The organism is Chryseobacterium vietnamense (assembly GCF_031454475.1).
In the GTDB taxonomy this organism is placed as follows: Bacteria; Bacteroidota; Bacteroidia; order Flavobacteriales; family Weeksellaceae; genus Chryseobacterium; species Chryseobacterium vietnamense.
In genome coordinates, this window is sequence record NZ_JAVDQX010000009.1 from 1 (window position 1) to 57,671 (window position 57,671).

The following is a 57,671-nucleotide window of genomic DNA, read 5'->3' on the forward strand; positions in this document are numbered from 1 at the left end:
TTAAATATTAGAAATATCTTAGCGTACTCTGCGTTAAAATGTATTAAATTAAATAAACGCTATGGTCGCAAGGTTATATTTGATCTTATCTATTTTGTTCGCAAAGGCACTTCGTTCAGCTAGTGTGTCAGTTTGTTAATTGCTGAGTGAAACGCCCTTGCGATCGTTTTTAAATATTAGAAATATCTTAGCGTACTCTGCGTTAAAATATCCCGAAACCCGAAACCCGAAACCTCGAATCACGAAACAGATTCGCCAGCGCAGCGGATTGACGATTGACATTTCATCAAATACCTCTCTAATACGAAGTTTCATGCACTTTCACAGCTCTTCCGCTCGGATCATTCATTTTTTTGAACGCTTCATCCCATTCTAAGGCAATAGGAGTAGAACAAGCTACGGATGGCACTGATGGAACGGTAGCAGCTGCTGTTTCACTTGGGAAATGTTCTTCAAAAATAGTTCGGTATCGGTATTCTTCTTTGTTCTGTGGAGTGTTTAGCGGGAATCTGAATCTTGCATTAGCCATCATTTCATCCGTTACTTCTTTTTCAGCAACCTCTTTTAAAGTATCGATCCAAAAATAACCTACACCGTCCGAGAATTGTTCTTTCTGTCTCCATACAATTGAATCCGGTAGTAAATCTTCAAAAGCCTTTCTCAATACCCATTTTTCAATTTTTCCTTCAGCAGTACTGATCATTTTATCCTGAGGGTTAATGGTCATTGCAATATCCATGAATTCTTTATCAAGGAAAGGCACTCTTCCTTCAATTCCCCAGCTCATCAATGCTTTGTTAGCTCTTAAGCAATCATAAAGGTGTAGTTTACCCAGTTTTCTTACTGTTTCATCGTGGAATTCTTTTGCGTTAGGAGCTTTATGGAAATATAAATAACCTCCGAACAATTCATCAGAACCTTCTCCTGAAAGCACCATTTTAATTCCCATGGATTTGATGACTCTTGCCAAAAGATACATTGGGGTAGATGCTCTGATGGTGGTTACATCATAAGTTTCAAGGTGATAAATGACGTCACGTACCGCGTCCAGTCCTTCCTGAACGGTAAAGTTAACTTCATGGTGAACAGATCCGATGTGTTCTGCAGCTTTTTGAGCCGCTGCAAGATCCGGAGAACCAACCAGTCCTACTGCGAAACTGTGAAGTCTCGGATACCATGCTTCCTGAGTATCACCACTTTCAATTCTCTGGCGGGCAAATTTTGCAGTGATGGCGGAAATCACAGATGAATCTAAACCTCCTGAAAGAAGTACTCCATAAGGAACGTCACTCATCAGTTGTCTGTGAACGGCATCTTCAAGACCTTTTCTCAGTTTTGAAATGTCGGTTTCATTGTCTTTTACATGATCAAAACTCTCCCATTCTCTTGTATACCATTGTTGAAGTTCGGTTCCGTCCGGGCTGTACATTAAGTGTCCCGGTAAGAAAGTTTCTATTTTTTTACAGATGCCTTCAAGAGCTTTTAATTCAGAAGCTACATAATAGTTCCCGTTTTTATCCCAGCCCTGATAAAGCGGACAGATTCCCATATGATCTCGGGCAATAAGATAAATATCATTTTCAGTATCATATAAAGCGAATGCGAAAATTCCGTTGAGTTTCTCCACGAAATCCTTTCCGTATTTTCTGTACAAGGCGAGGATCACCTCACAGTCGGACTGAGTCTGAAACTCATAATCGGGAAATTCTTCTTTTAATTCTCTATGGTTGTAGATTTCGCCGTTTACAGCTAATACTACTTTTCCGTCTTTCGTAAATAAAGGTTGTTTGCCGGAGGTAGGATCTACGATTGCCAGTCTTTCGTGAGAAAAAATTACTTTTTCATCCTGAAAAACTCCACTCCAATCCGGTCCTCTATGACGGATTTTTTTTGACATTTCCAATACCTGAGGTCTTAATACTTCAGTTTTTTGCTTGGCATCAAATAAACATACAATTCCACACATGATTTTTTATTATTTATGGAACAAAAGTAAAAGTGATGTTTATAAATAACAATTAAAAATGTTTAAATGTGAAAATTTTTAATCAATTAGTATTTTAAAGTTAAAAATTTTAACTAATTGTTGAAATTTGCATGTGTTTGATTAATTTTTTTCGTAGCGCTAAAATTCATTCAATCTCTATACGAAATAAAAATGACATATTTATTAATCTATGGTAATTAATTATATGAATTTTACCCCTTACTTTGTGGCTCGAAATAATTTTTTTTCATCATTTGTGTTTTTACCTTCTTGCACTTCTCATGCAAGAAGGTTTTGTTTTTATTGAACCCCCAGTAATATTCCCGAAACATTCCATGAACTGAAGCTTGTTCCTTCGGTAGGTCCTTGTGGAATTTTTACCTGAATCGTATGCTTTCCCGCTTTCAGATTTCCCAGAGGAATGAAATTAGGATTGGTAACCGTTCCCGGGCACCAGTTTGATCTGCTGAGGTCTGATGATGAAAGACCATCCTGAAAATTTCCTGAAGCCGGATTATATAAACGGTACGAACCACAGTCTGTTCTCCACGGTACAAATGAAAATACCGGATTTCCATCCACAAAAATAGAATTGGCTTTAGGAACGAATTCATCTCCGTTTTCCCAACCGCCATGTCCAGTTGTGGTATATCTTAGTTGTGCATTTTTCAGATCTTTATCCAAAGTGAAATTGACAAGAAGACCTTGATCCTGGCTGAACATCGTAGCGTAGTCCTGTCCGGCCATCTCCATAATATTCAAAGTATTAAACAAAGGAATGACTGTGTTGTTTTTATTCACAGTCTGATCACTTTTATGAATGGTAATATCAAGACTTACTGTATGTCCTCCTTTATCGTAGTTGCCGATAAACACACCTACCCAAAGTTCTTTTCCTGATAAAGCCGGTTTTAATTCTGTAATGTCTTGTCGGTAAGGGCTGATGGTCTGCCAGTTTTTTCCTTTCAGCTGAATATGATTGAACTTTTGGATTCCAAATGCCGTAAAGAACCGCATCATCTCCGTGGCAGGGCTGTAGTTGCCAGTAGCCGTTACTCCGTAATATTGTTTTCCGTTTCCATTGTCGTAGGCAGGGAGTGTTTTTATCCCCTTTTCCAACCCGTCAAAAAAAGATTTTTCTTTATCCTGCGGAATGAAGAATACGGTTCCGGTTCTGTCATACGCATCTCCATTGGATTGCTGTTTCAGTTCAACAAAAATATTTTCCCCTTCTGTAATCGCAGGGAATTTTATCTTTTTAAGAATGATGGTTCCGTTGGCATATCTTTTAATCTGGTCGTCAGATTTTGAGGCATCAGAGAAGTTGATCGTTTCATTGTCGAAAACATTCAATGTGGTAAATCTGCTTTTCCAAAGTAAGTCTTTATATCCTAACTGATCTGTTGTCCGGATATTTTCTTTTAAAATATTTTCAATTCCGGTATTCCTGATTTTTTTGATTGAACTGGCCGTAGTTAAAGAATTTTTATTTCTCTCTACTTCCAGAACCAATCCTAAATTCTGTCCTAACACAGAAGGGCCGCCTTTAAGCTTCAGATCATTGGTATACCAGACTTCAATGGTATTTGAATTGACTTTTGTAACCGCTTTTTTACAGTTGTAGCCTAAGATTTTTTTCGTTTCATTGGTGAGCTCAAAATCCTGTTTCCCTACAGAGTCAGGGTCTGATGCCGAAATAATTGATCCCGGTTTTAAAAATGCATAAGAAACAATAGTGTTGGAAGGTTTTTCTACTTTAGTGATCTCATAAGGATAATTGCTCTTTTGTTCTTTGATGGTGCTGTTGACAATGAAATTTTCCTGTTCATTGACCCAAACAATGGTAGAAGGCTGATCCGTTGATACTTTTCCGTTATATGAACTGGTATACTGAATTTCATACGTCTGTGCAGAAAACAGACAGTACATGAAAACAGCCATAAAATTGAAAACAATTCTTGTATCCATAAATAAATGAGTTTGCTTCAAAGTTATTCTAAACTTTCTACAGTATCAATACGGGTTTAATCTGTACAGTTAGTAGGCAATTTTGTTGAAATGTTACAAAAATTGTTACATTTTTTATAAAGGTTTTTAAATAAAAAAACTACTCCAAAAATAGAGTAGTTTAATATATTGTTATTGAACTTAAATTAAGAAATTCTCTCAATCAAAGCCATGTAGAATCCGTCATAGCCTTCGCTAGGCATTACTTTTTCATCTTTAATCATCTTGAATCCAGGATTGTTTTTAACAAATTCTTCTACCTGAAGATTGTTTTCAGAAGGAAGGATAGAACAGGTAGCGTATACCATTTTTCCTCCTTTTTTAAGCATTTTAGAATAATCCTGGAGAATTTGTTGCTGCTCCTTTTTAATTCTGTCAATAAAGTCCTGATCAATTTTCCACTTACTGTCCGGGTTTCTTTTTAAAACTCCAAGGCCTGAACATGGTGCATCAATCAGCAGTCTGTCAGCTTTTTCATGAAGACGCTTGATCACCTTGTTGTCAGAGATCATACGGGTTTCAATATTATGAGCACCGGCTCTTTTGGCACGACGCTTCAGTTCGGCAAGCTTCCACTCGAAGATGTCTAACGCTACAATCTGCCCTTTGTTTTTCATTAATGCAGCTAAGTGCAATGTTTTTCCTCCTGCACCTGCACACGCATCTACCACTCTTTGTCCTTCTTTTACATCAAGGAAATACCCGATTTTCTGAGAAGAAGCATCCTGAACTTCAAATAATCCTTCTTTGAAAGCTGTCGTAAGGAAAACATTTTTCTTTTCTTCCAGCTGAACAGCATCAGGATAATTTTTAATAGGAAAAGAAACAACACCTTCATCAGAAAGGTCTGAGATAAGTTCTTTGGTTGTTGTTCTTAAAGAATTGGCTCTCAATACAGTAGGAGCCTGCTCATTCAAAGCAATCATTTCTCTTTCCCAGTTGGCCCCTATTTCTTTTTCAAGAGTTTCAGCCAGCCATTCAGGAATAGAGTGTTCTATTGCTTTTGTAGGAACAGTGTTCTTTTTAAGTTTAGTAAGAATATCGGCGATTTTGATTCCGTCAAATTCTTCGAATTTTTTATAATTGGTTTTACTCCAAAGTAAATACGCAATAATCAGTTTGTAGATATTATTGGGTTTCACCCCTTCACCCATATAGTATTCAAGGCGTTTTTTCCAACGGATAATATTGTAAAAAATTTCAGAAACAACGGCTCTGTCCTGGCTTCCCCATTTTCTGTTTGCTTTCAAAAGTCTTTCGATAACTTTATCTGCATATTTGTTTTTTTCAAAAAATGTCTCCTGTAAGGCATCGTGAATTCCGATTGCCAAGTTTCTGTGAATAAGTTCCATAAATTTGCTTCGCTGTTTGAATCTGCAAAAATACGACTTTTAATTGAGAGTTGAAGATTGAGTTCTTGAGTTTGAGAATTAGAGGATTTTAGGGTAGGAGAGTAATGTATCCAATAGTATTGATGAAAGGTCAATCTATTTATTAATTTTTTAGTAGCAGAACTCAATTTTTATGCTGAATTTGTAAAGATTTTCCGAATATTTATATTTTTTTATCTAGTGGCAATAGCCTTTCACTTTAAGATGAATAAACCGTTGTTTTTGCTTAATGAAAAATTTTTGCGGACAAATTATACACTGTTCATTATTATACTTTATTTTCTTTGCAGCAAGTTTGTTTCATTTATGTTAATTCACTGTATTGTGTAAAATTAATATGGTCTTATTATCTACTATACTGAACTTTATCTCTTGACTTCAACCTCTAAAAAGCTCTACCTTTGCAAAAAATAAAAATATGAGTGACACAGTAATTTGTCCAAAATGCAGCTCCGAGTTTACGTATCCGAGCGATAATATGATGGTATGTTCCCAGTGTTTCTATGAATGGAATCCTGCAGAAGCAGCTGCAGAAGCTTCCAATGAAGGGAAAATTTTGGACTCCAACGGAAATGAACTTCAGGATGGTGATTCTGTAGTGGTAGTAAAAGATCTTCCTGTAAAAGGAGCACCAAAACCGGTAAAAGCCGGAACTAAAGTGAAAAATATCCGTCTGAGACCGGGAAGTGATCACAATATCGATTGTAAAATTGATGGTTTCGGAGCAATGGCTCTTAAGTCAGAATTTGTAAAGAAAGCGTAAGAAAGCTCACTTTTTACGTCTAAAAATAAGAAAAGGAAAAAATTGGACAGTGTAATCTTTCAACAGACTTAATTGCAAAATTGCTAATGTCCGTCTGGAAGGCAGAAAGAGAATTAACCAAAAATTTCCTTATACTTTAGAGATACAAATGTAAGAAAAAGTTTCATATACAGATTCTTATGTTTGTGTTTTTTTTATTGATAAGTGTAAGTAAATGTATAAGTTATGTGCAGAATAGTGAAAAGCTGAAAAGCTGAAACAATGGCATTGTTAATCGGGGAATAATCTGTTTTGCTTTTACAGTTTTACCCTTCTGCCATTTATTTTTTCTGCTTAAATAAACGACACGAATATTGTTCCTGAAATCTTCTCATCCGTATAAACAACAAGTTCTTTTCCTTTTGCCTTTAATTTATTCCAGTAATAATTTCCTGCAAATCTGCTTTCCAGAACTTCGGCCTCGAGACCTGTTTCTGTAATTTTGATTTCCTTGGGATAATAGGAGAATTTGTTAAGGTGGAATTCTTCAGCCTCTGTTTTACTGAAAATATTAACTTCTCCAAATAATTTAGCAACATAAGAATTGTAGGGATTTCTATAGGTTTCTTCCGGACTGTCATTTTGAATCAGTCTTCCTTCCTGCAGAATAACAATCTGATCCAGCCATGGCATAATATCCTGAAGCTCATGAGTGGAAATAATCAGAGAAACGCCATGTTGTTTTACATATCTGAAAAGCCTTTCCCTAAGTTCAATTTTTCTTGGGAAATCCAGATTACTGAATGGTTCATCCAGAATAAGAAGCTTGGGAAGTACAGATAATGCTCTGGCAATAGCCACTCTTTGCTGTTGTCCACCGCTTAGGTATTTTGGAAGTACATTGGCAAATTCCTGAAGCCCTACTACCTCAAGAAGCTCCGTTACGATTTCTTTTTTCTGTTTTAGATTGATATTAGAAATAAATTTCCCTACGTTCTCAGCCACTGTAGCGTAAGGCATAAGATCAAAATTCTGTGCTACGGATTTCATTTCCGGCTCTCCGGGAACGAGATTTCCTTTCGGTCCCAAAAGCTTTGTTCCGTTAAAAATAATCTCTCCGCTTTCCCAATCCAAAAGACCATAAATAAGGTTAAGAAGAGTAGATTTTCCACATCCACTTTCACCGGCAAGAGCTATAATTCTGTTTTCTTCAAACCTTAGATTAAGGTTCTGAAACAGGGGATTTTCTTTGTTGTGAGAGAAAAATAAATTGTTTATTTCTAATAGCATATTACAAATGTAAGGTTTTTATGAAAACATAATTTTTTTTATTATATTAGCGGAACTAATAAAAATAAATCAAAAATGAGAAAAAAACTGTTTTCGTTAGCTATTCCTGCATTATTTATTGCTGCTGTAATGGTTTCTTGTAAAAAAGACAAACCACTTACCAGTGAGAGTAATGAAGTGACGACTACTAAAGAAGGTAGCCAGTTCACTTTGGATACGCTAAACAGTAAGGTTGAATGGAAGGGATATAAAGTATTTAAATCTGAGAATACAAGCCATTTTGGAACAATTAAGTTCGAAAGTGGAGATGTGACGGTGAAAGACGGAAAACTGGAAAGCGGAAAATTCGTTGCTGATATGAACTCTTTAACTTCTGTAGACTTGAAAGACAGCCCGGAAGATTTAGGGAAATTAAACGGCCACCTGAAGAGCGGTGATTTCTTCGAAGTTGAAAAATTCCCGACAGCTTCTTATGAGATTACAAAGGTTACTCCAGCTACAGAAGGTGATTACAATACTCTTTTAGATGGTAATTTAACCATAAAAGGAATTACAAAACCAGTTCAGTTTAAAGCTAATGTTTCTGTGAAAGATGGAGAGGTGAGTGTAGCTACTGAGCCGAAAGATATCAAGAGGGAAGAGTTTGGAGTGAAGTTCCAGGCTCCGGCTGAAAATGGTGTGATTAAAGACGAGGTAACTCTTCAGATCAACGTTAAAGCTTTAGAAAAGAAATAATTTTTTTATTTAAGTGAAATAAGTGATTGAAGTCTGCCTCCCGAAAAAGAGGCAGATTTTTTTTTGACGGACTTATTATTCAACTTAAAATTGTATTTTTGCAAAACATTTTGAAAGGGTAAAATAATGATAGAAAAGATAGAAGAACTACTGGTCGAAGTAAACGGCTTCAATGCTACCTCTAAGGAAGATATCGAAAACTTCCGAATCAAGTACAACGGTAAAAAAGGGGTTCTGAATGATTTTTTTGAAAAATTTAAAGAAGTTCCTAACGACCAAAAGAAAGAATTCGGACAGAAGATCAATACTTTAAAGCAGGCAGTAGCCGTAAAACTGGAGGATTTGAAAAATGCTTCCACATCTTCTGTTGTGGTTGAAAAAGAAGATCTTACAAGACCCGCTTTTCCATTGGAACTGGGTTCCAGACATCCGATCAATCTGGTAAAAAACAGAATTATTGAAATCTTCAAATCTATTGGCTTTGCCGTAGCAGACGGTCCGGAGATTGAAGATGACTGGCATAACTTTACAGCACTTAACCTTCCGGAATACCACCCGGCAAGGGATATGCAGGATACATTCTTCATTGAGCAGAATCCGGATATTCTTTTAAGAACGCATACCTCTTCGGTACAGACGCGTTATATGGAAGAAAATCAGCCGCCTATCAGAATTTTATCTCCGGGAAGAGTATTCAGAAACGAAGCAATTTCTTCTCGTTCTCACTGTATCTTCCACCAGATTGAAGGATTATATATTGACGAGAATGTAAGCTTTGCTGATCTAAAGCAGACGATCCAGTTCTTTACCACTGAGCTTTTCGGAAAATCCAAGATCAGAATGAGACCTTCTTTCTTCCCGTTCACAGAGCCAAGCGCTGAGATTGATGTATACTGGGGATTAAATTCTGAAACAGATTACAGAATCACAAAGGGAACAGGATGGCTGGAAATTATGGGATGCGGAATGGTAGACCCTGCCGTTCTGAAAAATGTGAATATCGATTCTGAAAAATATTCTGGATATGCATTCGGAATGGGTATTGAAAGAATTACCATGCTTCTTTACCAGATGAGTGACATCAGAATGTTCTTCGAAAATGATATCAGAACACTGGAACAATTCAAAACACTATAAAAAATCAAACCTCCGGAGCTCCGGAGGTTTTTTTGTTTTTAATTACTGACCTAAGAAACAAAACGTAATTAAAAACTGATCTTATTGAAAAATTTACACGTGTCTGTTTCTTATGCCCATACTTCGGTTTGAATCCGCTAGGTACTTCAAGAAGTATTGACATGCTGCAGTTCTTTGCCTGCCTCTATTATAAAGACAATCTGTGTTAAGAATATATTACATAAGAAATGAAAAAAAGCCTGTAAAATTTACAGGCTGTATCTTTAAAAGTGAGGATTGTTATTTTGAGAACTTTAAAGGATATTTTACATTCTTATAATCGTCGATACTTGCTTTCAGTGATCCTACTGCAAGCTCTGCTTTTAAGAGCATTGGAACGTGGTTAGCATCATTGGAAACCCACATCGTTACGCCTTCTTTTTCTTTGAATACTCTTCCGCTTTTTACCGATGGAATAATCTTTAAACAGTTGATCGTCCCAAATTTTGTTTTTAAATTTTCTGTTCCGGTTACTTTCAGCTGGAAAGGAAACATTTCATCATCAATCCATACATTCATATTAATAACAGTACCCACTTTCAGTTCATCCGGGCTTTTACTTCTCAAATAATAAAAGCAGGAAAGCATATCCTGAACCCCTTTTACGGATTTTAGAACCTTGGAACCATTGGCAGGTGTCTTTTTATCTGTTAAAATTAATGTATTATTATCGTGATTAAAAACGGTTTCAAAATGCTGACGATAGCTTCCCTCACGTACATTTCTTACATAGAAACTTGGTAATCCTGTCTGTGTATTGATGAAACTTTCATACAAATCTTCCACTTTGAAGAATGCTTTCACAGCACCTGTGGTTTGTCCTGTTCCTTTTACATAAAGATGAGGAACCCCTTTGTAGGTGGTTTGCTTTGTAGTAAGATTGGCAGTTCCTGCATTAAGGAAACCATAGTGAATTCTCAGAGTAATAGATTCGCCGTCTGCGATATTGTCAATCTGCGCCGAGCCTAAAAAGAATATAAATACTGCAAAAAGGTTCAAAATTTTATTCATAACAAGACATTTACAAAAACATTGCCAAATTTAAAATCTTAAATGATAGATATTTGACAAATCTCAGGTTTTTATTTAGAATCAATTAAATATGCTTCGCATTAAAATTAGTAAATTTGCAGTTACATGTCTAATTAAATTATCTTAAAGATTATGATAACCACTGATATATTGATCATAGGTGCGGGACCTACAGGACTTTTTGCAGTTTTTGAAGCTGGTTTATTAAAAATGAAGTGCCATATTATTGATGCACTTCCACAGCCGGGAGGGCAATTGGCGGAACTTTATCCTAAAAAACCTATTTTCGATATCCCTGGTTATCCTTCAGTGAATGCTGGAGAATTGGTGGATAATTTGATGGAGCAGATCAAGCAGTTTCAGCCTGGATTTACCTTAGGCGAAACAGCTGTTTCTTATACTAAAGTAGATGATGAATGGTTTGAAGTGATCACGAATAAAGGAACTGTTCACAGATGTAAAGCGATTGCCATTGCAGGTGGTTTAGGAACTTTTGAGCCAAGAAAACCTACTTTTGAAAATATTGCTGACTATGAAGAAAAAGGTCTTGAATATTTCGTTAAAGAACCTGAGCATTTCAGAAATAAAAAAGTTGTGATTGCTGGTGGAGGAGACTCTGCACTGGACTGGAGTATCTTCCTTTCTAATGTGGCAAGCGAGGTGACTTTGATCCACAGAAGAAATGAGTTCAGAGGAGCTTTGGATTCTGTAGAGAAAGTTCAGGAGCTGAAAAACCAGGGGAAAATCAAATTAATCACTCCTGCTGAAGTTACCGGTATTAAAGGTGACGGAAAAGTAGAAGCAATCACTGTAGAAGTAGAAGGACAGGATGCTTATGATATTGAAACTGATTATTTCATTCCTTTATTCGGATTGACTCCAAAATTGGGTGAGATCGGAAACTGGGGACTGAATATCGAGAAAAATGCAATCGTTGTTAATAATGCGTTGGATTATCAAACCAACATTGAAGGTATTTATGCTATTGGGGATATCAATACTTATCCTGGAAAACTGAAGTTGATCCTTTGTGGTTTCCACGAGGCGACTTTAATGTGTCAGAGTGTATATAACAGACTAAATCCGGGTAAAAAATTCGTCTTAAAATATACAACGGTAAGTGGTGTAGACGGATTTGACGGAAGCCGTAAAGAAGCAGAGAAGGCAGTTGTGAAAAAAATTGACTAATTTTGCAGAATTATGTCAGACGTTAATATTAAAATCACCGACAGAGAAGGTGTAACCCACGATGTCGTAGCTCCTACGGATATGTCCATGAACTTAATGGAAATTATCCGTTCCTATGAATTGGCAGAAGAAGGTACTATTGGGGTATGCGGAGGAATGGCGATGTGCGCTTCATGCCAGGTATATGTAATCAATGATCCCGGTTTGGAACCGATGGGAGATGAAGAAGATGCCATGCTGGCTGAGGCTTTCCACGTGAAAGACAACAGCAGATTGGGATGTCAGTTACATATTGCCGATGCCATGGAAGGACTCGAAGTGGAAATTGCTCCTTATCCTTAGAAAATATTTTTTAATCTTAATAAGAAACCCGTCCGGATTTTTCGGACGGGTTTTGTTTTATATTTATTTCTGAGAACATATATACTCGTGTCTGATTAGAGTGTCTTCTTTAATGATTTCTAAGTAACTCTCACCTTCATTCTTTATAAAGTAATCTCCCGGTTCTATTTCATCTTTATAGGAAACCCACCATTGGCCGTTGTCATAACATTCACAAGGTTGAATGCTTTCAGGTATAGTTCCCTTTAATTTAAGAGATTTTATACCTTCTATACTTTCAACTCTAATTTTACATTTTTGCTTCTTAACTCTTTCCATCGCAGTCTTACAATCTTCCATAAAATAAGAAGAAAGAGCAGGAACAATAACGAATATAGTTACAAATACTGTGGCAACTCCGAGCATTTCTTTATTAACGTTGTAGTTATTCATGTGAAAGACTATAAAACTTAAACTTCTTCCTTAGAAATCCACTTTCCAACCGTAGGCGCCTCATAATTTCTCATTTTTTCCAGCAGATCATCAATGATATCACTGATCAGCAGCATATCTCTGTTCACCTGTTTTAAAAATCCTTTATCTACCATGGTCTGAACCAGTTTGATCAGATCGTCGTAAAATCCATCAATATTCAAAATCCCAATCGGTTTTTTGTGAAGCCCCAGCTGCGCCCATGTAATCATCTCGAAAAACTCTTCCAGCGTTCCATAACCGCCGGGAAGAACGATAACTCCATCACAAAGTTCATTCATTTTGGTTTTTCTTTCATGCATGGTTTCTACAATGATAAGCTCAGTCAGGTTCTTGTGAGCAATTTCTTTAGATTGTAAAAAGTGGGGAAGGACTCCGATGACCTTGCCTCCTTCGGCTAATGCTCCGTCTGCTATGGTTCCCATCAAACCCACATCAGCACCGCCATAAATAAGCTGTATACCTTGTTGAGCTAAAGTTTGTCCCAATAAAAATGCCTGTTCTTTGTAAATGTCTTGCGAACCAAAGCTTGAGCCGCAGAATACGGTGATACTTTTCATTGTATAAGTTTTTTTATGGTTTGGATGCTTTGACAAGCTCAGCATGACATCTCAAATACTAACTGCTTTTTTTAGAGATGAATTTTTAACAGCATCATGCTGAGTCTGCCGAAGCAGTTTTATTTCAATTAAATATATTTAGATTAAAACTAAAAATATCCAAAATCATAAGACTTTGGATATTCAATATACTCATTTTAATGTTCTATTTCTGAGGAATATTTGCTAAAATATCTTTCAGGAAGCTCCAGAATTTCTGAGTTGAAGGAATGTTTGCCTTCTCATCAGGAGAGTGAGCTCCTCTGATCGTTGGTCCAAAGCTTACCATTTCCATTTCAGGATAGTTGGCACCGATGATTCCACATTCAAGACCTGCGTGGCAAGCTACCACATGAGGTTTTTCAGTGAATTTTTCAATATAAAGCTTCTCCATCAGTTGTACAATCTCTGAACCTGGTTTTGGCTTCCATCCAGGGTAAGAGCCACTGAATTCAACATTCATTCCAGCTAATTCTGCTACAGATTTCAATTGCTCTGCCACTGAATATTTTGAAGAATCTACAGAAGATCTTGTAAGGTTTAAAATCTTAAGTTCTCCGCCTTTCAATTCTACTCTTGCTACGTTGTTAGACGCTTCTACAAGATCAGCTACATCAGGGCTCATTCTGTAAACTCCGTTGTGAAGGGCTTTTAAAGTAAGAATCACTTTTTTAGAATCTGCTTCAGAAATAGCCTTGTCAGAAGACGTAGAATTCTCAATATTGATCTGAATTCCCGGTTCTACAGTTGCAAACTCTTCTAAAATATCCTTTTTAAGAACAGTTACATTTTCTATAAACTCCTGAGCGTTTCTCACAGAAATCAGAGCAACACCTTCTCTTGGAATGGCATTTCTCAAGCCTCCGCTGTCGATAGAAACCAATTCAATATTCTGGTTTTCCAATCCGGTGTAAAGAAGTCTTCCCAGAATAATATTGGCGTTTCCGAAGCCTTTATGAATATCCATTCCGGAGTGGCCTCCCTGAAGACCTTTTACTTCAAGTCTTACAATTTGTCCTTTCGGAGCTGCTGCAGCGTAATTCTGAGTGATCGTTACATCAACACCTCCTGCACAGCCGATATCAATTTCATCATCCTCTTCAGTATCAAGGTTCAATAGAATTTGTCCTGTCAGTTGTCCGGGTTTTAATCCTAAAGCACCTGTCATTCCTGTCTCTTCATCAATCGTGAAAAGAGCTTCCAATGCAGGGTGAGGAATATCTGAACTTTCAAGAATAGACATGATGGTTGCTACTCCTAAACCGTTATCTGCTCCTAAAGTAGTTCCTTTAGCCTTTACCCAGTCACCATCAATTTCCATTTTGATCCCTTCTGTTTCAAAATCGAAATTCACATCATTGTTTTTCTGGCAAACCATATCAAGGTGCGATTGAAGCACAATCGATTTACGGTTTTCCATTCCTGCAGTGGCAGGTTTCTTAATAATAACGTTTCCTACTTCATCTACCGTAGTTTCAAGTCCTAAATCTTCACCAAATCCTTTGATGAAAGCAATCACTTTTTCCTCTTTTTTTGAAGGTCTCGGAACTGCATTTAATTTGGAGAAGTTTTTCCAGATTATCTGCGGTTCTATATTAGATAATTCCATTGAAATTTATTTTTCTCAAATTTACGAAATAAAAAATGCTTCCGTGAGATACAGAAGCATTTTTGTATGATTTCGCTTTTATTAACATCCGCATTCTCCATAGATCGGAGTAGTAAATGTAGTTCCGTCTGGTTTCTCTATAGTCAGAGTTCCTTCAAACAGTAAAGCTTCTTCGCCTTTTATTTTTTTACCTTTTACAGAAATTTTGTAATCGTCATTTTCTATTTCTTTGGTAAGCAATTCATCTACTTCCATATCACTTGATGAAATAAGATTCATAGCCAGCCTTTTGCCATCCAGCATCATATAAGCTGTTTTTCCGGCATCATCAGCATAGATGTATCTCTCATTTTCAAAATCAGCTTTGCTGGCTGCAAAATAGCAGGAACATTCTTTGATTTCTTTTGGAAACGGAATGGTTCCCACCAGAATATTTCCTGAAGAAGGACCAATGGAGGCAGTATCTTTAGCAATATGCAAAGAATCGGCAGGGGCAGAACCTGAAACAGTTTCTTTTTCCTTTTTACAGGCTACCAATAGAAATGCGGAAAATAAAATGATTAAATATTTCATGTGTTTGTGGTTTTATTATTTGTTATCCTCTTGCTCTTTCAAGAAGTGTCATCATTAATAAAGAAAGGATTACCAGGCTTTCTTCCTCGTCATCAATGTCAATCAGTCTGTCCAGCTGGAATCTTCTTCCGAAGAATGAAGGCATTTTTTTAAGCTTAAAATAAGCCTTTCCGTCAATCCCTGTTACTGTATAGGATGGATTAAGGAAATAGCCTGTAAACATTCCGATGATAGGAAGTTCTCCTACAAAACCGTCCCAGAATCTTACCCATGCACTGTCTTCCTGAATTTTAAACTTAGGCTGATCATGAGCATCCAGAATATCATAACTTGCTTTCCAGAGAGAACGCATTCCCTTTCTTGCCAGTCTGCCGAAGTTTTTGTTGTCGATAAGGTCATTCAAAGAATAAGAAGCATTGAAATCAATCCATTGATTGGCTCTGATTCTGAAAAGTTCTTTAGACTTGCTTTCATCATTAAAAACAATAACATCCTCTTTCAACTTGAACATTTTCTGACGAACATATGCCACATAATTTCCGTTTTTGTCAGTAATGTTGAAGTCGCTTGCTAAAGTAGTGATTTTGAATTTGAAATCCAGAGGATAATTAAGATTGTTAAGTACCATGTCAGTTTATTTTTTTCATATTTAATTTAAGCCGCAAATATAAGGGTTTTTTAGTGTTCTCAGATAGCCGGAAAAATATAAAAATATCATAATGGGACATTGTGTTGCATGTGCTTCTGATTAAAAATAAACGCTATGTCCGCAAGGTTGATATGTACTTATATCTATTTCGATCGCAAAGGTACTTCGTTCAGCCAGGATATCAGTTTTGTCTATTGCTGAGTGAAATGCTTTTACGAACCTTTTTTAGCCATTAGATATTTTAGCGGACTTCGCGTTAGAATCTATTTAACGCAGCGTTTGCAAGGTTTGTTTACTGGATTTGTATGTTTTGTTCACAAAGGCACTTCGTTCAGTCAGGATATCCGCTTCGTGTATTGCTGAGTGAAACGCCCTTGCGATCATTTTTTAAGAACTATAAAAATTCCTTAGCGAACACTGCGCTGAAATTTATTTATGTTGTATGAAAATTCACAAGCAAAGCGAAGGGACCACTCACTATTCACTATCAATTATCAACTTTAATCCTTATTTTTGTACCTATGGATTACCCTAGTAAAGTATTGGCAAAAGCGGTAGATGAGATTTCGGGATTGCCTGGGATTGGAAGAAAAACGGCTTTGAGATTAGCACTCCATTTATTAAAGCAGCCCAACTCCAGAGCTGTAAGTCTTGGAAACTCGCTGATCAATCTTGTCAATGAAATAAAATATTGTAAGGAATGTCATAATTTTTCGGATTTTGACATTTGTGAAATATGCAGCAATGAAAAGAGAAATGGTGAACTGATCTGTATCGTTGAAGATGTACGTGACGTAATTGCTATTGAAAATACAGGAAAGTATACGGGGAAATATCTGATTCTTGGAGGGAAAATTTCTCCAATGGAAGGCGTTGGGCCCGGCCAGCTGAATATTCCAAGTATAGAAAAGAAGCTGAACGAAGGAAAGGTGAAGGAATTTATTTTTGCTTTGAGTGCTACGATGGAAGGTGATACCACAGCTTATTATATTTATAAGAAGTTTAAAAGTTTCAATATAAATTTTTCCAGCATTGCAAGAGGAATTTCTGTAGGAGATGAACTGGAATATGCTGATGAAATTTCTTTGGGAAGATCTATTATCAACAGGTTGCCATACAACGAAAAAGATTAATATGAAGCTGTCTGTTATTATTGTAAATTACAATGTTACCCAATTGCTGAGAAGCTGTCTCCTGTCGCTCCAAAAGTATATACAGGACATAGATTATGAAGTGATTGTCATTGATAATGCTTCTACAGACAGTTCATGGGGAAATCTTATTCAGGAATTTTCTGATGTACATTTTATATCATCTGAAACAAATGGTGGCTTCTCAAAAGCGAATAACCAGGCTGTCCAGACGGCAAAAGGAGAATATATTTTGCTTTTGAATCCTGATACAGAGTTAGAAGGGTTTTATATGAAAGAATTGCTGGATTTTGCAGATGCTCAGCCTTTATTCGGATGTCTGGGAGTGAGAATGCATGATGCAGAAGGGAATTTTCTTCCTGAAAGCAAACGCTCCGTTCCGGATATGTTCAATTCATTTGAAAAGCTGTTTACCAATTTTAAAAAGAACAATTCGAAATCCTATTACAGAAACGATATAGAAGAAAATGCCATTGCAGAGGTAGATGTGATCACCGGAGCATTTTTATTGGCTAAAAAAGACGTTTATGAAAAAATAGGAGGGTTGGATGAAGCTTATTTTATGTATGGAGAAGACATTGATCTTTGTTATACATTTTTAAGAAGCGGATATAAGAATTTCTATTATGGGGAGGTTTCTATCCTTCATCATAAAGGAGAAAGTACAATTAAGGATGAAGTATATCTCAACAGGTTTTATGGAGCGATGCAGATCTTTATTGATAAGTATTATAAAGAATCGAAGCCTGTACAGTATTCTTTTTTGAAAGCAGGATTAAAGCTTCGGCATCAGATTGAAAAGATCAGATTAAAATAAAAAAGCAACTCAATTTGAGTTGCTTTTGTTATATGTAAGATGTTATTCTTCTTATTTTGCCGGAGCTACCGGAGTAGTTGTTGTAGAAGAAGCAGGAGCTGACTGTTTTGCAGGAGCTTCTTTCTTAGCTGGTTGCTGTTGTGCAGGAAGTGACTGAGATGGCTTACCTGTGATAACAACGCTTAAAAGGATAAGAACGATGATAGTTCCGCCTAGAGTCCATGTTGCTTTTTCCATGAAATCATTGGTTCTTTGTACCCCGAACTGTGCAGATGATGCACCTCCGAATGTACTGGAAAGGCCTCCTCCTTTTGGATTTTGTGCCATAACGATAATTACCAATAAAACACTGGCAACCATAACAAGAACCATTAGTAGTGTAAATATAGTATCCATTAATTCTTATATCTTTTTGAATGGGCAAATTTAATCTTTTTTTACTGAATGACAAAGAAAGATGTCGCCAAATGTTGATAAAAATAAAAACGGCAACAATTGTTGCCGTTTTTTGTATAAAAATTGGATGTTGTTATTTAAAATCAGCATCTGTAGCCTTATTGATCTCATAAGACTTTACATTCATGGTCATATCCATTCCCATCTGGCTTACAGAGATGGTGTATGGCATTTTTACCCCTTCTACATCTTTGTAATTAGAGTATGTTGTCGGAATTGTCATTTCCTGACCTTTAGCTTTTATTTTCTTGGTTTCTCCGGTTTTTAATCCTGTTGCAACGCTATAGTAATAAGTGGTATCTCCTCCTTTAATTGCATAAGAATCTTCACCTCCGATTTTTTCAATTCCTCCTAATTTATAATCAGCAGATTTTGCAAAACCTAACTCTTCGAAAAGTTCCGGGTTCTTTTGTTTTTCAGCAATTTCTTCCGGTGTGATGTCAACTTTTTGTCCCATTTGCATAGAATAACCAGTCTTCCCATCAAATACCTGCTTCTGAACAACCTGTCCCATTGCTGTTACCGTTGTCAGCTCTTTTCCACCTTGTGCCTTAACGATTTTAAAATCGATGTTTTGTCCTTGCATAGACATTGAAGCATTGGTAGTATATGAAGTAATTTTAGCCAGATTAGCTTTTCCTCCGATAGCATTGATGTATTTATCTGCGATAGAAGCAACCGTTACGCTTGCATCTACTTTTTGTACAGTTGGTTTTGCAACAGGGTTGGCGTCCTTATCAAAATATTTTACAGGGTAACCTAATTTTTCCAGTCCTTCAGAAATATCAGATGCTTTACCAGCGATGAAAATTCTGCTTTGGTTTGGTAAAATGGTGGTCTTTACAGCATTTGCAACATCTGCTGCAGTTACTTTATCGATAGATTTCAGGTAATTGGTGTAGAAATCAGCCGGTAAATCCTGCACTTTTTGGTTTAATGCAAATCTTGCAATATTAGCTGGCTGCTCTAAAGACATGATGAAAGCTCCTTTCAGTTTTGCTTTTGCATTTGCCAATTCCTCCGGTTTTACAGTAGAGATCGCGTTAAGTTCATTCATGAATTCTTTAACAGCTTTGTCTGTAACCTCGTTTCTTACGCTTGCACTTGCAGAGAATTGTGGAGAATACTTGCTGGCAATCATTTCTGAATAAGCCCCATAGGTAAATCCGTTTTTCTCACGAAGGTTCATGAAAAGTCTCGCTTCACCGCCACCACCAAGAATATAGTTGGCGATTGTTGCAGGGAAGTAGTTCGCATCTTTCATTTTCAAAGTGTTCAGGTTGTTTAAAGAAACAACAGACTGTACTGCTGAAGGAACATCTACTACGTTAATCTCTGTTTTAGTAACATTGGAAGCTGGTTCTAACTGTGCGATAGGAGTGTTTGCTTTTTTCCAGCCGCTGAAAGCCTTTTCAATCAAAGGTTTTACCTGGTCAAATTTTACGTCTCCCACGATTACTAAGTAAGCATTATCCGGAGCGTAGTATTTTTTGTAAATATTTTGTACGTCAGCTAACTGAATTTTGTTGATAGATTCAACAGTTTCAAATTCTCCTCTTGAAGTATTTTTTCCATACATTAAAGCGTTAGAAACTCTTTCAGCAATAGAAGATGCATTTTTTTCTTCAGACTTTAATCCCTCTACAGCTCTTTCTTTAGAGTTTTGAATTTCTTCAGCAGAGAATTTAGGATTAATGATTGCATCCGCCATCAAACCTAAAACTTCAGGGAAATATTTTGAAAGTGAATTGGCAGAAGCACCTCCTGAAGAGAAATTAAGATTCGCTCCCAGGTAATCTACTTTTTTGTTGAAATCATCTTTGCTGATGTTGGTTGTACCGTTTTCGAACTGTTCAGCCATAATCTGGCTTACTCCGGTTACTGCCCCTTCGTTGTATGGAGGTCTGTCCATAGAAAGGCTGGCACTTACTCTTGGTAATTTGTTGTTTTCAACAACCATTACTGTAAGACCGTTGCTTAGCTGGAAAGTTTTTGGCTTGGCAATGTTAATGGCAGGAGTAGGTCCTGGTTTCGGCATTGCATTAAGATCTATTTTTTGTGCTGAAACCATTCCTGTAAAGAAAAACGCTGCAGCTATATATGTTAATTGCTTTTTCATTTGTAAAAATTTAATTTTTAATAATCATATGGTATCCTGAGAAGTTGAATGATTACTTTTTCTCAGGTACGTAATTGATGATTATTCTTTGGTTGGAATTAAGATACTTTTTAGCCGCATTTTGAAGATCCTGTCTGGTGATAGATCTGTAAATGTCGATTTCTTTGTTGATCAAATTCGTGTCTCCCATCAATACGTGGTTGGTTGCCAATGACGCAGCAATTCCCTGAATGCTTGAGTTAGCATTTACAAACTGGTTTTCGTATTGGTTTTGAAGTTTTTGGTAATCTTCTTCAGAAATTAAAGTCGTCTGAAGTTTTTTGATTTCAGCATCGATATCAGTCTGTAAAGCCTGCTTTGTAGTCTGTCCCATCGGAATTGCGAAGAATGCGAAAATACTGTAGTCTTCAAGTCCCTGGTTGAAAGCGGCTACCTGAAGCGCTTTTTTATCCTGATCTACTAATTTTTTATATAAAACTGAAGACTTACCGCTGCTTAAATAAGAAGAAAGCATATCTAAAACATAAGCATCTTTCTCCTTGTTAGCCGGAGTTCTGTATGCGAATACATAAGCCGGAAGCTGGATGTTCGGGTCAGTAGCAGTGACTTCTTTTTCCTGTGTGATTGGAGTTTCTTTCGGGAAATCTTTTGGATAAAGTGTTCCTTTTGGAATTCCTCCGTAGTAGGTTTCGATCCATTTTTTTGTCTGCTCAGGTTTGATATCTCCTGCAACCACTAAAGTAGCATTATTAGGAACGTAATACTTTTTGTAGAACGCCTGGAACTCTTCTAATTTTGCAGAATTCAGATCTTCCATAGAACCAATTGTTGGCCAGTTGTATGGGTGATTGGTAAATAAATTTTTCTGAATAGTAGTGAAAAGGTTTCCATAAGGCTGGTTATCCATTCTTAATCTTTTCTCTTCTTTTACAACCTCTCTCTGTGTATCCACACCAATCTGGTTGATTACAGCGTGGCGCATTCTTTCAGCCTCCATCCAAAGTCCAAGCTGTTCGTTATTGGAAGGGAACGTTTCGTAATAATAAGTTCTGTCATTGGTGGTGTTGGCGTTGTTCTGCCCTCCGTTTGAAGAAACGATTTTAAACCAGTCTCCTCTTTTGATGTTAGGAGTTCCTTCGAATAAAAGGTGTTCAAAGAAGTGAGCAAAACCTGTTCTGCCTTTTACTTCATCTTTTGCACCTACGTGGTACATTACACCTGTTGTTACAACCGGCGCCGAGTTATCCTGATGAAGAATTACGTGAAGACCATTGGGAAGGTCATACTCTTCGAATTTGATTTGCTGTGCATTCAGCATTAGCCCGAAGAAAGCTACGGCAGCAGCAGAAAGAAGTCGCTTTTTCATAAAATTTAGAAATTGTTTACCAATTAGTATGAAAAGTGAATTAAATGTTACAGAGTTTATAGAAAAATATGATCACTTGGGGAAATTTCCAGAAATTAAAAGTGAAAATATAGGAGATCGATATTGAAAAATTATCAATTCATATTTTAACACAAGGTTCGCTAAGAAATTTTTTTATTTTCAGGTACTATCGCAATGGCGTTTCATTCAGCCATAGTTAAAATTCGACACCCTGGCTAAACGAAGTGCCTTTGCGAACAAAAGATATAGTATAAAATTAATCATTAGCCTTGCTAACATTCGCGTTTAATGTAGAATTAATAGTTAGTATATATGTGTTTAAGACTCAATACCGGATACTTCAAATCGCTAACTTCTCTATGAAAGTTTGAATTCTGCTCTGAATACCTTAATTTTGTGTTCCCAAAATTTTTTGCTGTATGGACTATCTGAAAGGACTCAATGAATCACAATATGAAGCCGTTACCTCTTTACAGGGACCTTTGATGGTGCTTGCAGGAGCAGGTTCCGGGAAAACGCGTGTATTAACCATGCGTATTGCCCATTTAATACATAACGGAATAGACCCTTTCAATATCCTGGCGCTTACCTTTACCAATAAGGCGGCACGCGAGATGAAAGAACGTATCGCTAAAGTAGTAGGAGACAGCAACGCGAGAAGCCTTTGGATGGGAACATTTCACTCTGTTTTTGCAAGAATTCTGAGAATTGAGGCCCATTATCTTGGATATCCTTCCAATTTTACCATCTATGATCAGCAGGATGCTCTGAACGTGATTAAAAAAGTTCTGAAGGATATGAATATCGATGCTGATCTTTATAAGCCTAAAAAAGTTCAGGCAAGAATTTCAACCTATAAGAATAATCTGATTACGGTAAAAGCTTACTTCAACAATCCGGAACTGATGGAAGCGGATGAGAAAGCGAATATGAAATTCATCGGGCAGATTTATCAGAAATATGTGGATCAGTGTTTCAGAAACGGATCTATGGATTTTGATGACCTGTTGTTAAAAACCAATGAATTGCTGACCCGTTTTCCTGAAGTGCTGGCAAAATACCAGGACAGATTCAGATACATCATGGTAGATGAGTACCAGGATACCAACCACTCTCAGTATCTTATTGTAAAAGCATTAGCTTCGAAATTTGAGAATATCTGTGTGGTAGGGGATGATGCTCAGTCTATCTACTCTTTCCGTGGAGCGAATATCTATAATATCTTAAACTTTAAAAAAGATTATCCGGATGCTATAACAGTATCTCTGGAGCAGAATTACCGTTCTACACAGAATATTGTAAATGCGGCTAATGTAGTGATTGCAAAAAACCTGCAGCAGTTTAAGAAAAATGTATTCAGTGATAATGAAGAAGGGGACAAGATCAAAATATACAGATCTCTTTCCGATGCAGATGAAGCCAATTTCGTGGCAGGAAATATCTGGGAACTTCGTAACCGTGACCAGAGAAAGTACAGCGATTTTGCTATTTTATACAGAACCAACTCTCAGACGCGTGCTTTTGAAGATGCACTGAGACGTAAAAATATTCCGTACAAAGTATATGGAGGTCTTTCTTTCTATCAAAGAAAGGAGGTAAAAGACCTTATTGGATATCTGCGTTTACTGATCAATGAAAATGATTCGGAAGCATTGATGAGGATTATCAACTATCCTGCAAGAGGAATTGGAGAAACAACACAGAATAAGCTGATCGTATTTGCAGATGCCCACAATATTGCGGTTTCAAAAGTATTGGAGAATCTTCCGATGTATGCACCTCAATTAGGTCTGAACAACGGGGTTTTAAACAAACTGAACGATTTCTGGTCAATGATCAAAGCTTTTCAGGTATTACTGAAAACAGAAACGGCGTACAGCGTGGCTATGGAAGTGGCAAAGCGAAGCGGTTTAATCAAATTTTTGAAGGATGATCAAACGCCTGAAGGAATTTCCAGAGTAGAAAACGTACAGGAATTGATGAACTCTATGCAGGGATTCATTGAAGAGCAGATGCAGCTTGAAGATGGTGATCCGAGTCTTTCCAATTTCCTTGAAAATATTGCACTTTCTGCAGATACTCAGGATAAAGAGCTGGAAGATGATATGGTTTCTTTAATGACCATTCACCTTTCAAAAGGATTGGAATTCCCGGTGGTTCACTTAGTAGGGCTTGAAGAAAACCTGTTCCCAAGTTTTATGAGCTCAGCAACCAGAGAAGATCTTGAAGAGGAAAGAAGATTATTCTACGTAGCATTGACAAGAGCAGAAAAACAAGCCTTCTTCTCCTATGCTGTGTCCCGTTTCCAGTGGGGAAAAATTACTGATGCGGAACCTTCAAGATTCTTAAGTGAAATTGATGATGAATATATCGAATTCCTGAATCCTGCTTTGGAAAAAAGGTTTATCAATAATTCAGGAGTGAAGTCCAATATTTTTGATGAGCATCCTTCCGAAATGAAATCTTTCAAAAAGGTTGAAAAGAAAACTATTGACAGAGGTGATACTTCGAAACCTGCTCCTGAAGTCAGAAACCTGAAACCGGTAAGCACGGCTAAAATTATCAATCCAAGCGGAGCTTCTTCTCAGGATATTGAAGTAGGAGATAAAGTAAGACACGACCGTTTTGGAATTGGGGAAGTTACTTTCCTGGATGGAACAGACCCTCAGAATATCAAAGCAAAAGTAGTTTTCATGCATGAAGGAGAGAAAAATCTGATCCTGAAATATGCTAAACTGACTAAGATTTAATTTCATCGTAAAATATAAAAGAAACGGATTCAATTTTTGGATCCGTTTTTTGTTTTAACCGCTAAGCTCGCAATGTGACTATCATGATCATGCTATGTATATTTTTCGATCGCTAAGGCGTTCCACTTAGCTAGTAAATTCTCTGCTTAACGAAGTGCCGCTGCGATCGGAAGACTAATCAATTTATTTCTTTGCGTACGTAGCGTTTTTATAAAAATCTTTTTAACGGGAAGCTCGCAAAGTTTCTATTAAGATATGTTTCATTTTTTCGATCGCTAAGGCGTTCCACTTAGCTAGTGTAAATTCTTTGCTGAACGAAGTGCCGTTGCGATCGGAAGACTAATCAATTTATTTCTTTGCGAGCGTAGCGTTTTTATAAAAATCTTTTTAACGGGAAGTTCGCAAAGTTTCTATTAGGATGATTTTCATTTTTTCGATCGCTAAGGCTTTCCACTTAGCTAGTGTAAATTCTCTGCTGAACGAAGTGCCGCTGCGAGCGGAAGACTAATCAATAGTAATAGATTTCATTGCGTACGTAGCGTTTTTATAAAAATCTTTTTAACGGGAAGTTCGCAAAGTTTCTATTAGGATGATTTTCATTTTTTCGATCGCTAAGGCGTTCCACTTAGCTAGTGTAAATTCTTTCCTGAACGAAGTGCCTTTGCGATCGGAAGAATAATCAATTTATTTCTTTGCGAGCGTAGCGTTTTAACTATTTATTTTGAAGTTAACCTGCTATAAAACAATGTTTTTTATGGGAATATTCTTAAATTATCATAACTTTAGATGAGGGATAGAAAGAAACGATAACTGTTTTTTACAAAAACAAAGTCTATTATTTTTGTGGACTAATAAATATATTCTACATTTGCACCTTGTAAAAAACATAAATGTTAATCAAATTCTAACCTATGAAAAATAAGAAAACTATTCTTTCGGCCTCTGTTTTATTTTTCCTCGGCGTATTCACTTACGGACAGGAAAAAGACAGCATAAAAGCAAATAAGGACACTATAAAGACCAATAATGTAGAAGAAGTAGTAGTACTGGGTTCTAGAGCCGGAGCAAGATCTAAAGTGGACAGCCCGGTTCCTGTAGATGTATTCAATGTAAAAGAATCTTCAATTATCCTTCCACAAACCAATATCGGACAAATCCTGAATGCGGTTGCCCCCTCATTTACTTCTACAATTCAAACGAATTCTGATGGGACAGACCATTTGGATCCCGCTCAGCTGAGGGGTTTAGGGCCAGATCAGGTTTTGGTTTTGGTGAATGGTAAAAGAAGGCATACTTCAGCATTAGTCAATGTAAACGGAACACCCGGAAGAGGTACCGTAGGAACCGATTTGAATGCCATTCCGTCTTTCGCTTTGAACAGGATTGAAGTCTTAAGAGACGGAGCTGCCGCACAATACGGATCCGATGCCATTGCCGGGGTGATCAATCTTGATCTGAAAAGAGACACAGGAAAACTGGCAGGGCAGATCAGCTATGGTGGAAACCTTACGCCAACGGCTAATGACCATACCGGAGATTTTGACGGCCAGAATATTCAGCTGGATTTGAATTATGGAAATAAAATCGGGACCAAAGGTGGTTTCTTTAATATTACCTGGTCTTCACAATTCAGAAATCCAACGTACAGAGCGGGAACAGAAAGTGGTCCGATTTATAACGCTTATAGTGCTATTGAACAACGTGCATTGAATGACGGAGTGAACCTTTCTTCTCTTTTCACGAATATCAACAATACCCCCAATTCACAACAGATTGTAAATTATATCCATCAGTATGCTCAGAATGTAAGCTATTTTTCTCAGGATTTGCAAAATTCAATTCAGGGAGCCAATACCATTTCTGCGTTACAAAGTATTTTGAAGCCTGGAAATTTTACCAGAGATCAGCTTAATTACTTTACGGATCAGGAATTGGCTTACAGAGGACAGGAAAGGAAGGATTTTAATATGCAGGTAGGTCAGTCTAAGCTTAACAATCATCAGCTGTTTGTGAATGCTGAGATCCCTGTAAGTGACAACTGGAAAGTGTATACTTTTGGCGGTTACAGCATAAGACACGGAACTTCCGGAGGATTCTACAGAAGACCAACTGAAAACAGAACCTTTACAGGATTATATCCAAATGGTTACCTTCCGCAGATTGGGACCGATATTCAGGATATCTCATTAGCTGCCGGAATCAAAGGAAACTGGGATGGGTGGAATATTGATTTCAGTAATACATACGGACAGAATTCATTTACCTACAATATTCAGAATACAGGAAATACCTCTTTACGTTTTGCTTCACCAAGGGAATTTAATGCTGGAGGACTAAGATTTTCTCAAAATACCATCAATTTAGATTTTTCTAAAAAATATGATGTATGGGAAGGAATCAACGTAGCATTTGGAGCGGAACACCGCTATGAAAATTTTAAAATTACTCAGGGAGAAGAAGCTTCTTATGCAACCTATGATGTTTCAGGAAATGTGTGGAACGGAAATTCTGTAAGACCTACAGATTTCTTCGGAGCGTCACTTCCGGGAGGATCACAGGTTTTCAACGGATTTAAACCAGGAAATGCAGTGGATAAAAACAGACAGTCGGTAGCTGCCTATGCAGATGTTGAATTTAACTTTACCAACTGGTTATTGGTAGATGCCGCAGCGAGATATGAAAACTATTCGGATTTCGGGTCTACATTCAATTATAAACTGGCTTCAAGAATCAAGGTAGCACCTAATTTCAATGTGAGATTTGCAGGATCTACAGGATTCAGAGCGCCATCTATTCACCAGATTTATTATAATGTAACCTCTACATTGTTTACGAATAATCAACTGTTGGAAGTAGGAACTTTCAGTAATGATTCTCAGCTGGCAGGATTGCTGGATATGCCTAAACTGAAGCAGGAAACTTCCAAATCAGCAAGTGTAGGATTTACTTACAGAATTCCTTCGGTAGGACTTAGTTTTACTGCGGACGGATATTTCACGAGAATTGATAACCGTATTATTCTTACCGATCAGTTCCTGAAAGCAAGCGTTCCTCAAAAAGCTCAGGAGGCTTACGACCAGTTAGGAATCAATGCTGCGCAGTTCTTTACTAATGCTATTGATACGGAAACAAAAGGTCTGGATCTAGTGATTTCACATAATGCAAGATTCTCAGGATTTAAACTGGATAATAACTTTGCCATTAACCTTAATAAAACAAAACAGGTTGGTGATATTCATTCTGCAGGACTTTTACAGTCGCCACAACTGGAGAAAATATATTTCTCTGAAAAATCGAGAGTATATCTTGAAGAAGCTGTCCCTAGAGTGAAAGCCAGTCTTTCTCATACGCTTTCCTGGAAGGGGGCAAGTTTATATCTGAGAAATACCTATTTCGGAAAAGTGACAGGTGCTGATATCATTGATGTGAACGGAGATGGAATTATTGATTTTAATGAACACCAGCAGATCGGAGACAAGATCATTACCGATCTATCTGCAGCCTATCAGTTTACCAAAAATGTAGGATTGACTTTAGGCGTAAACAATTTGTTTGATGTTTACCCAACGAAAAACCTTACTGCTTCTACCAATAACGACCAGTTCATCTATTCAAGATCGACTTCACAGTTTGGGCAGAACGGAAGATATGTTTTTGCAAGATTGAATTTCAATTTTTAAATAAAACAAAAGATAATGCTATAAAAAACAGTTCAGGATTCCTGAACTGTTTTTTCTTTATATAAATATGAATTAAACTTTTATTTTTGAACCATTAAGATGTAATAAGAGTTTAAGATAAGTTTTGTTTTAAGCTTAAGAATCAGAATGATTCATCTTAACGTTCCTTATTTCTTAAATCTTTCTTAATGGTTTTTAGTTTGTAAATCTTATCTTTCCACGAGTTCCTTTACAGGTTCCCCATAATGATCAATCTCTGTTGTGTTGATCTGAAGAAGCTGATACCACTTTCTGAAAGCTCCAATAAATACAATAAGCATCAGAACCATTGCTGTCACCGCTAAAGCAGCCAGTAAATACTGTCCCTTAGGAATATAAATAGCAGTCACCTGAATATAACCGGCCCAGAAGGTAATTCCAGCCATAAAAACACCCGGAATAGCTGAGCATAAAGCATATTTTCCCCTGTTCATTCTGATCAGCATTGTTGTACAAACGATAAGTCCGCAGGCTGCCAGCAGCTGATTACTAATTCCGAATAATGGCCAGATACTGTTTACATTTCCGGTGTACACCAGATATCCCCAGGCAAAGGTGAAAAGAAGACTGCTGATAATAATCCCCGGAATCCAGTTTTTATCATTGAATTTTGGAACAACAGACCCCAGCATTTCCTGTAAAAAGAAACGTCCAACCCTCGTTCCGGCATCAATGGCAGTAAGAATAAATACCGCTTCAAACATAATAGCGAAATTATACCAATAAGCCGTAAGCTGATCCATATACGGAATTTTATTAAAGATATGGGCCATTCCCACCGCCAGAGATACTGCGCCTCCCGTTCTCCCATAAAGATCAATCCCGATTTTCTGTGAATAATAATCAATATCTACTCCGTGCAAAGACGGATGTGCCGCCAGAAATGAATCATAAGCTTCTTTGGGAGTGTTGATCGCAAAATAATCACCCGGCATCAGGGTACAGGCAGCGATAAGAGCCATCAGTGCAACAAAACCTTCCACAAGCATTGCTCCATAACCTACAAAAAGAATTTCTCTTTCTTTATTCAGCATTTTGGGTGTTGTCCCTGTAGCAATCACCGCATGGAATCCGGAAATAGCTCCACAGGCAATTACGATGAAGATAAAAGGAAGTACCGGACCGCCAATAATAGGACCACCTCCATTAACAAAAGCTGTAATAGCCGGCATCTGTATCGTAGGGTGGATGACAATTACCCCGATAGCCAGCATAATAATAGTTCCTATCTTTAAATAAGTTGAAAGATAATCTCTCGGAACCAAAAGAAGCCATACCGGTAATACCGAAGCAATAAAACCATACAGGGGAATTGCAATAGAAATTGTTTTAATATCCCAGGAAAACAGACCATTCATCGTAGGATTCTGCATCAGAGTGTGTCCCCCGATAATCCCTGCCACCAGAAGGATTCCTCCCAAAATACTTGCAAAAAGTACACTGTTCTTTTTATATCGCATAATCAGCCCCATAATGATGGCAATAGGCATGGTAATCACAACAGTAAAAAGAGACCATGAAGCTTCATGCATCGCATTGATACAGGCTAAAGACAAACCTGCCAGTGTAAGGATCAAAATGAAGAGGATCGCAAAACCAGCTACCGTACCCGTTGCTTTTCCAATTTCTTTGGAAGCAATAGTTGCAAGACTCTGACCTTTATGCCTCACTGAAGCAAAAAGTACAATCATATCGTGTACCCCGCCGCCCAGCACGCATCCTATTAATATCCATAAAGCTCCCGGAAGATACCCGAACTGGGCTGCCAAAACAGGTCCTACCAATGGTCCGGCAGCGGCAATAGCCGCAAAATGATGCCCGAAGAGTACATTTTTATTAGTAGCCACATAATCTTTACCGTCTGCAAATTCTACAGCAGGTGTCGTATTTCCGTCATTGAGCCTGAGAACTTTATTGGCAATGAAAATACCATAAAAGCGGTAAGCTATCGCAAAAAGAAGAACAGATACAAAGATAAGCGTAAGTGCATTGATATTGTTTAAAGATTCCATATTCTTTATTTTTGTTGATGAAAAATTAAATTATTGGTGTTTTTATTGTTAATAATTTAAACAATGACCAAGGTAATTAATTCTCAATAAAAAATATCAATATGTATATCAATCTAGCAAATTTATTGTATCTGTATATGTTATTGTTTTGATTTATAGTTATTTGAATTGTGGTTTGATGAGGGGTGTATATATTACTTCTTCTGTGAAAGAATGAATTCCACCATCTGATCCGTAAGTTGATCCAGATAAGCTTTATCAGTTGTACCAAAGCCATGCACTCCGCCATCAATGATGATCAGCGAGTTCTGTATTTTAGCCCTGTTTAATTTTCTGTGCAGCTTTTTAGACTGGTTTAAAGGAACCACTTTGTCATTATTTCCCTGAACAATTAATGTAGGAACACCACCTGAAACAAAATATACAGGAGATAGGATTTTAAGGTAATCAATAGCTCTGTCCTGATCTTTTCTTATATCATATCCCGAAATTCCTTTCACCAGATTTTCCTGTAAACCAACTATTTTTTTAGACATTAAACCAATCATGGCTACCGGTATGGTCCCTAGTTTTGTATGGAAAAGTTTGTTGAGGTCTGCTGGACCATAATGGTCAATTACATAATTTACTTTAGCAGAATAAGACGAAAGCTCAGGATTACCTGAATAAGTATTGTCTGGTGTGTAAGCTGCCATCAGGGATAGGTGAGCTCCGGCAGAAGCTCCGAACAACCCAATATTATTTGTGTCGAAATGATACTGCTCTGCATTTTTTCTTACCCATCTTACAGCATCTTTGGTATCTTCCAGAGGCAATGGAAAATGAGTGCTGTCATTTAAAAGGGTATAATTAATACTGATTACCGCATATTGTTTGGCCATGAGCTTTGCAATGGTTGTTTCAACATAATTATCTGAGTGAATTATTTTATCACCCTCTATCCATCCACCTCCGTGAACATAGATCAGCACAGGAAGGAGCTTGTCTGCAGCAACGTTTTTAGGCGTGAAAACGTCAAGTTGAACAGGATTTCCTTTTCTGTTGGTTTTATATACAATATTCTCAGATAAATTGGCTATTTCGGGAAGTAATGTGCTTTTTACAGGAGGAGTCTTAACCTGTACCTGCGAGAAATTCTGTGAAAAAGATAAATTAGAAATGCTTATGAATAAAACAAAAAACAGGTTTGTGAAAAACCTGTAGATTGATATGTTGTTTGTCGATAAATTCATAATAAATTTTTTAAGGAGGTGTTACTTTACTAACTCCTCAAAAAGCTTACCAAAAGTAGCATTTAGGTCTTTGGATTTTCCCGGATGAGGTCTTGAGGTTTGTACAACAGAACTTCTTACTGCTGTCAGCCATCGGAAACGCTCCGGAATATCCAGAAAAGCAATAGGACCGCCATCTTTCTCACCATTCGCAATTTTCTGGAAGCTTTCCAGATTATGGATGATATCTTCGTAATCAAGCTTGCTGTGCATCAGTTTAAACTTATCCGGACACAAATAGAATTCCACTCTGATGAATTTCTCCTTCTTGGAAAACATCACCAGCCCGATATTGAAAAACTCTTCTCTTTCAACCTTAGGTACCAGGCGTATTACCGCATATTCATATATTTTATCCTCTTGCATTTTTCGCTTCGTTTACAAAGATTTGAGAATTTTCTAATCTGGTTTTCATAAACTGAAAATAGATCTCACGGATTTCTTCCGGCGTTTCGTCAGCATCATTCCAGTGTAACCAGTCTTCAGGAATCATATTGACAATGTCTCTGAAAAGAGTATCATTCAAAACTTCATGGGCAAACTGATCCGCTTCATCAAGCATTTTTGCTTTTGGCAGCAGTACATGGTCTTTCACATATTTGAAAGGTGTTTTGGCAGCTGCATCAAAATTCTGCCAGGAGTGGTGGAAGTAGAATGAAGCACCATTATCGATGATCCAAAGTTCTTTATGCCACATCAGCATATTGGTATTTTTAAAAGTACGGTCTATGTTGGTAATGAATGCATCCAGCCATACTATTTTTGAAGCCAGCAGCGGATCTACACTTACTCCCGGATCATAGGTAATAGAACCGGAAAGATAATGTAATCCAAGATTCAGACCTTCAGAAAACTTCAGAAGATCCTGTATTTCCTCATCGGCTTCCGTTCTTCCGAAATCAGCATCAAGATTGATGAAAACAAGTTCAGGAATTTTAAGTCCCAAAGCTTCCGTAATCTTTCCGCCCAACAGTTCGGAGATCAGCATTTTTACTCCATGGCCTGCACCACGGAATTTTAATACATATTTGAAATCATCATCAGCTTCTGCCAGAGCCGGAAGAGATCCTCCTTCTCTCAGGGGCAGAATGTAACGCATCACGGTTACAGTTCTTAAATTCTGCATACAGCAAAAATAAGCTTATTTTTTAATAATTTTTTTAATGAATTCCTTTTCACCTGTTTTATATTTCAGGAAGTAAACTCCGCTCGTCAAATGTTGAAGTGAAATACTGTAGCCATTCTCCGTGTTATTCAAATGATAAAGAATGATTTTTCCTGAGGCTTCTGTCAGTGAAACGACTTCAAATTTCTTTTTAGAAATAATGTTAATAAGGTTTTGAACCGGATTTGGATATATTTGAATTTCGTTTTCTATAGTTGTTTCCGCAGTATTTAATGTATTTACAACCACCAGCTTTGTTTTGGTAGTTGTTGCTCCACAGGCATCAGTTGTCAGTTTAACATTATAATTTCCTCCTGCAGTATAAGTATGCGCCGGATTTTCCAAAGTAGATGTTGTACCATCACCAAAATCCCATAAATAAGAAGCTGCATTCTGTGTGGTATTCGTAAACTGAACGGTTCCTGCACCGGTAAGCTGATACGTGAATCTGCTGTGAACATCATTGTTGGTTACATACCATTTACCAGGCTGGTTATATACTTCTGCTTTCACTATTTCTTTGATCAGCTGAGCCTGTGACGGAGTAAGATTTCCATTAAAAGGAATCTGGGTAGGATCTTTTTTGAATATAATCGTATAAAATGTATACGCAGCCGCCATAGAACCAATATAGCTGGGATGTGATTCATCCTGATCATACAATTCAATGGCTGGGTTTTGTTCTCTGATCGTTCTCCAGACTTTGCCTACGGGAGAGACAATACCTTCATTGTTCATTGCCATTTCCATGTAACGGTTATAAATCTGAGTATCCATTCCCTGATAGGTACAGACAGCCGGAAGCCCTGGACAGTTCGTTGCATCTCCGTTTTTACGGCCCCAGGTCATATAAAAAATAACATTTCCACAGGGATTTGATGTTTTAATTAAATTAGAAAGCTGAAGTGCATAAGGATACACCTGGTTCTGAACCTGTGAATCCGGGAATGACGGAAGCTGGCTTTGTTCCTGCAATACTACATAATCCCAGTTTCCCTGATTGATGTCCGAAATAACATTCGGGTTATTGGAGTGATCCTGCAGCGTAGCACCTCCCGGAGTTTGGCTGTGATGCTCGAAGACATCGCCATTAGCTGTGGCAATACTTTGAATAAGACCGGGTAAATTATTAACGTAAGTGTAGCTGTTCCCGATGAAGAAGACTCTTTTGGTCGTCTGGCTTAAGGCAAAAGAAAAAGTAATTAAAAATAAAAAAAGTAGAGTTTTTTTCATAAATTTCAGTTTGAATTAATCCCATAAATATAAATAATATTAAATAAAACCCGTTTATTTTATGAATTTGATTATCGAAAAGAATATATATGTAGAAAATAAAGAAACAAAAGGTTTTCTTGCTGATATTTTTTATCCCGATACTGAAAAAAAACTTCCCCTCGTCATATTTGTTCACGGATATAAAGGGTATAAAGATTGGGGTGCCTGGAATCTGATGGCCGAAAAGTTTGCAGAAGCAGGCTTTTTCTTTGTTAAGTTTAATTTTTCACATAACGGAACTACAACGGATGATCCTTTTAACTTCGGAGATCTTGAAGCTTTTGGCCGGAATAATTATTCTAAAGAACTTTCTGATCTTGGAGTGGTCATTGATCACTTCAGTAAAGATTCACATGTGGACGATGAAAAAGTTGTTCTGATCGGTCACAGCAGAGGAGGAGGAATTTCTATTATTAAAACTTTTGAAGACGAAAGAATCAATGGATTGATTACTTTGGCCAGTGTAGATACTCTGGATCGTTTTCCAAAAGGACAAGCTTTTGAGAACTGGAAAAATAATGGAGTATATTATGCACTGAACGGCCGTACCAAACAGGAAATGCCTCATTATTATCAGTTTTATGAGGATTATGAGAAGGACATTCATCGCTTTGATGTTGAAAGAGCTACAGAAATGGCCAAAGCTCATATGTTGATTATTCATGGAACAGAAGATGAAGCAGTAGAGGTAAAGCAGGCTGAACATCTCCATATTCTTCATCCCAATTCTGAGCTGTTTCTGATTGAAAATGCCAACCATACTTTCGGAGCGAAAGAGCCGTGGACAGAAAATGATTTACCAAAAGATCTGCATGCTGTCACCGAAAAATGTATTGATTTTATAAAAGAAAGATTGAAATAAAACACTTAAAACTACGTTATTAGAAATTAACCACCATATCAGTATAATTATGAAAAAAATTATTGCAGGCGTATTTGCGCTTTCACTAGGTGTTGTTTCATGTAAAAAAGAAACAAAAACAGAATCTTCTGTAAGCAGTGATACTTTAGCTACGGTAATGCCTAAAGATTCCGTAACCACCCCAAAAACAGATTCAACCACAACGGCAGCAGCTCCTTCCGCTCCTGCTCCAGAAAATATTATCACGAAGAATGTAGGCAAATATCCTCATGATATTAAATTCTTTGAGGATAAAGGTATTTCAGAAAGACTGAAGAAACTTACTGGTGCCCAGTATGATGAGATGGTAAAGAATTTCAATGTAGAAAGTCCTATTACTTCAGAAAATGGAATCTATAAACTGACAGGATGTAAGCAGCACGACTGCCCGGGATATGCTACAAGCATTTTCTACGATGCTAAAAATGATAATCTGAACGTTTCTATAGATAAAAACGGTAAAGCAACTGAATTTGCTGAAAAAGGAAAAATTACTGTTTCAGAGTCGCTTAAATCCAAATAATAAAAAAGGAGTGAAACTTTCACTCCTTTTTTTATTGATGATCAATAGATGTGTTCAATGAGTTGGTTGTAACCGCATTCTTTTTTACTGCCTTTAAAAGGCTTCTGAAGTTTTTCATGGTCATCATTTCTGTTGAAGGATCGAAGATGGTTACCTTTTGATCTTTTTCCACCGAAACTTCAGAATATGCTTTAAGAGAATACATTTTCTTCATCGTACTAATATCATAAACGTCCATTATTGCAAAAGTTTCATTTTTTTTATATTCATACTGAGTTCCAAGTGAATTGTCTAAACCGTTTCGCACTTTCATGGTGTAGATGTTTACCAGAAAATTAAAATCAGAGTTGTTTTTCAATACTTCAAGATCTTCAGTTTCCGGTTCAAAAGGAATGCTATTTTGAATTATATTTTCTGCTTTTGCAGTTTTCAAGTCAAAGGCATTGCCATTGCTTACATCCTGAAATAGTTGAAATGCTTCTTTACTCATCATTTCCCGGTGGTGCGAATCTACATCTGTTTTGATGTTGTTAATCAGCCACTTTTTGTCTTTCGAAAACACCAATGATCTACTGTAGATTCCGTAATCTTTTTTTACTGGATAATAGCAGGACTGTAGTATGATTAAGAGAAAAAAGAAGAAGAAATATTTTTTCATCAATACATTCGGATTATTTAATTAAAACCTTCCACGCTTCTTCAATTTTACTCTCCAGAAGTAATTTCTGGGCATCAAGATGGATGTTTTCATCGGCATGAAATTCTCCGGCAGGTAATACTTCCGTATTGGCAAGCATTCCAAGGTCATTTCCTGTAAAAACTTTACTGTATTTAATAGAATCTGGGAGCAGATCGAAACCGATTCCTTTTGTTACCAAAGGTTTTGGCACTTCAAAAAGACTGTTTTCGTTGCTTCTGGAATACCAGTTGCTGCCTAAACGGGCTACCATATCCAATTTTTTCTGATCGAGATTTCCTGCTTCGTTCAGATATTCTTCTCTGATATGGATTTTCTGAACCTCACAAATTACCAGATTTCCTGCTCCACCCTGGTCGCCTAATGATTTTACCTCTAAAACTTTGCATTCAAAGTTAACGGGGCATTCTTCAATCAGCTTAGGCTGTACAAGATCTGCCTCTTTCATGGTAAGACCGGATTTGATAAACTCATTCACTCCGGTTTCATATTCTGTAGATGCCAGAGAGATCTGTTGCACAATCGGAAAATTGACTGTTCCGATTACTACTTCAGGGACTTCAAGAACATTTTCCAGCGTATGTTTGGTGGTGTTGTCACGCACTCTTCTTGATGGCGAAAAGATCAGAATCGGAGGAACCGTACTGAACATATTAAAAAAACTGAACGGAGATAAGTTATTATTACCGTCTTTATCTACTGTGGAAGCCAATGCGATGGGGCGTGGTGAAACGGCCGTCTGCATAATGGTCTGTAGTTGTACGGAAGTTATCTCGGAGGGGATTAGTGTTTTCATGTTTAAGTTAACTGTAAAAATGATAAAACCACAAAAGTCACAAAAGTTTTAGATGAATAGCTTTAAGCTCTAAAGATCAAAAAAGCATGTCGTAATACTTATTGACGAAAGTTTCCTGTCCGTCATGATAAAGATTTTTTACGTTAAAATTCACTAAAATACCTTTAGGTTTCTTCATTAAGTTTATATAGTTGAGAAGTTGTGCTCTATGAATATCATTTAATTGAGTAACTGATTTGAGCTCAATCACAATTAAATCCTCCACTAAAAAATCACAAAAGAAATCACAATCCATTTCTTTTCCTTTATAATTGACAAGAATCTTCAGTTCAGATTTAAAACTAATATTTCTTAATCTGAATTCTTCTTCCAGACATTTATAGTATACGCTTTCCAATAAGCCAGGCCCTAAAATTTTGTGAACTTCTATACAAGCACCATTTATTTTATAGGTAAGATCTGTTAAATATGACTGCGTAATCATCAATTCTTTTGTGACTTTTGCGGTAAAAGAAATTAAAGTGCTGGAATAATTTTACCGGAAACTTCCCCGAAACCTACTCTTACACCATCTTTTTCTGCCCATGCTTTCATGGTAACCGTATCGTTATCTTCAATGAATTTTCTTTCTTCGCCGTTGCTTAATGACAAAGGATTTTGACCTCTCCATGTCAGTTCAAGCATAGAACCGAAAGACTTTGGATCACTTCCTGAAATGGTACCGCTGGCGTACATATCACCAACTTCTACGTTGCAACCGTTTACGGTGTGGTGTGCCAGTTGCTGGGTCATATTCCAGTACATGTGTTTGTAGTTGCTTTCACAGATCAGGTTCTGATCTCCATTTTCAGGCTGGATATATACTTCAAGGTTGATATCATAGTTTTTATCACCTTCAAATTTTAAATAATCTAACACTTCAGGATCCTGAGTTGGAGAAGCAGTTCTGAATGGTTCCAAAGCTTCAAGCGTAACTACCCATGGAGAAATAGAAGAACCAAAGTTTTTCGCAAGGAATGGCCCTAGCGGAACATATTCCCAGGATTGAATATCTCTTGCAGACCAGTCATTGAAAACGACCATTCCGAAGATAGCATCTTCTGCATCTTTAGTAGAGATACTTTCTCCCATCTCCGTATTTTTGTTGATGATGAACGCCATTTCCAGTTCAAAATCCAGTTGTTTGGATGGTCCGAAAACCGGTTTATCTGCATCTGCAGGTTTTGTTTGCCCTTTAGGACGATTGATCTCTGTTCCTGAAACTACGATAGAGGATGCTCTTCCGTGGTAACCTACCGGTAAATGTTTCCAGTTGGGTAATAAAGCATTTGCAGGATCACGGAACATTTTTCCTACGTTGGTAGCATGTTCGATGCTGCTGTAGAAGTCCGTGTAGTTCGGGATATGTACAGGCATCATCATTTTTACTTTATCCAGATCATAGAAAGCTTCTTCAATAGTTTTCTGATCTTTTGATAAAATTGATCCTTCCTGTAATAAAGTTTGGATTTTAGTACGAACAGCGTTGGTAACCGGTTTTCCCAGTTCGATAAATTCGTTGATGGTATACGCTTCAAAAACATTGTCGTCTAATCCTTCAATATCTTCAAAATAACCAAGATCGTACAACGTAGCAAGATCAATGACCTGATCTCCGATTCTTGTACAGCATCCGATATATTCTTTGTTAAAAACTGCGACTCCGAAAGGAATATTGTGTATAGAAAAATCCGAATTTGAGGAATAGTCTACAAATGATTTCATAAGTTTAGATTTTAGTTAGATTCAATATCATCCGGAGAATTCCCCGGAACATTTACTTTGTCTTTTTTGAGTAAGATGCTTCATCAATCCATCTGTCTCTGGTATTGACATCAATAAGGTACAGAATATCGTCCTGTTTTGTCAGCAATAAAGTCTTCGTGACAGGCATTGGAATTTTTTTATTTTCAAGCATATCTGCTCTTAAAGAAATAATATTTTTTTTCCTGATGATATCACCGGTGAAAACATTAGAACTGCTTTCCCCTGTGGCTTTATCATCGAAAACTTCTACATAAGTGGCATTATTCCCTTTGATAATAATAAAATCCCGCTCCGTATGATCGGCTTCATCCTTGATGAAAACAAACTTTTTGTTATCAATATTCACATTTTCAAGATGCTGATTGATACCTTTTCTTTGTTCAAGTCGGTTAAGGATTTCATTCAAAGTTCCATACTGAGCTTTAAGCCCTAAGGTTCCCAGAAGGAAAGTCCCGATTAAAAGTTTTCTCATATACTGTGTTTTATAAAAAAGTTTTGCCAGAATGCTGTATCCTGACAAAACTTATATTTTTTAATGTAAAATTAAAGATTACCTCTTCTTTCCTGTTCTCTTTCTAATGCTTCGAACAAAGCTTTGAAGTTTCCGGCACCAAAACTTTGTGCACCATGTCTTTCAATAATTTCGAAGAACAGAGTAGGACGGTCTTCTACAGGCTTCGTAAAGATCTGTAATAAGTACCCTTCTTCATCATGATCAATAAGTATACCTAACTCCTGAAGTTTTTTAAGATCTTCATCAATATGGCCTACTCTTTCAGGAACCATGTCGTAATAAGCTTCCGGTGGAGCAGAAAGGAACTCTACACCACGTTTCTTCAGTTCAGTTACAGTGTGGATAATATCCTTTGTTGCCACAGCAATGTGCTGTACTCCTTCACCTTCATAGAAATCAAGGTATTCTTCTACCTGAGATTTCTTTTTACCTTCCGCAGGTTCATTGATCGGGAATTTTGCGTAGCCGTTTCCGTTTGACATTACTTTAGACATCAATGCAGAATATTCTGTGTTAATCTGCTTGTCATCAAAAGAAAGGATGTTTACAAATCCCATTACTTTTTCATACCATTCCACAGTTGGGATCATTCTGTTCCAGTCAACATTTCCTACACAGTGGTCTACATATAATAAACCTGCTTCTTCAGGCTTATAATCGCTTTCCCACTTTTCATAACCAGGCATAAAAGCTCCGTTATAATTTTTTCTTTCAATAAACATGTGAACGGTTTCCCCATACGTGTAGATACCGGACATTCTTACCTCACCGTGCTCATCAGTTAACGTAACGGGCTCTAAATAAGGTTTTCCGCCTCTTTTAGTTGTTTCTTCGAAAGCTGCATAAGCGTCATCTACCCAAAGTGCCAAAATTTTTACTCCGTCACCATGTTTTTTTACGTGCTCACTGATAAGAGAATCAGATTTAAGTCCTGTTGTTAATACCAATCTGATTTTTCCTTGTTGAAGCACATAAGATGCACGGTCTCTTACTCCTGTTTCAGGACCCGCATAAGCTACAGACTGAAAACCGAAAGCGGTTTTGTAATAATGGGCAGCCTGTTTTGCATTTCCTACATAAAACTCAATATAATCTGTACCATTAATTGGTAAGAAATTTTCTGCTTGAGCTATTTTCTCGGCAAATGTAAGTGTTGACATATTTTCTCTTTTACTTTTATTTTATTGGTATGCAAATTACAAAATTCTTAGACATTGCGAAAATATTCCCTTGGATTCATTGAATATATTTAACATAACGTTAAAGAAGAGTTTACTTAAGTATATTTAAGTTTCATCTGTTTAAAATCGTCTGCCTACATTTGTTATACAAAAGACAAGTGAAAAAAAAATATTTCGAAACATGAAAGCCACAGATACTCTCTGCGGCTTTCTTATTTAGGTGGTTTCAATTTTTCTGTTGAGCATTCCTGCATCGGGATTATAGTTATCCCATATCTTCCAGGTGTTATTTATTTTTTTGATAAAATAGATCTGAGTACTTAATTGATTGACAAAATGTTCCTCTCCGGTTTCTCCTACTTTGAAAAGAAGATTCCAGAACTCCTGAGATTCCAGGATTTTTTTCTCTGGATCATCAGTGACCACCTGAATGTCAAAAACTTCATAATTTGATCTGTTGTTTTTAGTAACCAGCTGGAAATCTTTGTCACACAATTCTTTACTGAACAGTGAGACCCTTTCCAGGAATGGAGAATCATCAAAAACCAGGTCTTTAAAAAGCTTGGTATTATGATTGGGAAACTGTTTACAAAACTCAAAAGCCGTTGCACAGTATTCATAAACCATCTGGGTAAGATAAGACTGATCATCGGTTTCATCATCATCTTGGTTCTTGTATCTTATGCTGAGGATATAGTCATTTAGGTCTTTGTATCCTAAGAAAATACAGATTTTATCAAGTGTTTTCAGAAACCTGAGATCACTGTGGGTTTTATCCTGATAATCGTTTTCAAAAAAGCGTTGCAGGGTAACATGGGAAATGGTATTTCCGATTTCAAATTTTTTCCCTCCCTTCAGTTCTTCAGCTTCAGAGAGTTCATCTTTGATGATTTCGGAAAGAATAATATAATGGCTTCTCTTCCATTCATTCACATTCCCCAAAACAGAATTCCTTACCTTGGAATGTTTTACAACTTCGTCTCGTATCGAATTATATATAGTTTTCAATTTCCTTGTTTTTGAATGAATTTTATCAAATATACTGCCAAAATATTAATATTTTCGTATGATTTAATGATGTTCAATTCAAAATTTGTTTTAAATTTTCACTTTAAAAAACAGTTTTGAAAACTTTATGGTTTGATTATCAATGTTTAAATCTTTCAAAAGCAGCTCTTTCCAACATTTCTCTATCATCAGGATGGGCAATGCTGATCAGCTCCTGTGCTCTCTGCCGAAGGTTTTTCCCATAGAGATAAGCTGTTCCATACTCTGTAACTACATAGTGAATATGGCCTCTGGTTGTTACTACACCGGCTCCCTGTTTAAGAAAAGGAACAATTCTGGAAATTCCCTTTTTGGTTCTTGCGGTAATGGCTATGATAGGTTTTCCGTCATCACTTAAAGCTGCACCACGCATAAAGTCCATTTGCCCTCCGATTCCGCTGTACTGCATCGTTCCGATAGAGTCGGCACATACCTGTCCTGTAAGATCTATTTCAATGGCAGAGTTGATCGCTACCATTTTTTTGTTTCTCATGATATTGATTGGGAAATTGACCTCACTGACGTCACGGAATGCAAACACGGTATTGTCATCTACATAATCATAGAGTTTTCTGGTTCCGAAACAGAAACTTGTGATGGTTTTATTGTCGTTGTAGCCCTTGTATTTATTATTGATTACATCATCCTTAATCAGGTCGATGACACCGTCACTCAGCATTTCGGTATGAATTCCCAGGTCTTTATGGTTGGTAAGGCATTTCAAAACCGCATCAGGAATGGTTCCGATACCCATCTGGAGGGTGGATCTGTCTTCAATAAGCTCAGCCACATTTTTTCCTACGAGCATTTCTTCAGGTCCTACTTTGGAACCGTAGTCTATGGTAGGAAGTTCTTCTTCATGCCAAACCAGTTTATGAATTCTGCTGATGTGGATCATCCCATCTCCGTGGGTTCTTGGCATTCTGGGATTAATAATAGCAACAATGATTTTTGCAGTATCTACAGCAGCTCTTGCAATATCTACAGAAGTTCCCAACGTACAGAAACCATGTCTGTCCGGTGGAGAAACGGTGACAATAGCTACATCAAGTGGCAGGATGTTTTTTCTGAATAAAATAGGAATTTCACTTAAGAAAACAGGAACAAAGTCTCCTCGGTCAGAATTCACAGCATCACGCACAGGAGTGGAAACAAATAAAGAGTTGATGAAAAAGCTGTCTTTGTACTCGGGTTTTGCAATTTCCACATTTCCCTGCTGGGTAATGGAAACCATTTCCACATTTTGCAAACGAGCAGACTGTCTTGCCAGCTCATCAATAAGGTAATTGGGAGTACAGGCACTACCGTGAAAAAAGACGCGGTTTCCACTTTTTATTGTATAGATTGCTTCTTCTGCGCTGATGTAATTATTCATATTTTGTCTTTTAAAAGGGTGTTAAGAATATTTTTATAACTCATAAAAATACTGCTCTTCTTTCAAAGATAATCTTTATAATTTTATATTCATACAAATATTTTGAGGATATTGAACAGACTTTTGTCATGTAAATTAGCCGGATATGATAAACGGGAAAAAGGACCAAATACATTGGCATTCAGTCCTTTTTGTTTTATTTGTTCTTTGATGATAATTTTAATTAGCGGCTTCTACAGCTGTTTTCTGTTTCATACTTCCGGTTTCTGCAAATCGTAAATGCCAGCTGAAGGCTTCCTGTAATAAATGAGGAGTATGACCACCTTTTTCACAAGCTCTATTGAAGTAAGATTGCAATTCTTCTTTGTAATCAGGATGAACACAATTGTCAATGATTTTCTGTGCTCTTTCTCTTGGTGCCAATCCTCTTAGATCGGCCAATCCTATATCCGTTACCAGAATGTCTACATCATGTTCCGTATGATCCGTGTGAGAAACCATGGGAAGAACATGGGAGATATTATTGCCTTTTGATGCGGCCTGGGTCACAAAAATACTTAAGTAAGCATTTCTTGCGAAGTCTCCGGAACCTCCGATTCCGTTCATGATTTTTGTTCCTCCGATATGAGTAGAGTTTACGTTTCCATAGATATCAAATTCAATAGCCGTATTGATGGCGATAACTCCTAATCTTCTGATTAATCCCGGAGTATTGGAAATATTCTGAGGTCTTAAAACGAATTTGTCTTTATATTTTGAAAGATTTCCTAAGACTCTTTCATAGCATTCCTGAGAAACCGTGATGGATGATGCTGAAGCGAAGCTCAGTTTACCAGAATCTATCAGATCGAATGTACTGTCCTGAAGCACTTCTGAAAACATTGTAAGGTCATAAAAATTACTGTCTTTGAATCCGGTTAGAACTGCATTAGCCACTTTACCGATACCTGCCTGAAGGGGAAGTAATCTGTCTGTAAGACGCCCTAACTGAACTTCATTTTCAAAAAATGCAAGAAGATGTTTGGCGATGGCTGTTGTCTTTTCGTCCGGTTCTGCAATATCTGCCGGGCTGTCTTTACGGTTGGTAAAAACTATGGCTTCAATTTTTTCAGGATCTACGGGAATACTTTTTCTTCCGATTTTGTTCCATGGCGCTACGATAGGAATAACATTTCTGTAAGGATAGTCTTCTGCCTGGTAAATATCATGGATTCCATAGACTTCTTCGGGAACTTCTGTATTGATTTCGATGATCACTTTTTTAGCTAAAGCAGCGAAGGTTACTGAATTACCCACAGAAGTGGTAGGGACAATGCTTCCGTCTCTTTCAATATAAGCTGCTTCAATAATGGCTACGTCTATGCTCTGAAGATTTTTGGTGTGGAGAAGTTCGGCACTTTCACTCAAATGTTGGTCGATAAAGAGAATTTCACCGTTATTGATTTTGTTTCTTAAAATAGGATCTACCTGGAAGGGCATTCTTTTCTTTAAAACATTAGCTTCTGCCAGTTTTCCGTCGGTACCGTGCCCCAGTGAAGCTCCGGTCATTAAAGTAACTTTAAGGTCTTCTGCTTTTCCTCTTTCTGCGAGTGCGGGCAAAATGGCTTTGCTGTCACCTGCTTTTGTAAAGCCGCTGGACCCGATGGTCATACCGTCTTTAATGATTTTTACAGCATTTTCCGCTGTAGTAACTTTTTCGCGTAAACTTTCTAATCTGATTCTTTCTAACATGTAATATTGATTTTGTTTTAAACCACCATTACTTAGGATGCGTTATGAAAAATAATGATGGTTAAATATGTTAACCATACCTTACAAATTTACGAAAAAAGACGCTTTAAATAAAGGATTTAAAGCGTCTTTTATATGTATTCAGCAATACTTTTTTAATAATTTTACTGTTTTATTCCAGCCATGAAGTTTTATAGGAAGGATCTTCTACTTTTAAAGCTTCTTCTGTGATTTTTAATGGACGGAAAGGGTCTACCATTACAGCATATTCTTCCGTGAATTTTTTACCGATACTTCTTTCCATAGCGCCAGGGTGAGGTCCGTGTACAATTCCTCCCGGGTGAAGGGTAAAGTCCATCAAATCAATATGATTACGGCTCATAAAATCACCTTCCGTGTAGAACAATACCTCATCAGAATCAATATTGGAGTGGTTGTAAGGAGCAGGAATGGCCTGTGGATGATAATCATACATTCTTGCGCAGAATGAACATACCACGAAATTGTGTCCTTCAAAATTCTGGTGAACCGGTGGCGGTTGGTGGATTCTTCCGGTAATCGGTTCGAAGTTTTTAATATTGAATTTATAAGGATAGAAATATCCGTCCCAGCCTACCACATCAAACGGGTGCGTTGCATAGATGAAATCTGTAATCTGGTTTTCTTTTTTTACTTTGATCAGGAATTCTCCTTTTTCATCTACAGGTTCTTTGTAAGCAGGGGCAATCATATCTCTCTCGCAGAATGGAGAGTGTTCCAGTAGCTGCCCGAATTCATTTCTGTATCTTTTCGGAGTGTAAATGGGAGAGTGGCTTTCCAATACAAAAAATACCGTATCATCAGACTTCAGTTCCACCTGATAAATAGTTCCTCTCGGAATAATAAGATAATCTCCGGTTACGAATTCAAGGTCTCCTACAAATGTTTTCAAAATTCCGGTTCCGTTATGAACGTATAAAAGCTCATCACATTCTGCATTTTTGTAGAAATAATCCATTGATTTTCTTGGCTTGGCCAATCCCATTTTCAGGTCGTTGTTCATCAAAAGGATTTTTCGGCTGTCCATGAAATCGTCTTCAGGAGTTACATTCATTCCCTTAAACATTCTTGGAGCAACATTTTTTTCCACAGCGATTTTTGGAGTGACATCTTTCGGCTCGCCGATAGATTTGATCTGCGTAGGGCGGTGGATATGATATAACAGAGAAGAAATACCATGGAAGCCTTCTGTACCGAAAAGCTGCTCATAGTAAAATTTATCTTCAGGAGACTTAAAGATCGTGTGTCTTTTTGGTGGGATATTTCCCGATTGATGATATCTCATTTTACTTTGATATGTAGTTTCTCAAATTTAATCATTTTTCATGAATTGGCTCAACCTATATTTTTTGCATTAAGTTTTGTATTTAAAAAATAATTGTTAGATTTGTCTAACAATTTTAATTTCATGAAGCGAATATTATTTTCTATTACCTTTTTATCAACCTATTGTTTTGCGCAGGAGACTGATAGTTTGAGTTTGCAGCAGACTAAGAGTCAGGATTCTGCAAAAATTACGAAGAGGGAATTCAAAACCAGTACCATTGAGGATGTAGTGGTTACTGGAACCATAAAACCTATGAGCAGGTCGAAAAGCCCTGTAGCCGTTGAGATCTACAGTCAGAAATTTTTTCAGAAAAATCCTACTCCAAGTATTTTTGAAGCTATTGCTATGGTGAACGGAGTGAAACCTCAGCTGAACTGTTCCGTATGTAACACAGGTGATATCCATATCAACGGATTGGAAGGACCTTATACGATGATTCTGATTGACGGAATGCCGATTGTAAGTTCACTTTCCACTGTGTACGGATTGAGTGGAATCCCTAATAGTCTGGTGGATAGGATAGAAGTAGTAAAGGGCCCTGCATCTTCTATTTACGGTTCTGAAGCGATGGGAGGCGTGATTAATATTATCACTAAAAATGCTTTGACTGCACCTAAATTGAGTGTTGATATGATGACGAGCACATGGAGTGAAAATAATCTGGATCTTTCCACCAAATTTAATGTAGGAAAGAATGCCGCTTCATTATTAAGTTTAAATTATTTCAGCTTTCAGGAAAGAATAGATCAGAATAAAGATAATTTTACAGATGCCACTCTACAGAGCAGAATTTCAGTTTTTAACAAATGGAATTTTAAAAGAAAAGAAAACAGACAGGCAAGTTTTGCGATGAGATACCTGTATGAAGACCGCTTTGGAGGAGAAATGCAGTGGAATAAATCTTTCCGTGGTAGTAATGAAGTATATGGAGAAAGTATTTATACCAACAGGGCAGAGGTTTTCGGATTGTACGAATGGCCGATGAAGGAACATATCGTGACTCAGTTTTCTTACAATTATCATGACCAGAATTCCTTTTATGGATCCAATCCGTTCAATGCGACACAAAAGGTAGCTTTTGTACAGACGTATTGGGACAGAAGTTTCGGGAAACATGATATTACTGCCGGACTTACTTTCAAAAGAACTTTTTATGATGACAATACACCGGGAACATTAGCTTCAGACGGTATCACAAATGCTCCGATGAAATCTCCGATCTGGGGAGCTTTTGTCCAGGATCAGTGGGAGATTAATGATAAAAATACTTTGTTACTGGGATACCGGTATGATTATGATAAAGTACATCATTCTGTACACTCACCAAGGTTTGCATGGAAATTCAATCCTAATCCGTATCATACTTTACGTTTCAATTTTGGTACTGGCTTCAGAGTGGTTAATCTATTTACGGAAGATCACGCTGCATTAACAGGTTCGAGAGAAGTGGTGGTAAAATCTGACCTGAAACCGGAAAGATCTGTCAATGGAAACCTGAATTATATCTGGAAAATTCCGGTGGGTAACAGAATGGTAAATCTTGATGCTTCCGCATTTTATACTTATTTCAGTAATAAAATTGTGGGAGATTTTGATTCCGATCCCAATAAAATTATTTATGACAATCTTCACGGATACGGAATTTCAAGAGGAGCTTCTTTGAATGTGGATTTTAGCTTTCAGTTTCCTTTGAGTGTCAATCTGGGAGTTATTTATCTGGATGTATACCAGAAATTTGACAATGAAAATCAAAAAACACAACAGCTGCATGCTCCAAAATGGAGTGGAACGTATAACCTGACCTATAAGTTTGCCAATAATCTGACCATCGATTTTACAGGACAGTTTTACGGACCAATGAGACTTCCTGTTTTAGTGAACGACTACCGCCCGGAATATTCACCATTCTATTCCCTGGCTAATATTCAGGTGTCCAAGAGTTTCAAATCCGGATTTGAAGTGTATTGTGGAATGAAAAACTTATTTAATTTCAGACCCAAAGATCCTTTGATGAGACCGTTTGACCCATTTGACAAGCATGTTGATGATCCAATCAACAATCCCAATCATTATACTTTTGATACAGCATACGGTTATGCGCCAATGCAAGGGATCAGAGGTTTCCTGGGAGTAAAATATACCTTAAAATGAAAAAAATAGCTTTATTTTTAATGTTAGTGCCCTGTTTTTATCTGTCTCAGATGAAGACAGGCACTTTTTCTGATCTTGAGGTACAGCAGAAAGAAAATCCGAAGCCTGTTGTTATTCACCTTTATACGGACTGGTGTGCGGTCTGTAAAATTGAATCTTACCGTTTGAGTAAAGATAAAGAGCTGGTTAGCTTGATTAATGACGATTTTTATTTCATCAATTTTGAGGCAGAGAAAACGAAGGATAAAATTCATTTTCAGAATCAGGAATTTGAATACCTACAGAATGGAAACTCGGGAATTCATGAATTGGCGTTGGCTTTGTCAAAAAATAAAAATCAGCCGGTTTATCCTTTATGGGTATTTCTTGATAAGAATCAGAATCTGGTGTATTATCAGGAAGGGCAGATGACGCCTGAAAAAATGAAGGAGAAACTGTTGGAAATTTCTGCTTTGTAAGTTGGGAGGTTTTGTTGTAAACGCAAAGGCGCAAGTTTTTTCTTTGGTGATATTTTTATGTCGCAAGGATTTTATCTGCGATAAAATTGTATAATTCTAATACTATATGCATTAAATCCTTGCTGAAAATCTTTGATTTTCTTGCGCCTTAAAACAGCATCATATTTATTTTTCTTTGCGCCTTTGCGTTTATCCAATCTTAAAAGTCTTTTTTATTTCCCACAGATCGCACAGATGACGCAGATGTTTGAGTAAAAAAAACTGCAAAATTTGCTTTATCTGCGTGAGTCTTTTAATGTTTCTGTGTTTTGTTGGAAAACGCAAAGGCGCAAGTTTTTTCTTTGGTGATATTTTTAAGTCGCAAAGATTTTATCTGTGATAAAATTGTATAATTCCAATACTATATACATTAATCCTCGCTGAAAATCTTTAATTTTCTTGCGCCTTAAAACAGTATCATATTTGTTTTTCTTTGCGCCTTTGCGTTTATCCAACTTCAAAGGTCTTCTTTTTATTTAGCGCAGATTACACAGATGACGCAGATGTTTGAGTAAAAAAACTGCAAAATTTGCTAGATCTGCGTGAGTTTTTATCTGTGGTATTTGTGTGATCTGTGGGAGATTCTTTACTATTAAATTTTTGCATCTATCAAAACCGCCAGCTGAATACACGGCTCATCAGAACGGTTGCTCCACGCATGATTGGTTCCCCGCTGAATGATAATATCTCCCGGTTTCAGAAGCGTTTCTCCTTCTTCCATGATCAGATAGAGTTCACCGGAAAGGATAATGATATAGTCAAGTGTCGGAGTTTGATGCATCATCGGATGAGGTTCATTCTTTTTCCATTCAACTCCTAAATCTTTATCAGGCGGAACCACTACATACCGGAAATAAGTGCCATTTTTGGGAGTTTGCGGAAATCCGGTGTTAGGAATTCTGGTTTCAAATTCCAGACTTGCTGGCATTGTCTGCGTATTCCACACGTCCGAAATGATCAGTCCAGGAAAATGTTCCACAGCATTTTCTACCTGTTGGTCTTCTACAATGATCGATTTCCCGTTTTTAATTCCTGTTACGATCCGTCTTGGTATTTTGTTCATAAGTTAGTGCTTCATGATAAGTTTATGGCCTTGTGTCTTATTGTTTTTTAATAGAGAATGCGCCTGCAGAACAGTGTCCAGAGAAAGATTTCCTACGAGTTTATGCTGTGGAGGAAGAATCGTTTCATTCTCAATGAGTTTTTTTATTTCAAATAAGCTGTTCTTGTAATACTCATATTTTTTGATCATTCCGTAAGTATAATTGGAGATATTCATAATCAAACTTCCTTTGTTGAACAATGCTTCATGAGCATCTTTAGTAACTAAAGCTGTTACGTCAACGTAAGTTCCATTAATTTTTAAAACTTTAGCAGTCACTTCTGACATATAATTTCCTACGAGATCGATTCCATATTCAAAAGGTTGATCATTATTGGCTTTTAAAATATTTTCAATAAGATTTTCATCCCTGTAATTAACGATCTGATGACTTTTTAATCCTAAATTAAGAAGCATCTGCCGGTTTTCTTCACTGCCAACGGTTGCTGTGATCTGCCGGATATTATGGGCCAGTAAAAGTTTGATCAAAAATGAACCAACGCCTCCGGCTGCACCTGTTACAAGAACTGTATTTTCCGGATTTAACTTCAGACGGTTAAAGATCTGTAAAGAGGTAAGTCCTACGGAAGGAATGGAAGCCGCCTGTTCAAACGAGATATTTTTTGGTTTAAAAGATACAATAGCTTCAGGTACGGCAATATATTCTGCGTAAGTACCATTGCTTCCCATAGAGCCGCTGCCGCAATAGACCTCATCACCAATATTGAACTGTGTAACTTCGGAGCCTTTGTCAACAATGATTCCTGATAGTTCTCTCCCTAAAATGGGTGAACTGATCAGTTTACGTTCAAGTTCATTTTCCAGCATCTGGTAATCGATAGGATTGAAACCGCTGGCTTTAATCTGGATTAAAACCTCATGATCCTTAGGTTTTGGCTGTTCGGTAAAACCGTTTTCCAGCTTTCCGTTTTTATTTAAAATAACTGCTTTCATTATTGTTAATTTGATACACAAATGTAAAGAGGGAATAGTTTATATTTGCTACTAGTTAACTAATGGTAACTAGTTACCTTCATGAAACTATTATGGCAAAAATTACTGAAAACGGCATCGAAAGAGAGGCCAGCTGTACGGAAGAATTGTTCGCAATGCGGGACAGTCTGGATGTTTTGGGAGGAAAATGGAAACTGATGATTTTACGATATCTGACGAACAGACCGGATCAAATGATCCATTTTAAAAAGCTGGAGCGAAGTATTGAAGGAATATCCGCCAAAATGCTGAGCAAAGAATTAAAAGAACTGGAAACCAATCTTCTGATCACCAGAACCATTCAGGATACGAAACCTATCACGGTAACGTATGCAGTAACCGAATACGGGAAGTCTGTATTTCCGGTAACCGAAACATTGGTAAATTGGGGAATACTTCATCGGGAGAAGATCAAAGAATCAATGGGATAGTTATGAGATATTGGAAACGCAAAGACGCAAGAATTTTCCTTTAAATATGCCTTAAGGCGCAAGGATTTTATCTTTGATAAAATTTAATTCTGTTGAATTTTAACTGAAACAAACTTGCTGAAAATCTCCCATTGAGCGAAGTCGAAATGTTCTTGCGCCTTAAAGCAGTATGTTATTAAATTTCTTTGCGCCTTGCGATTACTAATAATATGGCTTCATAGAGAAAAAATCAACTAATCTATGTCGATAAAAAAATCCTCAGACCCATGCAGAGTTGAGGATTTTAAATAATACCAAATTGTTTATTAATTTTTATCAAGCCAGGAATGTACAAGTTCAGAATGATCTTTCACCCATTCTTTGGCAGTAGCTTCTTTATTTTTACTCTGTTCCATTTTCATTAAAAGGTCAGACATGTTTTCATCATCAAAATGAAGTTTTGAAAAGAATTTTGTCAGTTCCGGATGATCTTTGCCAAAGCTTTTTCTGGAATAGGTTTTAATCTGTTCTGCTTCGCCAAATATCTTTTTAGGATCATCAAGAAACTTAAGCTTCATTTTTCCAAACATCCAGTGAGGTTGCCATCCGGTTACCACAATCCATTCTTTTCGTTGTATGGCATTCTGCAATTCGGTGATCATGGCAATGGTAGAAGAGTTGATCTGTTGATAATCCAGTTTATAATCAATAATTGCTTTGTCAGTTCCGGTGGTTAATCCCGCTCCTTTTTCAATTCCAATAATTCTGTGATTGAATTGATCTTTATGTTGATTAAGTTCTTCAATAGAGTTCACAAGAACATACTCCGGTACAACCAATCCTATACGGCCGTTGTCATAATTGGTTCCAAGATGAGTCAGTCCCGGAAATTTAGCAAGCTTTTTGGCATGGGTGTAAGGAAGCCAGACTCCCATGAAAAGATCTGTATCTTCATTATTCATCGAAGCCAGAATCATATCCGTTGAGGCTTTCTGAATAATAACATGATATCCTTGCTCATCCAGAATAGCTTTTGCAACGTGCGTCATGGCCACATCTTCTGCCCAGCCGTCTACCATTCCGATGGTAATGTATTTAGAGTTTTTTATGTTTTCACACGAACTTAATGCTGTAAATAGTAACATTAAAACGGGAAAAAATAGATATTTTAATTGTTTCATCTTATTGCTTTTTCTTTACAAATCCCTGGGTAATACGATCCAGAATAATGGCTAAAATCACAACGGATAATCCGCTTTCAAATCCTAATCCGATATCCAGGTTATTAATTCCTTCCAGTACTTTTTCGCCTAAACCACCCGCGGCGATCATTCCTGCGATCACCACCATGGATAATGATAACAGTATGGTTTGATTGATCCCTGTTAAAATCGTTTTCATGGCCAAAGGAAGCTCTACTTTGAACAGAATCTGGCGGTTGGTCGCTCCGAAAGCTCTTGCTGCTTCTACAATATCTTTCGGTACAGCCTCAATTCCTAATGCTGTTAATCGTACCGCGGGCGGCATGGCAAAAATGATGGTTGCAAAAGCACCGGGCACTTTACCAATACTGAAAAACAATACAGCAGGAATCAGGTAGACAAATGCGGGCATGGTCTGCATCAAATCCAGTAAAGGACGGATGATTTTGTCAGCTATTTTGCTTTTAGCAGCCAGAATTCCCAGAGGGATAGAAAGGATAAGAGCTGTAATGGTGGACACAAAAATAAGTGCCAGGGTTTCCATGGTTTCTTTCCACAGTCCCATTAAAAATATTAAACTCAGTCCGGCTGCAGTTACTACAGCGATCGCTTTTCCGGCTTTCCATAATGCCAGCAGCGTAAAAAAGAGAATAATTACATAAAAAGGTGTGTTTGTTAATACCCATTCAATCCCCATAATAGAGGCATTTCCTAAGTGTTTTATGACATCGAATACAGGTTTTCCGTTTTCTGTGAGCCAATTGATTGCAGTTTCTACATATTGACCTATATCTATAGTTTTATTCATCTTATTGGTTGTTTGCAATTTCTTTTAATTCAATAATTTCCTCTTCATTAAACTTGGTCGCTTCTATGACCAGAGATAACTGGGTAACAAGACCTAAAAATTTATTGTCTTCATCAATAACAGCGATGGAAGATTTATTTTCGGAGATCAACGGCAGCATTTCCTCTACCGTTACCTCAGGATACACTGAAGGAACATTACTGTTGATAATGGATTCCACTGTAGGTTCTTTCTTTCTGGCGATACGGACCACATCGTTAAGGGTTACAAAGCCCAGAAATTTATTTTGAAAATCTACTACAGGTAAGTTTTCCAGGCCTGTAGCTCTCATTTTTCTTAAAGCTCCTTCAGGACCGTCTTTTCTGAAACGTACAACTGTCGCTTTGTCAAACATTAAAGATCTGGCGGTAATAATGGTTTTACGGTCTACTTTCTCTACGAATGCTTTCACGTAGTCGCTTGCAGGATTGGTTAAAATGTCTTCGGCTGTTCCTATCTGTTCTATGACACCATCTTTCATAATGACGATACGGTCTCCGATTTTAATGGCTTCGTCGAGGTCATGGGTAATGAAAACAATTGTTTTTTGTAAAGTATTCTGCAGTTCAAGCAGCTGGTCCTGCATTTCTGATTTTATCAATGGGTCCAGTGCGGAAAAGGCTTCATCCATCAGCAAAACTTCAGGATCGTTTGCCAAAGCTCTGGCTAATCCGACTCTCTGCTGCATTCCTCCTGAAAGCTGGGAAGGATACTGATTTTCGAAACCGTTTAAACCAACAATATCTAATGCTTTCTGTGCTTTTTCATCGCGGGAAGCTTTACTTTCACCTCTGATTTCCAGTCCAAAACCTGCATTATCTAAAATGGTATGATGGGGAAGTAATCCGAACTTCTGGAATACCATACTCATTTCCGTTCTTCTCACTTCCAGCAACTCTTTATTATTTTTACCGGTAATATCATCATCATTGATGTATACTTTTCCTGAGGTTGGCTCATTCAGTCGGTTCAGACAGCGCAGTAATGTGGATTTTCCACTTCCGGACAGTCCCATGATCACAAAGAATTCCCCTTCATAGATTTCAAAACTGGCCTTATTGATTCCTATGGTACAGCCTGTTTTTTCAAGAATTTCCTTTTTGGAAAAACCTTTGTCTAAAAGTTCCTGTGCTTTTTCTTTGTTTTTACCAAAGATGATGGTCAGGTCTTCAACCTTAAGTTTTACTTTTCGAGTGTTTTCATTTTTTTTCATATTCAGAATTTTTCAATTAATACATGATATAAGAAATTGTACACCAATTCTTTATATACTTTTAGTTTTTGTTGTTCTGCTGATGACAATAGGATAAAATAATTTGCTAAGCTTTTAATTATAAAAGCTTTTAACAAAAAAAATAATGCATAAGAACCATGAGGTCTTATGTTTATTTAAATATTTCAATAGATTATACTCTAGAAAAAGAGTGTATTATGTAAAAAGAAATTAATCTCTTACATAGATTCTACAATTAAATTACTGATGAGGTAATTACAGATATGTGTACTGAACAACTTGAATGGCTACATTTCATCAAAATGCTTGCCAGCATCAAAAACTGTATAACAATTTTTTATTGACGGTGCAAATTTACGAATTTTATATTAAATGGATTTTTGCGTCTGTAATGTATTGATTTTCAACGATGTTTTTGGATTGGGATTTCATGGCAATTTTTCTCTTATCACTAAGCTAAGAGAAGATTGACATGGCCACTATGATCCGGTACATTACTTCAGTAATACTGCAATGATTGCCAGTATGGCAGGCAGTGCCTGTACGAAGAATATTTTTTTAGTGGCTGAAATGGCACCGTAGATTCCCGCTACAGCTACACATCCTAAAAAGAATAAAGCTACATTGGTCTGCCATTGCGGATCTTTAATCAAAAAAGACCAGATGAGTCCGGCAGCAAGGAAACCATTGTAAAGCCCCTGATTGGCTGCAAGTCCTTTGGTAGGTTTAAACATTTCTGCAGGCAGGGCCGCTTTAAAAACTTCCTTGCCTTTGGTTTCCCATGCAAACATTTCCATCCAAAGAATATAAAGGTGTTCCAGTGCTACAACAGCGATCAGAATTTTAGCAACGATTTCCATAATAAATATTTTCTCATTGTAAAACTAAAAAAATAAAGTTAAGTTTGAGTATTAATTTGTACAATGGATCCATTCAAAGCACATTTACATAAGTTTATTACCATAACTGATGAAGAATATACGTCTATTGTATCTTTTTTCGAGGTATTGGATGTAAAAAAGAAACAAAATCTGGTGCTGGAAGGAGAGGTCTGCCGGACCATGTATTTTGTAGTGAAAGGATGTCTCAGAAAGTTCTTTATCAATGAAAAAGGTGTAGAGCAAACTACAGAATTTGCCATTGAAAACTGGTGGATTACCGATACATTTGCTTATGAAAGACAGATATCAACAGATTTTTCCATACAGGCAGTAGAACATTCTTCTATTCTGGTAATTGATCTTGAGCGCCAGGAAGAATTGTTGAAAAAACATCCCGTAATGGAACGGTATTTCCGTATGGTCTACCAAAGAGCTTATGCCGCTTCAGAGCGTAGAATCCGTTATTTGTATGAAATGTCCAGAGAAGAACTTTATATGCATTTCAGTACATTGTATCCATGGTTTATCCAAAGAATTCCTCAATATCTTATTGCTTCCTTTTTGAATCTTACGCCTGAATATCTGAGTGAAATCAGGGCGAAGTTACGATCTTAAACCAGTTTAAGATTTTTACGGATCATAAACCGGAAATTTGTCATGTTATTAAAAGCCAATACAATGACAGATATCAAAAATCAATTTCCGCAGCTATTTTTAAGACTTGCTCTTGCTGTAACCATGCTTTCTGCAGTGGCAGACCGATTTGGATTTTGGAGCAAAGAAAATTCATCATGGGGAAACATGGAGCGTTTTAAAGAATATACAAGACAGCTAACCTATTTCCTTCCGGAATCTTTGAGTACATTCTCAGCGTATGCCGCAACCTTTTTAGAAATTCTTTTTCCTTTGATGCTGATCTTTGGATTTAAAACAAAGTTTGCAGCCTATGGAAGCAGTATTCTGCTGTTGATTTTTGCCATATCCATGACCATTGCTTCAGGGCCTAAAGCTCCACTCAACTATTCTGTATGGGTGGGAAGTGCTGCCGCACTTTTACTGGCGGTTCAGCAGCATTATTCTTTAAGTATAGATCAATTAACCAAAAAATAATACATATTATGAGCGCAAGATTAAATATTGCAACAGTAGATTCAGCAGCTTACAAAGCGATGATGGGATTAGAAGCATACTTACAGACTATTTCTTTAACTCACATTCAGAAGGAATTAATTAAAATCAGGGCTTCACAGATTAATAAATGTGCTTTTTGCCTTGATATGCACACCAAAGATGCTATCAAATATGGTGAAACACCTCAAAGAATTTTTATTCTGAACGGATGGACGGAAGCAAAAGAATTCTTTACAGAAGAAGAGCAGGTACTTTTGGCAATGACAGAGGAAATTACGCTGATCAGCCAAAACGGATTAACTGAAGAGACCTTCCAGAAGGCAAAAAAATTCTTCGATGATAGCCAGATCGCTCAGATCATTATGGCTATTGTAACCATCAATGCATGGAACAGAATTGCAATAAGTACTCATCTTCCGATTGCAAAATAGTGAAGTAAGGAAGCGGGGTGTTGGAAGATGGAAGTAGAGGAAGCCTGCATAACTTACGGATGTTTACTTTTTATAAAAACGGCCTTTCAGTTTTTGAAAGGCCGTTTTAATGTAAAATACAAAGTGACAATGTAACATAGTCGATATTAATTCTAAAAATAAATTCTTTGGTTCATTTTATTTTTTTAACTGGAATTACATTGTCTCTCCGAAATAAAAGTTGTTTGAATTTTACCCAACCACAAAAGTCACAAAAGGTTTCATTTTAATACACTCACTTAAGTAAGTTCAAAATGAGACCGCAGGAAAGTTCACACAAGATGAAAATCAAAGATTTTTACAAAACTTAGGTGTACTTATTACGCATAAGACCCGGTTCTGAAAAAAGTTAAGTGTTTAAAACTTTTGTGCCTTTTGTGGTTAAAATAATGAATATAAAAGTTTAAACAACCTCATACTGTAAGCATTTAATTTAATAAATCGCCACAGGATTCACATTCACCTGCGTAGAACCTACGTATAATGGCTGCCCCAGTACGAATAGAAATTCCCATACTTTTTGTTTCACCAAAGGGCGGCTGTCAATCAGTTCCAGGTTATAAATTCCTTTTTTCGCCAGCATAAACTGATTGATGGGGAATTCTTCTTTACTTTTCGGGTTAGGATAGACTTCAGAAGCCCATGTATCACCGCCAAATGCTACAATTCCCTGATCGGCAAGCCATTTTGCAGCATCCATTCCGATGCCCGGTTCTGTTTCTAAAAATTGCTTGTTGTCTTTACCTGCCAATTCCAGCCATCCGGTATTGAAAAGAATGATATCTCCTTTTCTTAGGGTAAGTCCCTGCTTCTTTAAAACAGATTTGATATCTTCTACCGTAAACTCTGTTCCGCCGGGTACTATTGATTTTCCATAATGAGCAGTCATATCAAGGACTACAC

General features: G+C 37.1%; 52 protein-coding genes (1 of these 52 running past the window's edge). 17 read left to right on the forward strand and 35 right to left on the reverse strand.

The window, feature by feature from the left end:
* Positions 1-298: 298 nt before the first annotated feature.
* From asnB to J2786_RS22010, 3 genes are all read right to left on the reverse strand, one after another.
* Complete coding sequence (asnB, locus tag J2786_RS22000; protein ID WP_047429291.1) at positions 299-1,966, reverse strand: asparagine synthase B; 1,668 nt, start codon at positions 1,964-1,966, stop codon at positions 299-301.
* Between the two features lie 321 nt (positions 1,967-2,287).
* Positions 2,288-3,955 (reverse strand): GLPGLI family protein, encoded by a 1,668-nt coding sequence (locus J2786_RS22005; RefSeq protein WP_047429293.1) that lies wholly within the window; start codon positions 3,953-3,955, stop codon positions 2,288-2,290.
* A gap of 185 nt (positions 3,956-4,140) precedes the next feature.
* Positions 4,141-5,346, reverse strand: a complete 1,206-nt coding sequence (locus J2786_RS22010) for an RsmB/NOP family class I SAM-dependent RNA methyltransferase (RefSeq protein ID WP_047429294.1) — start codon at positions 5,344-5,346, stop codon at positions 4,141-4,143.
* 457 nt (positions 5,347-5,803) lie between these two features.
* On the opposite strand from J2786_RS22010, the gene J2786_RS22015 reads away from it, so the two are divergent.
* The gene (locus J2786_RS22015; RefSeq protein WP_047429295.1) at positions 5,804-6,148 is read left to right on the forward strand and encodes a zinc ribbon domain-containing protein YjdM; all 345 of its coding nucleotides are present in this window, start codon (positions 5,804-5,806) and stop codon (positions 6,146-6,148) included.
* A 333-nt stretch (positions 6,149-6,481) separates the two neighbouring features.
* Here J2786_RS22015 and J2786_RS22020 read toward each other — a convergent pair whose 3' ends face one another.
* Positions 6,482-7,417 (reverse strand): sulfate/molybdate ABC transporter ATP-binding protein, encoded by a 936-nt coding sequence (locus J2786_RS22020; RefSeq protein ID WP_047429296.1) that lies wholly within the window; start codon positions 7,415-7,417, stop codon positions 6,482-6,484.
* 75 nt (positions 7,418-7,492) lie between these two features.
* Between J2786_RS22020 and J2786_RS22025 the strand changes: the two genes are divergently transcribed.
* Positions 7,493-8,152 carry a YceI family protein gene (locus J2786_RS22025; RefSeq protein ID WP_047429299.1) on the forward strand — a complete coding sequence of 220 codons (660 nt, stop codon included), beginning with the start codon at positions 7,493-7,495 and terminating at the stop codon, positions 8,150-8,152.
* A 126-nt stretch (positions 8,153-8,278) separates the two neighbouring features.
* Positions 8,279-9,289 (forward strand): phenylalanine--tRNA ligase subunit alpha, encoded by a 1,011-nt coding sequence (pheS, locus tag J2786_RS22030; protein WP_047429302.1) that lies wholly within the window; start codon positions 8,279-8,281, stop codon positions 9,287-9,289.
* A 279-nt stretch (positions 9,290-9,568) separates the two neighbouring features.
* Here pheS and J2786_RS22035 read toward each other — a convergent pair whose 3' ends face one another.
* Entirely contained in the window at positions 9,569-10,339 is a 771-nt protein-coding gene (locus tag J2786_RS22035) for a DUF3108 domain-containing protein (RefSeq protein ID WP_047429305.1), read from the reverse strand.
* A 153-nt stretch (positions 10,340-10,492) separates the two neighbouring features.
* Here J2786_RS22035 and J2786_RS22040 point away from each other — a divergent pair, with 153 nt between their 5' ends.
* Positions 10,493-11,548 (forward strand): NAD(P)/FAD-dependent oxidoreductase, encoded by a 1,056-nt coding sequence (locus J2786_RS22040; RefSeq protein ID WP_047429307.1) that lies wholly within the window; start codon positions 10,493-10,495, stop codon positions 11,546-11,548.
* 12 nt (positions 11,549-11,560) lie between these two features.
* On the forward strand, positions 11,561-11,890 hold the full coding sequence (locus tag J2786_RS22045; RefSeq protein WP_034697026.1) for a 2Fe-2S iron-sulfur cluster-binding family protein: 330 nt from the start codon (positions 11,561-11,563) through the stop codon (positions 11,888-11,890).
* 63 nt (positions 11,891-11,953) lie between these two features.
* On the opposite strand, the gene J2786_RS22050 is transcribed toward J2786_RS22045, so the two are convergent.
* The 5 genes from J2786_RS22050 to J2786_RS22070 all read right to left on the reverse strand — a co-directional run bounded on the left by J2786_RS22050 (position 11,954) and on the right by J2786_RS22070 (position 15,770).
* A complete protein-coding gene (locus tag J2786_RS22050; protein WP_052186912.1) occupies positions 11,954-12,322 on the reverse strand; it encodes a hypothetical protein in 369 nt (122 codons plus the stop codon).
* A gap of 17 nt (positions 12,323-12,339) precedes the next feature.
* A complete protein-coding gene (locus J2786_RS22055; RefSeq protein WP_047429529.1) occupies positions 12,340-12,921 on the reverse strand; it encodes an LOG family protein in 582 nt (193 codons plus the stop codon).
* Positions 12,922-13,126: 205 nt separating this feature from the next.
* Entirely contained in the window at positions 13,127-14,569 is a 1,443-nt protein-coding gene (locus tag J2786_RS22060) for an aminoacyl-histidine dipeptidase (protein WP_310026807.1), read from the reverse strand.
* Between the two features lie 81 nt (positions 14,570-14,650).
* On the reverse strand, positions 14,651-15,142 hold the full coding sequence (locus J2786_RS22065) for a hypothetical protein (protein WP_047429312.1): 492 nt from the start codon (positions 15,140-15,142) through the stop codon (positions 14,651-14,653).
* A gap of 22 nt (positions 15,143-15,164) precedes the next feature.
* The gene (locus J2786_RS22070) at positions 15,165-15,770 is read right to left on the reverse strand and encodes an LURP-one-related/scramblase family protein (protein WP_047429314.1); all 606 of its coding nucleotides are present in this window, start codon (positions 15,768-15,770) and stop codon (positions 15,165-15,167) included.
* Between the two features lie 542 nt (positions 15,771-16,312).
* Between J2786_RS22070 and recR the strand changes: the two genes are divergently transcribed.
* Both recR and J2786_RS22080 read left to right on the forward strand, forming a co-directional pair.
* Positions 16,313-16,924 (forward strand): recombination mediator RecR, encoded by a 612-nt coding sequence (recR, locus tag J2786_RS22075; protein WP_047429316.1) that lies wholly within the window; start codon positions 16,313-16,315, stop codon positions 16,922-16,924.
* Complete coding sequence (locus tag J2786_RS22080) at positions 16,920-17,759, forward strand: glycosyltransferase family 2 protein (RefSeq protein WP_156121395.1); 840 nt, start codon at positions 16,920-16,922, stop codon at positions 17,757-17,759. The genes recR and J2786_RS22080 overlap by 5 nt, the downstream gene beginning before the upstream one ends.
* Positions 17,760-17,810: 51 nt before the next feature.
* Here J2786_RS22080 and secG read toward each other — a convergent pair whose 3' ends face one another.
* From secG to J2786_RS22095, 3 genes are all read right to left on the reverse strand, one after another.
* Positions 17,811-18,155, reverse strand: coding sequence for a preprotein translocase subunit SecG (gene secG, locus J2786_RS22085; RefSeq protein ID WP_047429320.1), 345 nt, complete (start codon positions 18,153-18,155; stop codon positions 17,811-17,813).
* A gap of 133 nt (positions 18,156-18,288) precedes the next feature.
* Positions 18,289-20,334, reverse strand: a complete 2,046-nt coding sequence (locus J2786_RS22090) for an insulinase family protein (protein ID WP_047429322.1) — start codon at positions 20,332-20,334, stop codon at positions 18,289-18,291.
* Between the two features lie 52 nt (positions 20,335-20,386).
* Complete coding sequence (locus tag J2786_RS22095) at positions 20,387-21,700, reverse strand: M16 family metallopeptidase (RefSeq protein WP_047429324.1); 1,314 nt, start codon at positions 21,698-21,700, stop codon at positions 20,387-20,389.
* A 440-nt stretch (positions 21,701-22,140) separates the two neighbouring features.
* Between J2786_RS22095 and J2786_RS22100 the strand changes: the two genes are divergently transcribed.
* Both J2786_RS22100 and J2786_RS22105 read left to right on the forward strand, forming a co-directional pair.
* A complete protein-coding gene (locus J2786_RS22100) occupies positions 22,141-24,471 on the forward strand; it encodes an ATP-dependent helicase (protein WP_047429326.1) in 2,331 nt (776 codons plus the stop codon).
* A gap of 911 nt (positions 24,472-25,382) precedes the next feature.
* Positions 25,383-28,151, forward strand: coding sequence for a TonB-dependent receptor plug domain-containing protein (locus J2786_RS22105; protein ID WP_047429328.1), 2,769 nt, complete (start codon positions 25,383-25,385; stop codon positions 28,149-28,151).
* A gap of 209 nt (positions 28,152-28,360) precedes the next feature.
* Here J2786_RS22105 and J2786_RS22110 read toward each other — a convergent pair whose 3' ends face one another.
* The 5 genes from J2786_RS22110 to J2786_RS22130 all read right to left on the reverse strand — a co-directional run bounded on the left by J2786_RS22110 (position 28,361) and on the right by J2786_RS22130 (position 33,871).
* Positions 28,361-30,202, reverse strand: coding sequence for a carbon starvation CstA family protein (locus J2786_RS22110; RefSeq protein ID WP_185097533.1), 1,842 nt, complete (start codon positions 30,200-30,202; stop codon positions 28,361-28,363).
* A gap of 194 nt (positions 30,203-30,396) precedes the next feature.
* Positions 30,397-31,434, reverse strand: a complete 1,038-nt coding sequence (locus J2786_RS22115) for an alpha/beta hydrolase fold domain-containing protein (protein WP_310026819.1) — start codon at positions 31,432-31,434, stop codon at positions 30,397-30,399.
* 21 nt (positions 31,435-31,455) lie between these two features.
* Positions 31,456-31,839: a DUF3037 domain-containing protein gene (locus J2786_RS22120; protein ID WP_047429332.1), complete on the reverse strand. Its 384-nt coding sequence runs from the start codon at positions 31,837-31,839 to the stop codon at positions 31,456-31,458.
* Entirely contained in the window at positions 31,826-32,599 is a 774-nt protein-coding gene (locus J2786_RS22125) for a HipA family kinase (protein WP_047429333.1), read from the reverse strand. Before J2786_RS22125 ends, J2786_RS22120 begins: the two co-directional genes overlap by 14 nt.
* Positions 32,600-32,614: 15 nt before the next feature.
* Positions 32,615-33,871, reverse strand: a complete 1,257-nt coding sequence (locus J2786_RS22130) for a T9SS type A sorting domain-containing protein (RefSeq protein WP_052186914.1) — start codon at positions 33,869-33,871, stop codon at positions 32,615-32,617.
* 61 nt (positions 33,872-33,932) lie between these two features.
* Between J2786_RS22130 and J2786_RS22135 the strand changes: the two genes are divergently transcribed.
* Both J2786_RS22135 and J2786_RS22140 read left to right on the forward strand, forming a co-directional pair.
* Positions 33,933-34,775: an alpha/beta hydrolase family protein gene (locus J2786_RS22135; RefSeq protein ID WP_047429336.1), complete on the forward strand. Its 843-nt coding sequence runs from the start codon at positions 33,933-33,935 to the stop codon at positions 34,773-34,775.
* Between the two features lie 49 nt (positions 34,776-34,824).
* Positions 34,825-35,337 carry an Ivy family c-type lysozyme inhibitor gene (locus tag J2786_RS22140; protein WP_052186917.1) on the forward strand — a complete coding sequence of 171 codons (513 nt, stop codon included), beginning with the start codon at positions 34,825-34,827 and terminating at the stop codon, positions 35,335-35,337.
* Positions 35,338-35,368: 31 nt separating this feature from the next.
* Here the strand turns inward: J2786_RS22140 and J2786_RS22145 are convergent, their stop codons facing one another.
* From J2786_RS22145 to J2786_RS22190, 10 genes are all read right to left on the reverse strand, one after another.
* Positions 35,369-35,995 (reverse strand): hypothetical protein, encoded by a 627-nt coding sequence (locus tag J2786_RS22145; protein ID WP_047429339.1) that lies wholly within the window; start codon positions 35,993-35,995, stop codon positions 35,369-35,371.
* A 13-nt stretch (positions 35,996-36,008) separates the two neighbouring features.
* Positions 36,009-36,830 carry a flavin reductase family protein gene (locus J2786_RS22150; RefSeq protein WP_047429340.1) on the reverse strand — a complete coding sequence of 274 codons (822 nt, stop codon included), beginning with the start codon at positions 36,828-36,830 and terminating at the stop codon, positions 36,009-36,011.
* Positions 36,831-36,906: 76 nt separating this feature from the next.
* Positions 36,907-37,314 (reverse strand): GxxExxY protein, encoded by a 408-nt coding sequence (locus J2786_RS22155; protein ID WP_082001929.1) that lies wholly within the window; start codon positions 37,312-37,314, stop codon positions 36,907-36,909.
* A 32-nt stretch (positions 37,315-37,346) separates the two neighbouring features.
* The gene (fahA, locus tag J2786_RS22160; RefSeq protein ID WP_047429343.1) at positions 37,347-38,594 is read right to left on the reverse strand and encodes a fumarylacetoacetase; all 1,248 of its coding nucleotides are present in this window, start codon (positions 38,592-38,594) and stop codon (positions 37,347-37,349) included.
* A 52-nt stretch (positions 38,595-38,646) separates the two neighbouring features.
* Positions 38,647-39,108 carry a hypothetical protein gene (locus J2786_RS22165; RefSeq protein WP_047429538.1) on the reverse strand — a complete coding sequence of 154 codons (462 nt, stop codon included), beginning with the start codon at positions 39,106-39,108 and terminating at the stop codon, positions 38,647-38,649.
* Between the two features lie 71 nt (positions 39,109-39,179).
* Complete coding sequence (gene hppD / locus J2786_RS22170) at positions 39,180-40,310, reverse strand: 4-hydroxyphenylpyruvate dioxygenase (protein ID WP_047429345.1); 1,131 nt, start codon at positions 40,308-40,310, stop codon at positions 39,180-39,182.
* A gap of 237 nt (positions 40,311-40,547) precedes the next feature.
* Positions 40,548-41,339, reverse strand: coding sequence for a hypothetical protein (locus tag J2786_RS22175; RefSeq protein WP_047429347.1), 792 nt, complete (start codon positions 41,337-41,339; stop codon positions 40,548-40,550).
* Positions 41,340-41,478: 139 nt separating this feature from the next.
* Entirely contained in the window at positions 41,479-42,753 is a 1,275-nt protein-coding gene (locus J2786_RS22180) for an acetyl-CoA hydrolase/transferase family protein (protein WP_047429350.1), read from the reverse strand.
* Between the two features lie 219 nt (positions 42,754-42,972).
* Entirely contained in the window at positions 42,973-44,484 is a 1,512-nt protein-coding gene (gene scpC, locus J2786_RS22185; RefSeq protein WP_047429353.1) for a succinyl-CoA:acetate CoA-transferase ScpC, read from the reverse strand.
* A gap of 172 nt (positions 44,485-44,656) precedes the next feature.
* On the reverse strand, positions 44,657-45,808 hold the full coding sequence (locus J2786_RS22190) for a homogentisate 1,2-dioxygenase (protein ID WP_047429356.1): 1,152 nt from the start codon (positions 45,806-45,808) through the stop codon (positions 44,657-44,659).
* Between the two features lie 123 nt (positions 45,809-45,931).
* Here J2786_RS22190 and J2786_RS22195 point away from each other — a divergent pair, with 123 nt between their 5' ends.
* Together J2786_RS22195 and J2786_RS22200 are read left to right on the forward strand one after the other, a co-directional pair.
* Entirely contained in the window at positions 45,932-48,001 is a 2,070-nt protein-coding gene (locus tag J2786_RS22195; protein ID WP_047429358.1) for a TonB-dependent receptor plug domain-containing protein, read from the forward strand.
* A complete protein-coding gene (locus tag J2786_RS22200; RefSeq protein WP_047429361.1) occupies positions 47,998-48,459 on the forward strand; it encodes a thioredoxin fold domain-containing protein in 462 nt (153 codons plus the stop codon). The genes J2786_RS22195 and J2786_RS22200 overlap by 4 nt, the downstream gene beginning before the upstream one ends.
* 631 nt (positions 48,460-49,090) lie before the next feature.
* On the opposite strand, the gene J2786_RS22205 is transcribed toward J2786_RS22200, so the two are convergent.
* Both J2786_RS22205 and J2786_RS22210 read right to left on the reverse strand, forming a co-directional pair.
* Positions 49,091-49,561, reverse strand: a complete 471-nt coding sequence (locus J2786_RS22205) for a cupin domain-containing protein (RefSeq protein ID WP_047429364.1) — start codon at positions 49,559-49,561, stop codon at positions 49,091-49,093.
* A 3-nt stretch (positions 49,562-49,564) separates the two neighbouring features.
* Entirely contained in the window at positions 49,565-50,554 is a 990-nt protein-coding gene (locus J2786_RS22210) for an NADP-dependent oxidoreductase (protein WP_047429367.1), read from the reverse strand.
* Positions 50,555-50,646: 92 nt separating this feature from the next.
* Between J2786_RS22210 and J2786_RS22215 the strand changes: the two genes are divergently transcribed.
* The gene (locus J2786_RS22215; RefSeq protein ID WP_047424526.1) at positions 50,647-51,024 is read left to right on the forward strand and encodes a winged helix-turn-helix transcriptional regulator; all 378 of its coding nucleotides are present in this window, start codon (positions 50,647-50,649) and stop codon (positions 51,022-51,024) included.
* 305 nt (positions 51,025-51,329) lie between these two features.
* Here J2786_RS22215 and J2786_RS22220 read toward each other — a convergent pair whose 3' ends face one another.
* The 4 genes from J2786_RS22220 to J2786_RS22235 all read right to left on the reverse strand — a co-directional run bounded on the left by J2786_RS22220 (position 51,330) and on the right by J2786_RS22235 (position 55,146).
* On the reverse strand, positions 51,330-52,184 hold the full coding sequence (locus tag J2786_RS22220; RefSeq protein WP_047429371.1) for a glycine betaine ABC transporter substrate-binding protein: 855 nt from the start codon (positions 52,182-52,184) through the stop codon (positions 51,330-51,332).
* A gap of 1 nt (position 52,185) precedes the next feature.
* Positions 52,186-53,013 carry an ABC transporter permease gene (locus J2786_RS22225; RefSeq protein WP_047429375.1) on the reverse strand — a complete coding sequence of 276 codons (828 nt, stop codon included), beginning with the start codon at positions 53,011-53,013 and terminating at the stop codon, positions 52,186-52,188.
* A 1-nt stretch (position 53,014) separates the two neighbouring features.
* Positions 53,015-54,265 carry a quaternary amine ABC transporter ATP-binding protein gene (locus J2786_RS22230; protein WP_047429378.1) on the reverse strand — a complete coding sequence of 417 codons (1,251 nt, stop codon included), beginning with the start codon at positions 54,263-54,265 and terminating at the stop codon, positions 53,015-53,017.
* 515 nt (positions 54,266-54,780) lie between these two features.
* Entirely contained in the window at positions 54,781-55,146 is a 366-nt protein-coding gene (locus tag J2786_RS22235; protein ID WP_047429381.1) for a DUF1304 domain-containing protein, read from the reverse strand.
* A gap of 63 nt (positions 55,147-55,209) precedes the next feature.
* Here J2786_RS22235 and J2786_RS22240 point away from each other — a divergent pair, with 63 nt between their 5' ends.
* The 3 genes from J2786_RS22240 to J2786_RS22250 all read left to right on the forward strand — a co-directional run bounded on the left by J2786_RS22240 (position 55,210) and on the right by J2786_RS22250 (position 56,729).
* Positions 55,210-55,782 (forward strand): Crp/Fnr family transcriptional regulator, encoded by a 573-nt coding sequence (locus J2786_RS22240; protein ID WP_047429384.1) that lies wholly within the window; start codon positions 55,210-55,212, stop codon positions 55,780-55,782.
* A gap of 63 nt (positions 55,783-55,845) precedes the next feature.
* Positions 55,846-56,277, forward strand: coding sequence for a DoxX family protein (locus J2786_RS22245; protein WP_052186928.1), 432 nt, complete (start codon positions 55,846-55,848; stop codon positions 56,275-56,277).
* A gap of 8 nt (positions 56,278-56,285) precedes the next feature.
* The gene (locus J2786_RS22250) at positions 56,286-56,729 is read left to right on the forward strand and encodes a carboxymuconolactone decarboxylase family protein (protein ID WP_047429388.1); all 444 of its coding nucleotides are present in this window, start codon (positions 56,286-56,288) and stop codon (positions 56,727-56,729) included.
* Positions 56,730-57,201: 472 nt separating this feature from the next.
* Here J2786_RS22250 and J2786_RS22255 read toward each other — a convergent pair whose 3' ends face one another.
* Positions 57,202-57,671 carry the final stretch of a cyclase family protein gene (locus J2786_RS22255; protein WP_047429392.1) on the reverse strand. 499 nt of this gene lie beyond the right edge of the window, so only the last 470 of its 969 coding nucleotides appear in the window; its start codon lies off the right edge, out of view; the stop codon is at positions 57,202-57,204.

Bases quoted from the DNA above. Each gene is read 5' to 3' on its own strand.
- asnB (WP_047429291.1), bottom strand. From the start codon at position 1,966: ATGTGTGGAATTGTATGTTTATTTGATGCCAAGCAAAAAACTGAAGTA.
- J2786_RS22005 (WP_047429293.1), bottom strand. From the start codon at position 3,955: ATGGATACAAGAATTGTTTTCAATTTTATGGCTGTTTTCATGTACTGT.
- J2786_RS22010 (WP_047429294.1), bottom strand. From the start codon at position 5,346: ATGGAACTTATTCACAGAAACTTGGCAATCGGAATTCACGATGCCTTA.
- J2786_RS22015 (WP_047429295.1), top strand. From the start codon at position 5,804: ATGAGTGACACAGTAATTTGTCCAAAATGCAGCTCCGAGTTTACGTAT.
- J2786_RS22020 (WP_047429296.1), bottom strand. From the start codon at position 7,417: ATGCTATTAGAAATAAACAATTTATTTTTCTCTCACAACAAAGAAAAT.
- J2786_RS22025 (WP_047429299.1), top strand. From the start codon at position 7,493: ATGAGAAAAAAACTGTTTTCGTTAGCTATTCCTGCATTATTTATTGCT.
- pheS (WP_047429302.1), top strand. From the start codon at position 8,279: ATGATAGAAAAGATAGAAGAACTACTGGTCGAAGTAAACGGCTTCAAT.
- J2786_RS22035 (WP_047429305.1), bottom strand. From the start codon at position 10,339: ATGAATAAAATTTTGAACCTTTTTGCAGTATTTATATTCTTTTTAGGC.
- J2786_RS22040 (WP_047429307.1), top strand. From the start codon at position 10,493: ATGATAACCACTGATATATTGATCATAGGTGCGGGACCTACAGGACTT.
- J2786_RS22045 (WP_034697026.1), top strand. From the start codon at position 11,561: ATGTCAGACGTTAATATTAAAATCACCGACAGAGAAGGTGTAACCCAC.
- J2786_RS22050 (WP_052186912.1), bottom strand. From the start codon at position 12,322: ATGAATAACTACAACGTTAATAAAGAAATGCTCGGAGTTGCCACAGTA.
- J2786_RS22055 (WP_047429529.1), bottom strand. From the start codon at position 12,921: ATGAAAAGTATCACCGTATTCTGCGGCTCAAGCTTTGGTTCGCAAGAC.
- J2786_RS22060 (WP_310026807.1), bottom strand. From the start codon at position 14,569: ATGGAATTATCTAATATAGAACCGCAGATAATCTGGAAAAACTTCTCC.
- J2786_RS22065 (WP_047429312.1), bottom strand. From the start codon at position 15,142: ATGAAATATTTAATCATTTTATTTTCCGCATTTCTATTGGTAGCCTGT.
- J2786_RS22070 (WP_047429314.1), bottom strand. From the start codon at position 15,770: ATGGTACTTAACAATCTTAATTATCCTCTGGATTTCAAATTCAAAATC.
- recR (WP_047429316.1), top strand. From the start codon at position 16,313: ATGGATTACCCTAGTAAAGTATTGGCAAAAGCGGTAGATGAGATTTCG.
- secG (WP_047429320.1), bottom strand. From the start codon at position 18,155: ATGGATACTATATTTACACTACTAATGGTTCTTGTTATGGTTGCCAGT.
- J2786_RS22090 (WP_047429322.1), bottom strand. From the start codon at position 20,334: ATGAAAAAGCAATTAACATATATAGCTGCAGCGTTTTTCTTTACAGGA.
- J2786_RS22095 (WP_047429324.1), bottom strand. From the start codon at position 21,700: ATGAAAAAGCGACTTCTTTCTGCTGCTGCCGTAGCTTTCTTCGGGCTA.
- J2786_RS22100 (WP_047429326.1), top strand. From the start codon at position 22,141: ATGGACTATCTGAAAGGACTCAATGAATCACAATATGAAGCCGTTACC.
- J2786_RS22105 (WP_047429328.1), top strand. From the start codon at position 25,383: ATGAAAAATAAGAAAACTATTCTTTCGGCCTCTGTTTTATTTTTCCTC.
- J2786_RS22110 (WP_185097533.1), bottom strand. From the start codon at position 30,202: ATGGAATCTTTAAACAATATCAATGCACTTACGCTTATCTTTGTATCT.
- J2786_RS22115 (WP_310026819.1), bottom strand. From the start codon at position 31,434: ATGAATTTATCGACAAACAACATATCAATCTACAGGTTTTTCACAAAC.
- J2786_RS22120 (WP_047429332.1), bottom strand. From the start codon at position 31,839: ATGCAAGAGGATAAAATATATGAATATGCGGTAATACGCCTGGTACCT.
- J2786_RS22125 (WP_047429333.1), bottom strand. From the start codon at position 32,599: ATGCAGAATTTAAGAACTGTAACCGTGATGCGTTACATTCTGCCCCTG.
- J2786_RS22130 (WP_052186914.1), bottom strand. From the start codon at position 33,871: ATGAAAAAAACTCTACTTTTTTTATTTTTAATTACTTTTTCTTTTGCC.
- J2786_RS22135 (WP_047429336.1), top strand. From the start codon at position 33,933: ATGAATTTGATTATCGAAAAGAATATATATGTAGAAAATAAAGAAACA.
- J2786_RS22140 (WP_052186917.1), top strand. From the start codon at position 34,825: ATGAAAAAAATTATTGCAGGCGTATTTGCGCTTTCACTAGGTGTTGTT.
- J2786_RS22145 (WP_047429339.1), bottom strand. From the start codon at position 35,995: ATGAAAAAATATTTCTTCTTCTTTTTTCTCTTAATCATACTACAGTCC.
- J2786_RS22150 (WP_047429340.1), bottom strand. From the start codon at position 36,830: ATGAAAACACTAATCCCCTCCGAGATAACTTCCGTACAACTACAGACC.
- J2786_RS22155 (WP_082001929.1), bottom strand. From the start codon at position 37,314: ATGATTACGCAGTCATATTTAACAGATCTTACCTATAAAATAAATGGT.
- fahA (WP_047429343.1), bottom strand. From the start codon at position 38,594: ATGAAATCATTTGTAGACTATTCCTCAAATTCGGATTTTTCTATACAC.
- J2786_RS22165 (WP_047429538.1), bottom strand. From the start codon at position 39,108: ATGAGAAAACTTTTAATCGGGACTTTCCTTCTGGGAACCTTAGGGCTT.
- hppD (WP_047429345.1), bottom strand. From the start codon at position 40,310: ATGTCAACACTTACATTTGCCGAGAAAATAGCTCAAGCAGAAAATTTC.
- J2786_RS22180 (WP_047429350.1), bottom strand. From the start codon at position 42,753: ATGAATAATTACATCAGCGCAGAAGAAGCAATCTATACAATAAAAAGT.
- scpC (WP_047429353.1), bottom strand. From the start codon at position 44,484: ATGTTAGAAAGAATCAGATTAGAAAGTTTACGCGAAAAAGTTACTACA.
- J2786_RS22190 (WP_047429356.1), bottom strand. From the start codon at position 45,808: ATGAGATATCATCAATCGGGAAATATCCCACCAAAAAGACACACGATC.
- J2786_RS22195 (WP_047429358.1), top strand. From the start codon at position 45,932: ATGAAGCGAATATTATTTTCTATTACCTTTTTATCAACCTATTGTTTT.
- J2786_RS22200 (WP_047429361.1), top strand. From the start codon at position 47,998: ATGAAAAAAATAGCTTTATTTTTAATGTTAGTGCCCTGTTTTTATCTG.
- J2786_RS22205 (WP_047429364.1), bottom strand. From the start codon at position 49,561: ATGAACAAAATACCAAGACGGATCGTAACAGGAATTAAAAACGGGAAA.
- J2786_RS22210 (WP_047429367.1), bottom strand. From the start codon at position 50,554: ATGAAAGCAGTTATTTTAAATAAAAACGGAAAGCTGGAAAACGGTTTT.
- J2786_RS22215 (WP_047424526.1), top strand. From the start codon at position 50,647: ATGGCAAAAATTACTGAAAACGGCATCGAAAGAGAGGCCAGCTGTACG.
- J2786_RS22220 (WP_047429371.1), bottom strand. From the start codon at position 52,184: ATGAAACAATTAAAATATCTATTTTTTCCCGTTTTAATGTTACTATTT.
- J2786_RS22225 (WP_047429375.1), bottom strand. From the start codon at position 53,013: ATGAATAAAACTATAGATATAGGTCAATATGTAGAAACTGCAATCAAT.
- J2786_RS22230 (WP_047429378.1), bottom strand. From the start codon at position 54,265: ATGAAAAAAAATGAAAACACTCGAAAAGTAAAACTTAAGGTTGAAGAC.
- J2786_RS22235 (WP_047429381.1), bottom strand. From the start codon at position 55,146: ATGGAAATCGTTGCTAAAATTCTGATCGCTGTTGTAGCACTGGAACAC.
- J2786_RS22240 (WP_047429384.1), top strand. From the start codon at position 55,210: ATGGATCCATTCAAAGCACATTTACATAAGTTTATTACCATAACTGAT.
- J2786_RS22245 (WP_052186928.1), top strand. From the start codon at position 55,846: ATGACAGATATCAAAAATCAATTTCCGCAGCTATTTTTAAGACTTGCT.
- J2786_RS22250 (WP_047429388.1), top strand. From the start codon at position 56,286: ATGAGCGCAAGATTAAATATTGCAACAGTAGATTCAGCAGCTTACAAA.